We start from the raw sequence: 56014 nt of genomic DNA on the forward strand, positions 1-56014 counted from the left end.
GCCAGCGCGTCGGCGAGCGAACCGGTCAGCCCCGCCTTGTTCGTATACGAAGCCAGCTCCCGCTTGACCTCGTTGAGGTCGTCCCGGCCCGCGTGCACCACGCCCTTGCGGTCGGTGACCGCGACGTCCCCGACGCCCGCCTCCACGAGGATCTTCGCGATCGCGACCCCGGCCGCGCCCGCCCCGGAGATCACCGCCCGCAGCTCGCCGAGCGAACGCCCGGTGAGCGTGGCCGCGTTGCGCAGCGCCGCGAGCGTGACCACCGCGGTGCCGTGCTGGTCGTCGTGGAAGACCGGGATGTCCAGCGCGTCCTTCAGCCGCCGCTCGATCTCGAAGCAGCGCGGCGCGGAGATGTCCTCCAGGTTCACCCCGCCGAAGGACGGCGCGAGCCGCACCACCGTCTCCACGATCTCGTCGACGTCCGTGCAGGCCAGCGCGATCGGCACCGCGTCCACCCCGCCGAACTGCTTGAAGAGGATCGCCTTGCCCTCCATCACCGGCAGCGACGCCTCCGGCCCGATGTCGCCCAGCCCGAGCACCGCGGTGCCGTCGGTGACCACCGCGACGACCTGCGACTTCCACGTGTAGTCGTGCACCAGCTCCGGCTGCTCGGCGATCGCGGTGCACACCTCGGCGACGCCGGGCGTGTACGCGAGCGACAGGTCGTCCGCGTCGCGGACCGGGACGGTGGCGGCCACCGCCATCTTGCCGCCGCGGTGCAGGGCGAACACCGGGTCGATCGGGAACTGCTCGTCCGTCGCCGCGGCGTCCGCGACGTTGCCGGGATTGACGATCTCCGCTGCCACTGTGTGACCCCTTGGTCGAGAAGTGAGGGTTGAGGTGCCCATCCGCCGGCTGGGCGGGGCGGGTGGGCGGAGCGCCGGCGCCACCGGGGTACGAGTAACCGAGGTGGCAGCGCGGCGCCGGGCGTGCCGCACGCACGCCGTGGGCCCCGGATGGGGGTGAAGGTCCTGTTGTACCGGAAGCTGTACCGGAAGCCGCCGCCCCTCGCGGGGGCGGTCAGGACGACACGGCCGCATCGTGGTCCGGCCTTGGTGTGCCGGCCCGATGGCAGCCCGGGGATGGCCCGTTATCCGATTTTGACACAACGAGAACCCTGTCAGGGGCTGTCCGGATGGCAAGATGCACGGATCACACTGGGTGGCGGTACTCGAAGACGCGTGCCCCCCACACCCAAGGTCCGAACGCAGTGACATGCTCGTTTTGTTGGAGGACACAGCGATGACCGCAGGCTCCCCTCGGTGTACATCCCCCCGCACCCGCATCACCGCGGTCGCCGCCCTCGCGGTCGCCGGCGCCCTGGTCCTCACCGGGTGCGGCGACCAGACCAAGAAGGACGACTCGGGTAGTTCGTCCGGCGCCACCTCCTCGACCAGCAAGTCCGCGGCCCCGCTCTTCGCGAAGCTGCCGAAGAAGTACCAGGACGCCGGTGTCATCAAGGTCGGCACCGACGCCTCGTACGCGCCGATGGAGCAGACGTCCGACGGCAAGATCATCGGCATAGACCCCGACCTCGGCGCGGCGCTGTCCAAGCAGCTGGGCGTACGGTTCGAGTTCACCAACGGCCAGTTCGACGGTCTGATCACCTCGCTGTACACCGGCCGCGAGGACATCGTGATGTCCGCTATGAGCGACACCAAGGACCGCCAGCAGGGACTGGACGACAAGGGCAAGAAGACCGGAAAAGGCGTCGACTTCGTCGACTACTACATGTCCGGCTCCTCGCTGCTGGTACAGAAGGGCAACCCGAAGAACATCAACGCGCTCGCCGACGTGTGCGGCCAGACCGTCGCGGTGCAGCGCGGCACGATCTACGAGGACGCCTTCAAGAAGCAGAAGACGGCCTGCGGCTCCAAGGGCCTGACGATCCAGGCGTTCGACACCGACGCCGAGGCGCAGACCCGGGTCAAGGCCGGCGGCGCGGTCGCCGACCTCAACGACACCCCGGTGGCCGCGTACATCGCGCAGAAGTCCGGGGGCGGCAAGGACTTCCAGATCGCCGGCTCCCCCGCCGACGCCGGCCCGTTCGGGATCGCGCTCGACAAGAGCAACAGCCAGCTGCGGGACGCCCTCCAGCAGGCGCTGAACGCGATCATCCAGGACGGCAGCTACGCCCAGGTGCTGCACAAGTGGAACGCCGACAGCGGCGCGGTGAAGACGGCCTCGATCAACGGCGGCTCCTGACATGGCCGGTGCAGTGACCGGCCCGGACCCGGCGGACACCCCGGCGGACACCCCGTCGGAGACGCCAGCGGAGACCCCGTCCGAGACGCCGCCCGAGACCCCGCCCGAGACCCCGCCCGGCGGCGGCGCCGCGGTCCCGCCCCAGGTCGTCCCGTACGAACCGATCCGCGCCATCCCGGTGCGCCACTACGGGCGCTGGGTGGCCGGGCTGGTCGTCCTCGGGCTGCTGGGCTGGCTCGGCTACGCCTTCTCCCAGGGCGACATCCTGTGGGGCACCGTCCGCAGCCGGCTCTTCGACCACACGATCCTCCAGGGCACCTGGCACACCATCCTGATCTCGGTGTGCTCCATGGCCATGGGCCTGGTGCTGGGCGTTCTCCTGGCGGTGATGCGGCTGTCGAAGAACCCGGTGACCGGCGCCGTCGCGTGGCTGTACATCTGGTTCTTCCGCGGCACCCCGGTGTACGTGCAGCTGCTGATGTGGTTCAACCTCGCGTTGATCTTCCACACCATCAACCTGATGCCGCTGTACAAGAACGACACCACCGCCGTGATGACCCCGTTCGTCGCCGCGCTGCTGGGCCTCGGGCTCAACGAGGGCGCGTACATGGCCGAGATCGTCCGGGCCGGCATCCAGTCGGTGGACGTGGGGCAGTCCGAGGCGGCGCAGGCGCTCGGCATGACCGGCGCGCGCACCATGCGCCGGATCGTGCTGCCGCAGGCGATGCGGGTGATCATCCCGCCGACCGGCAACGAGTTCATCAACATGCTCAAGACCTCGTCGCTGGTCTCAGTGGTGCAGTACACCGAACTGCTGCGCGCGGCCACCAACATCGGCAGCGACACCACCGCGATCATGGAGATGTACTTCGTCGCCTCGATCTGGTACCTGGTGCTGACCAGCGTCTTCAGCGTCGGCCAGTTCTACCTGGAGCGGCGGTACGCGCGCGGTTCGCAGCGCTCGCTGCCGCAGACCCCGTGGCAGAGGATCAGGACCAACCTGTCCACCGTGCGCCGACCGAAGGTGGCCTGAGATGAGCACGACCAGCAAGGGCGCCGGGCCGGCGGGCTCCGGCGGCGGACCGATGGTGCGGGCCGAGGCGGTGCACAAGTCCTTCGGGGCCGCGCACATCCTCAAGGGCATCGACCTGGAGGTGGCGCCGGGCGAGGTGTTCTGCCTGATCGGCCCGTCCGGTTCCGGCAAGTCCACCTTCCTGCGGTGCGTCAACCACCTGGAGCAGATCAGCGCCGGACGGCTGTACGTCGACGGCGAGTTGATCGGCTACCGGGAGCACGGCGGGAAGCTCTACGAGCTGCGCGACCGTGAAGTGGCCGCCAAGCGGCGGGACATCGGGATGGTCTTCCAGCGCTTCAACCTCTTCCCGCACCTGACCGCGATCGAGAACGTCATGGAGGGCCCGGTGCAGGTGCGCCGGGAGAGCAGGGCGGTGGCCCGGGAGCGGGCCGCCCGCCTGCTGGACCGGGTGGGGCTGGCCGACAAGGCGGCCAACTACCCGTCCCAGCTCTCCGGCGGCCAGCAGCAGCGGGTGGCGATCGCCCGGGCACTGGCGATGGAGCCCAAGCTGATGCTCTTCGACGAGCCGACCTCCGCGCTCGACCCCGAACTCGTCGGCGACGTGCTCGACGTGATGCGCGGGCTGGCGGAGGACGGCATGACGATGATCGTGGTCACCCACGAGATGGGCTTCGCCCGCGAGGTCGGCGACGCGCTGGTCTTCATGGACGACGGCCAGGTCGTGGAGTCCGGCCACCCGCGTGACGTGCTGACCAGTCCGAGGCACGAGCGCACCAAGGCGTTCCTGTCCAAGGTGCTGTGACCGCCGGCGGGTCCCCGGGGCAGCCCCGGACGCCCCGGGGACCCGCCGGTGCGGGCCGGCCGCACCGGCGTGCCCGGCCCGCACCTCGCCCGCCCGGCATACCCCGGCCCGCACCGGCGTACGTAATACCCTGGTAGCCCGAGCGGCCGTTACGCAGGCGTGGCCGCCCCCAGTAAGGACCTCAAGTGGAACTGGCTTACTACGCGGATTACGCCGTGCGCCTGGTGAACACCGAGGAACCGCGGCGCGGCACCGACACCCTGACCTCGACCGACGCCGTACGGGACCTGCTCGGCAGCAACTCGCAGCTGCTGGGCCGGGTCACGGAGAGCGACGTGGCGCGGCTGCGGGCGGTACGCACGCGGCTGCGCGGCGTCTTCGAGGCGGCCGACGCGCAGGAGGAGGTCCGCGCGGTCGACGTGCTCAACGCGCTGATGCTGGAGTTCCCGGTCAGCCCGCAGGTCTCCGGCCACACGCTGGTCAACGAGGAGACCGGCCGGCCGGACTGGCACCTGCACCTGGCCGACCACGCGGCGAACGCCGCCGCCGCGTACTCCGCGAGCGCCTGCATGGGGCTGGCGGTCCAGGTCACCTCCCTGGGCGTGGACCGGCTGGGAATCTGCGAAGCATCCCCATGCCGCAACGCGTATGTCGACACATCGACGAACCGTTCGCGCCGGTACTGCTCCGACCGCTGCGCCACCCGCGCGAACGTCGCGGCCTACCGGGCCCGCAAGCGCCTGGAGAACGACCGGTCCGCGCGCAGCGGGCGCACGCAGGAGGCCACCCAGGACGCCACGCCCGCCACCGAGCGCTGAAGCTCCCCCGGTGGCCGGAAGCGGCCCCTGGCGCGGGCCAGCACCAGGTCGTCCGGCACGGTGCCGAACTCCCGGCTGTCGTTGGCGACGAAGGCGTTGTCCCCCATCACCCACCAGCCGTTGTCTCGGCGCTCGACCGCCCGTTTCACGATGAGCAGGTCCTGCTGGAGCGGGTGGCGCATCACCACCACGTCCCCCTCGCGCACCTGCTCGGCTCCGCTGCTGACCTTCTGGATCAGCAGCCAGTCGCCGTGCAGCAGTGTCGGTGCCATCGACGGGCCGGTGACCTCGACGAGCTGCCACGACAGCCTCGCCCCCTGCTCGCGCATCCTCCGCCTCCAGGTTCGTTGCTTCCACCAGAGTGACACCAGACTTTCGTCCTAAGCCACCTGGGGCAGCCGGGAAATCCCCTACCCCAGGGAGTAATGTCGCACCTGAAAGACGATCACGAGGAAGGACGGCCATGTTCACTCGCCTGTTCGCGCCCAAGGTGAAGGTAAGCGCCCACTGCGACCTGCCCTGCGGCGTGTACGACCCGGCCCAGGCCCGCATCGAGGCCGAGTCCGTGAAGGCGGTGCAGGAGAAGTACCAGGCCAACGAGGACGCTGACTTCCGCACCCGCGCTGTCCTGATCAAGGAGCAGCGCGCGGAACTCGCCAAGCACCACGTCTCGGTGCTGTGGAGCGACTACTTCAAGGCCCCGCACTTCGAGAAGTACCCGCAGCTTCACCAGCTCGTCAACGACACGCTGAAGGCGCTCAGCGCCGCCAAGGCGTCGAACGACCCGGCGACCGGCCAGAAGGCCCTCGACCTGATCGCCGAGATCGACACGATCTTCTGGGAGACCAAGAAGGCGTGACCGCCCGCCGTATCCGGCAGGCGGTCGACGGTCCCGTTCCGTGTGGCGTTTCCCACGTTTAGGTGCGTGTGGGGGCGGCACCGGGCGGGGCCGTTTTCGTGGGCGGGCGGGCGGGGTCAGATCTCGTCGGACAGTTCCTGCAGCAGGCGCCGCTTGGGCCGCGCGCCCACCAGCGCCTTGACCGGCTCGCCGGCCCGGAAGAGCATCAGCGTCGGCATCGACAGCACCCCGTAGGCGGACTGGGTGGCCGGATTGGTGTCCACGTCGAGTTGGACGACCCGCAGCCGGCCGGCCTCCTCGGCGGCGATCTCCGCGAGCACCGGCGCGATCATGCGGCAGGGCGGGCACCAGGACGCGGTGAAGTCGACCAGCACCGGCAGGTCGGAGCCGAGCACGTCGGCGGCGAAGGTCGCGTCGGTGGTGACGGGCACCCCGGGGTGCAGATGAGTGGTGGCGGCGGTCATGGCGTAGGAGTCCTCTCGGTCGGCGGTGCCAGCTCGCACATCGGTTCCCCGGCGGCCTGTGCGGCCCCCGCGGCCAGCTCCGCCCGGGCGAGCTGCGCGGCCACCTGGTCCCGTACGGACCTCAACCGCGCCACGCACGCGTCCAGTTCGGCGAGCTTGCGGCGGTAGACCGCGAGCGAGTCCGCACAGGTGTCCCCGGCCTCGTGGCCGGCCCGCAGGCACTCCACGAACGGCCGGGTCTCCTCCAGGCCGAAGCCGAAGTCCTGCAAGGTGCGGATCTGCGCCAGCATGCGCACGTGCTCGTCGCCGTAGGAGCGGTAGCCGTTGGCGGCGCGCCCGGCAGGCGGCAGCAGCCCGAGGGATTCGTAGTAGCGGAGGGTACGGGTCGTGGTGCCCGCCCGGTCCGCGAGTTCACCGATGCGCATACGGACGACCGTAGACCTTGACGTGCGCGTCAAGGCCAGCCTCGGCGCGCACCCGCGGCCGGTCCGGAATCACCCGACTCGCGGCGACCCGCACCCCGGCCGGTGAAGAAAACTTTCAGGATTTACGTCTAGGAGGTTGCTTACTGCCAGCCGACCTCGCCAGGCTGCGGCGCAGCACTTGCGCGAATCCGCGCCCGCGCACCCCCCGTGCGCGCACCGCGCGGGCCGCGCTCTGCCCGCCCGACCTGAACGCGAGGAGCCTGGATGCACCACCCCCTCACCCGCCCGCGCCGCGGCAGAACCGCCGCGCTGGTGGCAGCGATGTCGCTGCTGGCCGGCCTGTCACTGACCGCGGTGACCACCGCCGACGCGCAGGCCGCGGACCCGCAGTCCACCCGGCAGGCCGAATTCACCGCGGCCGCCGCCGAGTTCGGCGTGCCCGCGCCGGTGCTCGAAGCGGTGTCGTTCTACGAGACCCGGTGGGAGGACCACGCCGGGCAGGAGAACGCCGAGGCGGGCTACGGCCCGATGAACCTCACCGACCTCACCGCGCAGGACCTCGACGGCGACGGCCTGACGACCGCCTCCCCGCGCTACGCCGACCTGCTCAAGGCACCCGCCGAGCACACCGCGGCCGCCGCGGCCGCGCTGCTGGGCACCGACACCGCCACCGTGCGCGGCGACGAGGCGCAGAACATCCGCGGCGGCGCCGCGCTGCTCGCCTCGTACGCCAAGGGCTACGGGCACGGCCGGCTGCCGAAGACCGTGGACGGCTGGTACGCCGCCGCGGCGCGCTACAGCCAGTCCACCGAGGACTCGGTCGCCCAGGCGTTCGCCGACGGCGTGTGGAGCGCCCTGCGCACCGGCGAGGCCCGCACCACCGACGACGGCCAGCAGATCACGCTGGCCCCGCTGGCCGGGCTGCACCCGAACCGCTCGGACGTGCGCAAGCTGGGCCTGACCGACGTCACGCCGCCCGAGAGCGACCAGCAGCCCGAGTGCCCCAAGTCCGTGACGTGCAACTACATTCCGGGCGCCTACACCCTGCTGGACCCGGACGACCTCGGCGACTACGGCAGCCACGACATCGCCGACCGCCCCAACGGCGGCCTGGACATCCGCTACATCACGCTGCACACCACCGACGAGACCTACGACGGCACCCTCGACCTGTTCCGCGACCCGACCTACTTCGCCGGCGCGAACTACGTGGTGCGCTCCTCCGACGGCCTGATCACCCAGATGACGCCGGACAAGGACATCGCCTGGGACAGCGCCAACCGCTCCTTCTACCAGCACTCGATCGGCATCGAGCAGGAGGCGTGGGCCACCCACGGCGGCGCCTGGTTCAGCGAGAACCTCTACCGCTCGACCGCGCAGCTGGTGAAGTACCTGGCGGCGAAGTACGACGTCCCGCTGGACCGCGCGCACATCCTCGGCCACGACAACATCCCCGGCGGCACCGAGACCGGCATCGCCACCCAGCACTGGGACCCGGGGCCGGGCTGGGACTGGGAGCACTTCTTCGACCTGCTCGGCGCGCCGATCCACGCCACCGCCGCGCAGGGCAGCGACGTCGTGGCGATCAAGCCCGGCTACCAGGACAACAAGCAGACCACCACGTACTGCGACGACGTCCAGGGCTACAAGCAGTTCCCCGGCCCCTACCGCAGCTTCGACTGCCCGGTGACCTCCAGCGACGCGCCGTCCAGCTTCGTGCCGCTGTACACCGCGCCGAGCACGGACGCGCCGCTGCTCGCCGACCCCTACCTGCATCCGACCGGCGCGGGCACCGACGCGATGAACGACTGGGGCGACAAGGCCCCCGCCGGTGAGCAGTACGTCGTGGCCGACCGCCGGCCCGGCTGGACCGCCATCTGGTACGGCGGCCAGGAGGCGTGGCTCCAGGACACCGCGAAGCACCCCACCACCGTGCCGGTGACGGCCGAGCGGATCGTGCCCAAGGCGGGCCGCAGCACCATCCCCGTCTACACCACGGCCTACCCCGAAGCCTCCGTCTACCCCGCGGACTTCGTCGCCTACGAGGGCGGCACCGCGCCGCGCCCGCAGACCCCGGCGAAGAAGTACGCGATCGCGGCCGGGCAGTCGTACGTCGCCGCCGGCCCGGCGGTGCACACCGACTCGTACTTCGCGATCAACTACGACGGTTCCGCGCCCCACGACCGGACCGACTTCATCGGGCAGACGAAGGTCTACGAGATCGTCTACAACCACCGGATGGCGTTCGTGAGCGCCGACGACGTGGACGTGGTGCCCGCGAAGTGACGCCGGGCGGCGGCCGGTCGCGCGCGGCGCTCAGCGCGCCCGGTCGCCCTCCAGCGCCTGGTGGGTGATCCGCAGCGCCCGGCTGGACAGGTCGAAGGTGCGCTGTGCCACACACACGAACAGGCAGTCGACCACCACGAGTTGGCTGATCCGGCTGGCCATCGCGCCCGGCCGGAAGGTGGTCTCCCGGCCCGCCGACACCAGCACGAAGTCGGCGAGCCGGGCCGCCGAGGACATCGGGTGGTTGGTGATCACCACCGTGGTGGCGCCCAACGCCGAGGCCCGGCGCAGCGGTTCGAGCACGTCCCGGCTCTCACCCGAGTGCGAGACGGCCAGGAACACGTCGCCCTCGCCGAGCAGCACCGCGCTGGTGAGCGCGGACTGCGAGTCGCCGTGCGCGTGGCAGGGCCGCCCGACCCGGGCCAGCTTCTGCTGGAGGTCCTGGGCGACCAGCCCGGAGGCGCCGACCCCCGCGATGTGCAGCTGCCCGCCCCCGCACACCGCCCCGACCGCGCCGGAAAGCTGCTCCGGGTCCAGTTGGGTGGCCGTCTCCTGCACCGCCTGCGACTCGGTGTGCACCAGCTTGGCGATGACCTCCTCGGCGGAGTCGTCGGGGGTGATGCCCGCCGACAGCGTCGAGCGCGGCCCCTGCCGGGCCGCCGACGCGGCCAGCGCGAGCCGCAGTTCGGGGTAGCCGGCGAACCCCAGCGCCCGCGCGGTGCGCACGATCGAGGACTCGCTCGTGCCGGCCAGCGCGCTCAGCTCCGAGATCGTGCTGCGCGCGACCTTCGCGGGGTCGCGCACGATCAGCGTCGCGATCCGGGCCGCCGCCGGCGTCAGCGACGGCAACAGGCCGCGCACGGTCGCGGTGAGCGCGTCCCCCGCGTCACTGACCGCAGTGACTCCCGCCGCGGCGGACCGCACGGGTCTGGCATCGGTTTCAGGCACGGGAGTAAGAATGCACCACTGTCACCCGGCCGGGTGACACTTGTGCACCGATACCCCTCAAGCGGGTGGTTCTGCCGCCTCCCGGGCCGAGGGACCCGAGCAGAGCCAAGGGCGCGAGCAACCGCGCCGGATCTGCCGCCTCCCGGGCCGGAGGACCCGAGCAGAGCCAGGGGCGCGGGGAACTGCGCGACCGGCCACCGGCCGGCGGGTGGTCCCGGAGCCGACAGAAGCATCCGCCCCGGAGGGTCACCCCACCCCCGGAGGGCCCCCGCACTCGGGAGAATGGACGGGTGAGCGTACTGGCGGGAAGGGTGCCGACTCCCCTGGTGGAGGTGGCCGACGAGCGGCTGGCCCGGCACGGCGTACGACTGCTGCTCAAACGGGACGACCTGGCCCATCCGGACCTCCCGGGCAACAAGTTCCGCAAGCTCGGCCCGAACCTGGCCGCGGCCGAGGCGGCGGGCCACCGCACCCTGCTGACCTTCGGCGGCGCCTACTCCAACCACCTGCGGGCCACCGCGGCCGCCGGCCGCCTGCTCGGCCTGCGCACGGTCGGCGTGGTCCGCGGCGACGAACTGGCCCACCGCCCGCTCAACGCCTCCCTCGCCGGCGCCGCCGCGGACGGCATGGTGCTGCACTTCCTGGACCGCGCCGCCTACCGCCGCAAGACCGCGCCCGACGTGCTGGCCCCCCTGCTGGAGCGGTACGGCCCGGCCCACGTCATCCCCGAGGGCGGCTCCAACCCGGCCGCGGTGCGCGGCTGCACGGCCCTGGGCCGGGAGATCGGCACCGCCGCCGACGTGGTGGCCGTCGCCTGCGGCACCGGCGGCACCCTCGCCGGACTGGCGGCCGGACTGCCGCCGCCGGTCCGCGCGATCGGCGTGGCGGCGCTGCGCGGCGGCTTCCTCACTGAGGAGGTGCTGCGCCTCCAGCACGACGCCTTCGGCGAGCGGCGCGGCGACTGGCGGGTGGAGGACCGCTGCCACGCCGGCGGCTTCGCCCGCACCACCCCCGAGCTGGCGGCGTTCACCGACGACTTCGCCGGCCGGCACCGCGAGGCGCTGGACGGCCGGCCGGTGGAGCGCGTCTACGTCGCCAAGGCGCTGCACGCCGTCTTCCTCCTCGCCGGCGAGGGTGCCTTCCCGCCCGGCACCCGGGTCGCCGCGGTGATCACCGGCTGATGCGGCCGAACACCTTTACGGCCACCACACCGCGCCGCCGTAACCTGGTCGCATGATCCGCGCCGCGACCCCCGAAGACGTCCCCGCCATCCAGGCGATGATCCGCGAACTGGCCGCCTACGAACGGGCGCCGCAGGAAGCGCGGGCCACCCTGGAGCAGCTGCGCGAGGCGCTGTTCGGCCCCGACGCGGTGGCGTCCGCGCTGATCGCGGAGCCCGACGGCGCAGCGGCCGGCGGCGAGGGCCCGGCCGGGTTCGCGCTGTGGTTCCGGAACTTCTCCACCTGGACCGGCAAGCCGGGCATGTACCTGGAGGACCTGTACGTCCGCCCGGAGCTGCGCGGCGGCGGCCACGGGAAGGCCCTGCTGGCCGCCCTCGCGGCGATCTGCGTCGAACGCGGCTACGAGCGGTTCGAGTGGACGGTGCTGGACTGGAACGAACAGGCGCTCGGCGTCTACCGCTCGATCGGGGCACGGCCGCAGGACGAGTGGACGGTCCAGCGGCTGTCCGGCCCGGCGCTGCACGCGCTGGCCGCCCGCGCCGGTTCGGGGCCGGATGCAACCGGCGGCGGTGTCCCGTCGTCCAACCAGACGCCGACTCCTACGTATTGAGCCGGCAGCGAGCACCCCCACCTTCCGTACCCGTACGCTTACGATCGGTGACAGAATGGGAAGGGCCGTGCGCCGTCCGGGCGACAGCCGGGCACGGATCGCGGTAGCGTCGCTGCGAACCAGAGCAATCACTGTGTGCCACCTTGGAGGTGTGGGTGTCCCAGATCGCAGGCGAGCCCGGGTCGAAGGACTTCGTCGAGGTCCGGCTGCCCGCGGCGGGAGCGTATCTGTCGGTACTGCGGACGGCCACGGCCGGACTCGCCGCCCGGCTGGACTTCACCCTCGACGAGATCGAGGACCTGCGGATCGCGGTCGACGAGGCGTGCGCGATCCTGCTGCAACAAGCCGTCCCCGGTTCCGTGCTGAGCTGTGTGTTCCGGCTGGTCGGCGACTCGTTGTGGGTGACCGTCTCGGCGCCGACCACCGACGGGCGCGCGCCCGAGCGCGACACCTTCGCCTGGACGGTGCTGTCCGCACTGGCCGGCGAGGTGGACTCCACCGTCGCGCCGGACCAGACGGTCAGCATCAGTCTGCACAAGAAGCGCGGCGCCGTACCCGGACTGTCGTGAGGCATGTGAGGCGGCCGTCGTGAGCCCAGCAGAGACCCCCGGCCCGCCCGCGGAGCACGACGTGCCCGCGGTGCGCGGCCGCGCCTTCGTACCGGCCCAGCAGCAGGGGCCCGGGGGCACCGGTCCGGCCGGGCCGCCGCGGCTGTCGGCAAGACCCCACCCCGACCACGGGGCGGTGGAGGACGGCCCCGGCCGGACGGACCGTAGGGAAGTGATGGACGCGTCGGAGCAGGCGGAGCAGGCGGACCGGATGGATCAGCACGAGCACGCGGCACCGGGCGAGCAGGCCACCCGGCCTGAGCAGCCCGGGCCGGCCGAGGAGCAGCCCGCCGCGGCCGGGCCGGCCGGGTCCGCCGGACAGCACGACCCGCACGACCGTTCGGGCGCCCGCGCGCTCTTCGTCGAGCTGGGCAAGCTGCCCGAGGGCTCGCCGGAGCGGGCCGAGCTGCGCAACCAGCTGGTCCGGATGCACCTGCCGCTGGTGGAGCACCTCGCCCGCCGCTTCCGCAACCGCGGCGAGCCGCTGGATGACCTCACCCAGGTCGCCACGATCGGGCTGATCAAGTCGGTCGACCGGTTCGACGTCGAGCGCGGGGTGGAGTTCTCCACGTACGCCACGCCGACCGTGGTCGGGGAGATCAAGCGGCACTTCCGGGACAAGGGCTGGGCGGTGCGGGTGCCGCGCCGGCTCCAGGAGCTGCGGCTGTCGCTCACCAGCGCCACCGGCGAGCTGTCCCAGCGACACGGCCGGGCACCGACGGTGCACGAACTCGCCGAGCACCTCAAGATCTCCGAGGAGGAGGTCCTGGAGGGGCTGGAGTCGGCGAACGCGTACAGCACGCTGTCGCTGGACGTGCCCGACACCGACGACGAGTCGCCCGCCGTCGCGGACACGCTCGGGTCCGAGGACGAGGCGCTGGAGGGGGTCGAGTACCGGGAGTCCCTCAAGCCGCTGCTGGAGCAGCTCCCGCCGCGTGAAAAGACGATCCTGCTGCTGCGGTTCTTCGGGAACATGACCCAGTCGCAGATCGCGCAGGAGGTGGGGATCTCGCAGATGCATGTCAGCCGCCTCCTCGCCCGGACCCTGGCGCAGCTGCGGGACAAACTCCTCATCGACGAGTAGCCCTTGCCGGGCGGGCCGAGCGGACCCCCCGGGCTGCCCCGTCCTGCGGGTTCCGGGACCACCTCCCGGTGGGGGGCCCTCCGGGCTGCCCCGTCCTGTGGGCTTCGGGACCTTGCGGTGGGTGGGTGGCTGGTCGCGCAGTTCCCCGCGCCCCTGGATAACTGCGGCTCGCACCGGGCTTGCCCCGGAGGAACCCGGGCATATCCAGGGGCGCGGGGAACTGCGCGCGCAACAGGCCACCGGCCTGCGGCCGGCGACGCGACGGGAACCGCGACGGCGCGCGCCCGGAGCACCCACCCACCGCAAGGTCCGGGTGCTTACGGGGGCGGGCTAGGCGGCGGTCCGGTTGATACCGAGCGCGTCCGTGGTGGCCGGGTGGACCAGGAGGACGAGGCCGGCGAGGGCGAGGACGCCGAGGACGGCGCCGGCGGTGACGAGGCCGGCGCCGTCACTGCGCAGCAGGTTCCACGCGATGGGCAGCGCGACGAGCTGGACGATGAGCGCGGGCCCGCGGCTCCAGCGGCGGGCCCGGCGCAGCCCGTAGGCGGCGAGGAGCGGCAGCGCGGCGAGGGCGAGGACGAGCAGCCCGGGCAGCACGTCGCTGCCGCCGCCGAAGAACATCGTGACGCCCCACGCGGCGATGGCGGCCCCTTCGAGCCCGGCCACCGCGGCCGCGGCGGTCAGCCGCGCGGGGGGCGGCCCGGCCGCTTCACCCGGGGTTTCCGCCCCGGCCACCCCGGACGCCGTGGACTCCATGCGCTTCGTCGTCTTCTGGCTCACACCTGCCAGCGTAGCCGGGCGCGAAAATCCGTAGGTACGCTGTCGAGCATGCGTGCTCTTCTCGTGGTCAACCCCGCCGCCACCACCACCAGCGCGCGGGTCCGCGACGTGATCAGTACCGCCCTGTCCAGCGACCTGAAGCTGGAGGTGGCCACCACGGAGTACCGCGGGCACGCGCGGGACCTCGGGCGGAAGGCCGCGGAGGAGGGCGAGGTCGAGCTCGTGGTGGCCCTCGGCGGCGACGGCACCGTCAACGAGGTCGTCAACGGGCTGCTGCACCACGGCCCCGACCCGGAGGCCCTGCCGCAGCTGGCCGTGGTCCCCGGCGGCTCGACGAACGTCTTCGCCCGCGCCCTGGGCCTGCCCAACGACGCCGTGGAGGCCACCGGCGCCCTGCTGGACGCGCTGCGCGCCGGCTCGTCCCGTACGGTCGGCCTGGGCCTGGTCAGCGGCACCAGAGGCACCGAGGACGAGGGGGTGCCGCCGCGCTGGTTCACCTTCTGCGCGGGCCTGGGCTTCGACGCCGGAGTGGTCGGACGGGTGGAGCAGCAAAGGGAGTTGGGCAAGCGGTCGACGCACGCGCTGTACCTGCGGCAGGTGGCCCGCCAGTTCCTGGCCGACCCGCACCGCCGGCACGGCACGATCACGCTGGAGCAGCCGGACGCGGAGCCGGTGGGGGGGCTGTCCACCGCCATAATCTGCAACACCGCGCCGTGGACCTATCTCGGCAACAAACCGGTGTACGCCTCCCCCGATGCGTCCTTCGACACCGCCCTCGACGTGCTGGGCGTCACCAAGATGTCCACGGTCGCCGGCGCCCGGTACGCGGCGCAGCTGCTGCGCTCCACGCCGGAGCGCGGCCCCCGCGGCAAGTACGCGGTGGCCCTGCACGACCTGACGGACTTCACCTTGCATTCGCAGGCGCCGCTGCCCTTCCAGGTCGACGGTGACCACCTGGGACTGCGTACGAGCGCAACCTTCACAGGCGTACGCCGTGCACTGCGTGTGATTGTGTAAGTCGAAGAGCCTAAAGTCCTTTTACTCGAACGTTTAGCCTGCCCCGCACCCCATGGAAGTACGGCTGTGACCGAGGCGACACCGAGGAATCCAAAAAAACTTTCCTGAAGGGGTTGTATCTCCAGCCGAGGTTTGCGAGTCTCTTACTGGCGATCGGGACGGCCGAGCAAACGGCCCCCATGAGAGCCCGAATCTCCTACCTCACACCAGCGGGACCGCACCGACCAGCGACGGTTGGGTGGCGTCCCGTTCCTGCGCGGGGGATTCGTGAAAGCGTTCACATTCACAAGCAACCTGCTTGTCACACAAGGAGTTGGAGCAGCCATGGACTGGCGTCACCGCGCCGTTTGCCGCGAGGAAGACCCCGAGCTCTTCTTCCCCATCGGCAACACCGGTCCTGCGCTGCTGCAGATCGAGGAAGCCAAGGCCGTCTGCCGGCGCTGCCCTGTCATGGACCAGTGCCTTCAGTGGGCGCTGGAGAGTGGCCAGGACGCCGGTGTCTGGGGTGGCCTCAGCGAGGATGAGCGTCGTGCGATGAAGCGCCGCGCCGCCCGCAACCGGGCCCGTAACGCCAGCGCCTGAGAGCACCGGACGACCTAGAAGCCTTACCCCCGAGCCGCAGCGCGCAGCACCTGCCAATACGCGCAGCACGCAGCATCGAGAAAGCCCCGTACCGGATGGGTACGGGGCTTTCTCGTGTGCCCGCCCGCCGGCGGCGCCGAACGCTCAGCTGTCCAACGGGAGTTCGAGCACCACACGGGTGCCCGGGCCGGTCGGGGCCGGGTGCATGTCGAAGGTGCCGCCCAACTCGCCCACCACCAGGGTGCGGACGATCTGGAGGCCGAGGTTGCCCGCCCGCTGGGCGTCGAAGCCGGCCGGCAGCCCGCGCCCGTCGTCCTGGACGGTGACCGTGATGCGGTCGCGGGCGCGGGTCGCGGCGACCTCCACGCTGCCCGACTCCCCCGGCCCGAAGCCGTGTTCCAGGGCGTTCTGGAGCAGCTCGGTGAGGACCATGGACAGCGGGGTGGCGGTCTCCGCGCTGAGGATGCCGAACCGGCCGCCGCGCCGGGTGGTGACCCGTCCGGGTGAGATCTCCGCGACCATCGCCAGCACGCGGTCGGCGATCTCGTCGAACTCCACCGTCTCGTCGAGGTTCTGCGACAGCGTCTCGTGCACGATCGCGATCGACCCGACCCGCCGCACCGCCTCGTCCAGCGCCTCCCGGGCCCGTTCGGAGTCCATCCGGCGGGCCTGGAGCCGCAGCAGCGCCGCGACCGTCTGGAGGTTGTTCTTCACCCGGTGGTGGATCTCCCGGATGGTGGCGTCCTTGGTGATCAACTCCCGCTCGCGGCGGCGCAGTTCGGTGACGTCGCGGAGCAGCACCAGCGAACCGGTGTGCACGCCCTTGGGCTTGAGCGGGATGGCCCGCAACTGGATCACCCCGTCGCCCGCCTCCACCTCGAACTCCCGGGGCGCCCAGCCGCTGGCGAGCTTCACCAGCGCCTCTTCCACCGGGCCGCGGTCCGGGGCGAGTTCGGCGGTGGCCTGGCCCAGGTGCTGGCCGACCAGGTCGGCGGCCAGGCCCAGCCGGTGGTATGCGGACAGCGCGTTCGGGCTGGCGTACTGCACGATGCCGTCGGCGTCCAGCCGGATCAGCCCGTCGCCGGCCCGCGGCGAGGCGTCCATGTCCACCTGCTCGGCCGGGAACGGGAAGGCGCCAGCGGCGATCATCTGCGCCAGGTCGGAGGCGCTTTGCAGATAGGTCAGCTCCAGCCGGCTCGGGGTGCGCACGGTCAGCAGGTTGGTGTTGCGGGCGATCACCCCCAGCACCCGGCCGTCGCGGCGGACCGGGATGGACTCCACCCGCACCGGCACCTCCTCGCGCCACTCCGGGTCGCCCTCGCGGACGATCCGCCCCTCGTCCAGCGCCGCGTCCAGCAGCGGCCGGCGGCCCCGCGGCACCAGGTGGCCGACCATGTCGTCCTGGTACGAGGTGGGGCCGGTGTTGGGGCGCATCTGCGCGACCGACACGTAGCGCGTGCCGTCGCGGGTGGGCACCCACAGCACGAGGTCGGCGAAGGACAGGTCGGAGAGCAGTTGCCACTCCGAGACGAGCAGGTGCAGCCATTCGAGGTCGGACCGGTCGAGGCCGGTGTGCTCGCGGACGAGGTCGTTCATGGAGGGCACGCATGTGAGCGTACCTCCCGGCCGAACCGGCGCGGTCCGGCGCGTTTCCCGGCGCGCCCGGCCGGGAATTCACGGGACGGAATCGGTGGCACACCCATGGACAAGCCCCAGTGGTCTAGTCCAGAATACCGATGAGTAGACCTCCGCCCTCCCCGCACAGGAGGACGGACCGAGGCCAAGGCGTTCTCTGCCCTGACTACGCCGGACGCCTCACTGGTCGGCCCTATCGGGCCGGAGGGCACCGCACACCCCCCGGCCACGGCGCCGACGGCAGCTCCGGGCTGCGGTGCTGGAGAGGTTGAGGGTCCTCTCCCGGCACCGCGGCCCGAAGTGTTTCCGGCCGCCCCTTCGTTTGCCGCCGCCCCCTCTTTTGCCGCCGCCTCGCCTCCGGGGGCTCGAACCCGGCGCCGGACCGGAGGACGTTCAGCGGGTCTTCGTGACCTTGGCCAGGGCGCGCGGGGCATCGGGGTCCTGGCCGCGGGCGACGGCCACTTCGTAGGCGAGGCGTTGGAGCGGGAGGATCTCCAGGATCGGCTGGAGGGCCTCGGGCAGCTCGCGGGTGGGCAGCACGAAACCGCCGGAGGCGGCCCTGACGTGGACCCGGGGGCCGACGACGACGAGGTCGGCGCCGCGGCCGCGGAGCCGGTCGAGCACTGGTTGGAGCGCCCGGCCGCCCGGACCCTCGGGGACGATCGCGATCACCGGGGAGATGTTGTCCACCATGGCCAGCGGCCCGTGCAGCAGGTCGGCGCCGGAGTAGGCGAGCGCGGGGATGTAGCTGGTCTCCATCAGCTTCAGCGCGGCCTCCTTGGCGGTCGGGTAGCCGTAGCCGCGCGAGGTGAGCACCATCCGCTCGGCGAAGCGGTACCGCCCGGCGAGCGCGCTGACCTCCGCGGACCGGTCCAGCACCTCCCGGGCGAGGTCGGGCAGCGCGTCCGCGGCACCCGCGTCGCCGCGCAGGCCCCGCACGAACAGGTAGAGCACCAGCAGTTCCGCGGTGTACGTCTTGGTCGCGGGCAGCGCCTTCTCCGGTCCGGCGAGCATGTCGAGGTGGAACTCGGCGACCTCGGCCAGCGGCGAGTCCGGGTTGTTGGTGACCGCGAGCGTGATCGCGCCGGCCTCGCGGGCGGCCCGGGTGGTGGCGACCAGGTCGGGCGAGCCGCCGGACTGGCTCACGCTGATCAGCAGCACGTCCGCCAGGCGCGGGCTGGCCCCGTAGGCGGTGACGGTGGACATCGAGGTCAGGCCGCACGGCAGCCCCAACTCGACCTCGATCAGGTACTTCGCGTACAGCGCCGCGTGGTCGGAGGTGCCGCGCGCGCTGAGCAGCACGAACCGGGGCCGCCGGTCCGCGATCCGCCGGGCGGTCCGCCGCACCTGCGGCGCGGCCTCGTCGAGCACCCGCCGCAGCACCTCGGGCTGCTCGGCCATCTCACCGAACATGATCCAGCCCGGCTCTCCCGTATCGGGAGCCGGGGACGACGCGGGCACCGGCATCCCCATCGCCTCCATCCCACCGGACGGGGTTCCGACCCTCACCAGTCGACCACAGGACCCGGCGGTCCGCACCACCTGAGTGGCCCCGTCTGCTAGATTGGTCTATACCACATGTTCCCTTCTTGAGAACGGCAGGACCAGCGTGGAAGTTGTCATCGTGCCGGACGCCGCCGCGGGCGGCGAACTCATCGCGGAGGCCATGGCCGCCCTGCTGCGCCGCAAGCCCGACGCCCTGCTCGGCGTGGCGACCGGCTCCACCCCGCTGCCGGTCTACACCGCGCTCGCCGCCAAGGTCCGGTCCGGCGCCGTGGACGCCGCCCGCGCCCGGGTCTGCCAGCTCGACGAGTACGTGGGGCTGCCCGCCGGCCACCCGGAGTCGTACCGCTCGGTGGTGCTGCGCGAGGTGGTCGAGCCGCTCGGCCTGTCCCCCAAGGCGTTCATGGGCCCCGACGGCGCCGCCGCCGACGTACGCGCGGCCTGCACGGCGTACGACGAGGCGCTCGCGGCGGCGGGCGGGGTGGACCTGCAACTGCTCGGCATCGGCACCGACGGGCACATAGGGTTCAACGAACCCTGCTCCTCGCTCGCCTCGCGCACCCGGATCAAGACGCTCACCGAGCAGACCCGGGTGGACAACGCCCGCTTCTTCGACGGCGACATCGCGCAGGTGCCGCGCCATGTGATCACCCAGGGCATCGGCACCATCCTGGAGGCCCGGCACCTGGTGCTGCTGGCCACCGGGGAGGGCAAGGCCGAGGCCGTCGCGCAGACCGTGGAGGGCCCGGTCGCCGCGGTGGTGCCCGCCTCCGCGCTCCAACTCCACCCGCACGCCACGGTCGTGGTCGACGAGGCCGCCGCCGCCAAGCTGAAGCTGGCGCCGTACTTCCGCGCCACCTACGCCGCCAAGCCGGACTGGCAGGGCCTGTAGCCCCGCCCGGGTCCGGCCGTACACGCCAGGACGCCGCGGACCCCGCTCGGGGGTCCGCGGCGTCTCGCCGTGTGGGGCAGGCCGGGTCAGTCGCGGGCGGCGATCACTTCCGCCGCGGCCTCGCCGCAGACCCGGGCGGCGCCGTGGGTGGCGACGTACAGCGAGCCGACCGGCTCGGACTGCGGCACCCCCATCTCGACCACGATGGTGTCCGGCCGCGCCGCCACCAGTCCGGCCAGCGCCTGTGCCATCCACGGGTGCCGGTGCGCGTCGCGGACCACGGCCACCACCCGGCTGCCGCCCGCCGCGGCCAGCACCTCGGCGGCGTCGGCGGTGCGGTAGCTGCCGGTACGGGTGCCGGGCAGCAGCCGCTCCAGCTCCGCGGCCACGCCCCACGGCGTCACGTCGCCGACCGCGATGTTCGCCATCGGGGTGAAGGCGGCCACGTAGGGCGGGGCGTCGAGCGGGGTGTGGTGCGCGGCGCGGGTGACACGCAGCGCGCGGCGGGCCGCGGTCAGGCCGATGCCGGTGTCGGGCGCGCTCCCCTCCGCCGCACCCGACCGCTGTGCGGCCGCCCAGGCGGCCAGTTCCCGTACCCGGCGGGCGGCATCGGCCAGCCGTTCGGCGGGCAGGGAGCCGTCCTTGACCGCGGCCACGATCGCGTCGCGCAGGTCCAGCACGGTCTGCTCGTCGCTGCGGCCGCCGCCGACGCAGATCGCGTCGCAGCCCGCGGCGATCGCCATCACGGTGCCGCGCTCGATGCCGTAGGTGCCGGAGATCGCCTGCATCTCGATGCCGTCGGTGACCACCAGGCCGTCGTAGCCGAGGCCGCCCTCCTCGACGGGCGCGCGCAGCAGTCCGCCGAGGACCGCCGGGCTGAGCGTGCCGGGCAGCTCGGGGTCGAGCGCGGGCACCAGGATGTGCGCGCTCATCACGGCCTTGGCGCCGGCCGCGAGCGCGGCGCGGAAGGGCACCAGTTCGCGGGAGCGCAGGGTGTCCAGGTCGACGTCGATCCGCGGCATCGCGTGGTGGGAGTCCACCGCGGTGTCGCCGTGGCCGGGGAAGTGCTTGACGCTGGCGGCCACGCCCGCGGACTGCAACCCCTCGACGTAGGCGGCGGTGTGGCGGGCCACCAGCTCGGGGTCGGCGCCGAAGGAGCGCACCCCGATCACCGGGTTGTCCGGGTCGGAGTTGACGTCGGCGGACGGCGCCCAGTCGAAGTCCACCCCGCAGGCGGCCAGCCGGCGGCCGAGTTCGGCGGCGACCGCGCGGGTCAGCGCCACGTCGTCGACCGCGCCGAGCGCGAGGTTGCCGGGGAACGACGAACCGCCGCGCGCCTCCAGCCGGGTGACGTCACCGCCCTCCTCGTCGGCGGTGACCAGCAGGTCGGGGCGTTTCGCGCGCAGCTGCGCGGTGAGCGCGGCCACCTGGTCGGGGGAGGCCACGTTGCGGGAGAACAGGGCGACCGAGCCGAGCCCCTCGTCGATCAGCCGCAGCACCCATGCGGGCGCGGTGGTGCCCTCGAAGCCGGGCTGGAGGACGGCCAGCGCGTCCGCGGTGACCGCCTGGAGGTCGGGTCCGGCGGAGCCGTCGAGGTCTTCGGTGCGGGCGATGGGGCTCATCCCTTCACCGCCCCGGCGGTCATGCCGGCGACGGCCCTGCGCTGGAGGACCAGGAAGACGATCACCACGGGGATGGTGAAGAGGCTGGAGGCGGCCATGGTAGCGCCCCAGTCGTCGCCGAAGTTGGTCTGGAACTGGGTGAGCCACAGCGGCAGCGTCTGGCCGCTCTCCTTGTTGAGGATGAGGACGAGCGGGAACTCGTTCCAGGCGGTGATGAAGCCGAACAGCGAGGTGGACATCAGCCCCGGCGCCAGCAGCGGCAGCACCACCCGGACGAACGCCTGGAACCGGGTGCAGCCGTCCATGAGGGCGGACTCCTCCAGTTCCTTGGGCACCGCGGCGATGAACCCGCGCAGCGTCCAGATGGAGAACGGCAGCACCATCATCATGTAGAAGAGCGTCAGCGGCAGCAGGCTGTTGAGCATGTCCTGGTCGCGGACGATCATGTAGACGGAGATCGTCATGACCTCCCACGGCGCCATCTGGGCCATCATCACGATCAGGAGGAACGCCTTGCGGCCGCGGAAGCGCATCCGCGCCACCGCGAACGCCGCCGCGGTCGCCACCACCAGCGACAGCAGCACCGAACCGATGGTGACGGTGAGGCTGTTGCGCACCAGCGTCCAGAAGCCCGCCGCGTGCACGGCCTTGTCGAAGTGCGACGTGGTGCCGTGGAAGGGCACGAAGACCGGGGTGGTGGAGATGATGTCGAGGTCCGGCTTGAAGGCCGTCGTCAGCATCCAGTAGACGGGGAAGATGAAGAAGACGAAGAGGATGACCGCGACGACGTTGGGCCACAGCCGTCCGAACGTGGAGCGCCTCACAGCTCGTCCTCCTGCTTCAGCATGATCCGGAAGTAGTAGGACATCAGCACCAGCAGGATGAGGATGGTCAGCACGGAGATCGCCGCGCCGGTGCCGTAGTGCTGGTTGCCGACGCCCTCGACGAAGGCGTAGACCGGCAGGGTCTCGGTCAGGCCGGCGGGGCCGCCGCCGTTCAGCGCGTAGACCTGGGTGAACGCCTTGAACACCCAGATGATCTCCAGGAACGCGGTGCTCAGGAAGAACGGCTTGAGCATCGGGAAGAGCACCGAGGTGAAGGAGCGCCAGGCGCCCGCGCCGTCCATCCGGGCCGCCTCGAAGATCTCCCCGGAGATGGTGGTCAGGCCCGCGTAGAGGTTGAGCGCGACGAACGGGATCGACTGCCAGACGACCATCAGGGTGATGACCGCGAAGGTGGAGAACTGGTGGCCGAACCAGTTGTAGCCGTGCATCGAGTGGAAGCCGACCTTCCACAGCACCCAGTTGACGACGCCGTAGCGGGTGTCGAAGAGCCACTGGTAGACGGTGGTGCCGGCCACGATCGGCATCGCCCAGGCGAGCACCATCCCGATCGACAGCAGCAGCCGCATTTTCTTGCCGAGCCGGTACAGCAGCAGCCCCACCAGGGTGCCGGCGACCATGATCAGCGCGACGTTGGCGAGGGTGAAGAAGACCGAGCGCTCGGTGGTGTGCCAGAAGTCGGCGCTGGTCAGCTGGGCCTTGTAGTTGCCAAACCCGGTCCACTGGGTGGTGTGCTGGATCAACTGGAAGGCGTTGAGGGTCTGGAACGAGATGATCACGTTCCGCACCAGCGGGTAGCCCAGCAGCAGGATGGTGGCCACCAGCGCGGGCAGGATCAGCAGGTACGGCAGCGTGCGGCCGGCGATCGCGCCGCCGGCGGTGCGCGACGTGCCGGGGCCGGCCGGCGGCTGCTCGCCGTCGCCTCTGCGCTGCCGGGGTACGGCCGTCTCCTCGTCGGGGGCCCGTACCTGCGTCCCTTTGTACTGCGCGGCCATGCTTCCCTCTTCCTCGTGCCGTCCGCTGCGCAACGGTGTGCCCGGCCCGGGCGCCCGCCTGCTCGGCGGCGGGCGCCCGGGACCGGACCCGGGTGACTACTGCTGGCTGAGCCGCTTGTCGATCTCGGTGTCCGCCTTCTTGGCGGCCTCGCTCGGGGACTGGCCCTGGAGCACGCCGGTCATGAAGAGGGTGGTGATCGGGTTGGGCGCGTTCTCGACGTTGCCCCACGCCGGGATCAGCGGGGTGGTGCCGCCGTTGGCCGCGGCGGCGGCCGAGACGGAGCCGAACGCGTTGCCGCTCAGGTTGGAGTTGAGGCTCGCCTTGTTCGGGACGACGCCGCCTTCCTTGGCCAGCTCGCCCTCGAACTGGTCGGACAGCGCCAGCTTCAGGAAGTTCTGGGCCAGCTCGGGGTTCTTGCTCGCCTGGGAGATCGCCAGGTTGGAGCCGCCCACGAACACGCTGGCGGTCTTGTCGGCGGTCTTGCCGGGGAAGGCGAAGTAGCCGACCTGGTCCTTCAGCGCCGCGTTCTTGGAGATGGCGCCGGCCGCCTCCCAGCCCAGGCCCAGGAACGCGCCGACGTCGCCCTTGGCGAACACGTCGGACTGCTGCGGGGTCGCCTCGTCCTTGTCCTTGGGCGCGGTGCCGAAGGAGTTGAGCTTCTTGTAGAGGTTGATCGCCGCGGCGGCCTGCGGGGTGTCCAGGTTGCCCTGGTACTTGTCGCCGTCCTTCTTGACCAGGTCGGCGCCCGCGTCGAGCAGGAAGCCGTCGAAGCCGTACCAGTCCTGGCCGGGCAGGTAGAAGGCGTCCTTGGTGCCCTTGGCCTTGATCTTGGTCAGGTCGGCGAAGAGCTCGTCCTGCGTCTTCGGCGTGGTGGTGATGCCGGCCGCGGACCAGATCTTCTTGTTGTAGACGACCACGCGGCTGGCGAAGTACCAGGGCGCGGCGAACTGCTTGCCGTCGTAGACCGCGGAGCCGTTGAGCGCCGGCACCCAGTCGTTGCCGCCGAGGTCGGCCTTGGCACTGGTGAGGTCCTTCAGCCCGCCGGTCGCCGCGTAGTACGGCGTCTGGGTGTTGCCGACCTCGATGACGTCCGGCGGGGTGCTCTCCGACAGCGCCGTGGTGAGCTTCTGCTGGATGCCGTCCCACTGCTGGACGGTGATCTTCAGCTTCGCGCCGGGGTACTGCTTCTCGAACGCGGCGGTGATGTCCTTGGTCCACCCGGGCGGGTTGGAGCCGCTCATCAGCCACACGTTGAGGGTCTTGCCCTTGAAGTCGGCCGGGCCGGCCGAACTTCCCTTGCCCGAATCGGACTTGCTGTTGCCGCCGCAGGCCGCGACACCAGTGAGCACTGCCGCGACGCCGATCGCAGCGATGAGCTTGCGCCTCATGCCACCCTCCTCAAGGATGCCCGAAACTCCCCCCACCGCCCGAAATGCCGGCTGCCGCACGCACGTTTACAGCCGCGTCCTGCTCGTGGGTCTGGGATTGGTCATTAATGGTTTAGACCAGTACCCGGGAGCTTGGCCTAGACCTTTGGGGGTGTCAAGGGTGTATAAGAACACCCGTCGGACCTGTTATCGGACCGACACCTGGAGGGCATCAGCCACCCACCGCCTCCCTCCGGCGGGGAGCCCGTGCCACCATGTGACCGCGATCAACGGAGGAGCCGGTGACGGCAGCAGGACGGCAGTCGGGAGCACGCGGGATGGACAGCGCGACGGACAGCAACGCGGAATCCACGGGTACGGCGACCGCGGGCCGCACCGCTCGCGTGCCAAAGTACTACCGCCTCAAGCGCCATCTCCTGGACATCACCCAAACCATGCCCCCCGGTTCACCGGTGCCGCCCGAACGCACCCTGGCCACCGAGTTCGACACCTCCCGCACCACCGTGCGCCAGGCGCTCCAGGAGCTGGTGGTCGAAGGCCGGCTGGAGCGCATCCAGGGCAAGGGCACCTTCGTGGCCAAGCCGAAGGTCTCCCAGGCACTGCAACTCACCTCGTACACCGAGGACATGCGCGCCCAGGGGCTCGAGCCCACCTCCCAGCTGCTGGACATCGGCTACATCACCGCCGACGACCGGCTGGCCGGGCTGCTCGACATGAAGGCCGGCGGCCGGGTGCTGCGGATCGAGCGGCTGCGGCTGGCCAACAGCGAGCCGATGGCGATCGAGACCACCCACCTGTCCGCCAAGCGCTTCCCGGCGCTGCGCCGCAGCCTGGCGAAGTACACCTCGCTGTACACCGCGCTCGCCGAGGTCTACGACGTCCGGCTGGCCCGGGCCGAGGAGACGATCGAGACGTCGCTGGCCACCCCGCGCGAGGCCGGGCTGCTCAGCACCGATGTCGGGCTGCCGATGCTGATGCTCTCCCGGCACTCGGTGGACACCACCGGCGAACCGGTGGAGTGGGTGCGGTCGGTGTACCGCGGCGACAGGTACAAATTCGTGGCGCGGCTCAACCGGCCCACCGACTGAGCCCGCACCGGAGCACATCCGGAGCTGCCAGCGAGCCGGCACCGAGCCGGTCTCCCGTCCCCGCCCCGCTCCCCGCCCACCGCACCGGGCCCGACCCGTACGGCTGATATCGGCACAGGTAGTGACGCCTGTCTCCGCTCTCCCATAGATTCCTGCGCACCGCAATGATCGCTCTAGGGGACGGGAGCACCAACTGTGCCGACAGCGCCGACACACGTGCCACCACCGCGCCGGCCGGCGGACGAACCACTGCCGGTGGTCACGCCCGCGCGGGTGGTGGCCGGAATCTGCCTGCTCATTCCACTCGTCAGCATGCTGTGGGTCAGCACCTACTCGCGGCTGACCCCGACCTTCATCGGGATGCCGTTCTTCTACTGGTACCAGCTCGCCTGGGTGCCGGTGTCGGCGGTGCTGACCTACACCGCGTACGTGCTGGTCCGGCGGGACGCGCGCAGCCGCAAGGACGGGGGCGCCAAGTGAACCACCACGTCGACGGGGTCGCGCTCGGCGTCCTCATCTTCTTCTTCGCCGCCGTCACGGCGATGGGCTTCATGGCCGCCCGCTGGCGCCGCGCGGACAACGCGCTGCACCTGGACGAATGGGGGCTGGGCGGCCGCAGCTTCGGCACCTGGGTGACCTGGTTCCTGCTCGGCGGCGACCTGTACACCGCGTACACCTTCGTCGCCGTCCCGGCGGCCATCTACGGGGCCGGCGCGGCCGGCTTCTTCGCGGTGCCGTACACCATCATCGCCTACCCGCTGGTCTTCCTCTTCCTGCCGCGGCTGTGGTCGGTCTCGCGCCGGCACGGCTATGTGACCTCCTCGGACTTCATCCGCGGCCGGTTCGGCTCGAAGAGCCTGTCGGTGGCCGTCGCGCTCACCGGCATCCTGGCCACGATGCCCTACATCGCGCTCCAACTCGTCGGCATCCAGGCCGTGCTGGACGTGGTGGGGATCGGCGGCAGCGACTCGACCAACTGGTTCGTCAAGGACCTGCCGCTGCTGATCGCCTTCGGTGTGCTGGCCGCCTACACCTACTCCTCCGGGCTGCGCGCGCCCGCGCTGATCGCCTTCGTCAAGGACGCGCTGATCTACATCGTGATCGCGGTGGCGATCATCTACATCCCGTACAAGCTGGGCGGGTTCGACGACATCTTCCACAAGGCGAGCACCGCCTACGCGGTGAAGAACCCCGCCACCGGCAAGCCGCGCGGCTCACTGCTGGTCGCCCCGCAGGCGCAGTGGTCGTACGCCACCCTCGCGCTGGGCTCCGCGATGGCGCTGTTCCTCTACCCGCACTCGGTGACCGCGGTGCTCTCCGGCAAGAGCCGCACCGTCATCCAGCGCAACACCGCGATCCTGCCGCTGTACTCGCTGATGCTCGGGCTGCTGGCGATGCTCGGCTTCATGGCGGTCGCGGACGGCGTCGGCAAGGGCGTCAAGGGCTACAACCCCCAACTCGCCATCCCCCAGCTCTTCGAGAACGTCTTCCCGAGCTGGTTCACCGGGGTCGCCTTCGCCGCGATCGCGATCGGCGCGCTAGTGCCCGCCGCGATCATGTCCATCGCCGCGGCGAACCTGTTCACCCGCAACATCTACAAGGACCTGATCCGCCCCCACGCCACCGCCGAGGAGGAGACCCGCGTCTCCAAGCTGGCCTCGCTGGTGGTGAAGGTCGGCGCGCTGGTCTTCGTGCTGTCGATGGACAAGACCGTGGCGATCAACTTCCAGCTGCTGGGCGGCATCTGGATTCTGCAGACGGTGCCGGCGATCGTCGGCGGGCTGTTCACCCGGTGGTTCCACCGCTGGGCGCTGCTGGCCGGCTGGGCCGCGGGCATGGCGTACGGCACCTGGAAGGCGTACGAGCAGTCCAGCCCGGCGCAGGCGCACTTCGGCGGGAACTCCGACACGATTCCGGGGATCGGCCGGATCGGGTACATCGGGCTCACCGCGTTCGTGCTCAACCTGGTCGTGGCCGCGGTGCTCACATTGGTGCTCCGTGCGGTGAAGGCGCCGGCGGGCACCGACGAGACCGTCCGCGCCGACTACAGCGCCGCGCCGGGCGAACCGGGCGAGCCCGAACTCCCGCTGGCCCCCACGGCCGCCCCTTCCGCATAGCCGCGGGACCTTCCGCCGCGGGTGGTCGACGGGCGTAGGAACCACGCGCGTCGACCACGCGCGTCGACCACCCGGCGGCGGGAAGGTCCGGGCCGCTACGCCGACGGGCTCGGCGAGCGGAAGGTACGCCGGTACGCCTGCGGGGTGGTGCCGGTCCAGCGCACGAAGTGGTGCCGCATGGTGGCCGCGTTGCCGAAACCGGCCCGCAGCGCGACGGAGTCGACCGTCTCGTCGGTCCCCTCCAGCAACTCCCGGGCGAGCAGCACACGTTGCCCGAGCAGCCAGCGGTACGGCGTGGTCCCGGTCTCCTGCTGGAAGCGCCGCGCGAAGGTGCGCGGCGACATGTGGGCGCGCAGCGCCAGCTCCTCCACGGTCACCTCGCGGTCCAGGTGCCGCTCCATCCAGGACAGCACCCCGCCGACGGTGTCGCTCTGCGCCCGGGGCAGCGGCCGGTCCACGTACTGCGCCTGGCCGCCCTCGCGGTGCGGCGGGACCACCATCCGCCGGGCGATGCCGTTGGCGACCGCGCTGCCCTGCTCCTTGCGGACGAGGTGCAGGCAGGCGTCGATCCCCGCCGCGGTGCCGGCCGAGGTGACCACGCCGGCGTCGTCGACGTAGAGCACGTCGGCCTCGACCCGGGCGAGCGGGTGGCGCCGCGCGAGCCGGTCGGCGTGCCGCCAGTGCGCGGCGCAGCGCCGCCCGTCCAGCAGCCCGGCCGCGCCGAGCACGAACACCCCCGAGCACACGCTCAGTACGGTCGCGCCGCGCTCGACCGCGCGGTTGAGCGCGTCCAGCATCGGCTGCGGGAAGTCCCGGTCGTTGTAGGCGTCGCCGGCCGGCACCGCCACGAGGTCGGCCTCCTCCAGCCGGTCCAGGCCCTCGGGCACCACCATCTCGAACCCGGCGTGCGTGCGCACCCGCGGGCCCTCCGCCGAGACCACCGCGAAGTCGTACCGGGGCAGCCCCTCGTCACTGCGGTCGAGCCCGAACACCTCGCAGACCACCCCGAGTTCGAAGGGGTGCACCCCGTCCAGGACCACCGTCGCCACGTTCGCCAGCATGGCGTCCAGAGTGCCATCTGGCAGCATATTGCGGTAGTACGGCAGTCCTGCCACTGTTCGCCGGTAAGCCGCGTGAGCACCATTGACTCATGACCGTTCTCCTGGACATCGCCGCCCTCCTCGCCCTCGCACTCGCCCTCACCTTCGTCCCCGTCCTCGGCCTGCGCCACGAGGCGAAGATCACCCGGGAACTGAAGGAGGCCGACCGCAAGCGCGCCCAGCTGTGAACCCCCCAAGGGGCCGGCACCCTCAGCGCCGGCCCCCTGAAAGCCCGCCCGGCGCGGCCCCGCAACGTCCACAGCCCGGGCGGGGACTGACAGTGCGACACAACATGTAGGGGTGCCTTCGACGGGCAGCACTACATGTATGCTCGACCTCGTTGCCGCAGGGGAAGCCGGTGGAAATCCGGCGCTGCCCCGCAACGGTGAACGGCCGCGCCCCGGCGCGCCGTACAGCCCGATCGCCTGCCGGCCGCCACGTCCGCGTGCACACCCACGCGGGAGTGCCTCCCGCGCCTTCCGGGCGCGACAGGAGGAACCGTCCGGGCCTCGTGGACTGGGCCGACGGGCGCACGGCGGCGTGCCGGAAAACGCCCCGCCCTGCCTCCCGCCGTCCGCCGCGCGGCCGCCGCCGCGTACGAGGGAGAGCACCACCGTGACCACCGCGCCCACCGCCCCCGCGCCCACCGCCGAGACCGCCTCGGCGGCCCCCACCGCTCCGCCCGGCCGGCCCGTGGTGCCGGAGCCCGCGGACAGCGCCGGTGCCGAACTCCTGCGCACGCTGGTCGCCTTGACCGCCGACCTGCCCGACACCGACCCCGGCCGGGTCAGCGCCGCGGCCCTGCGCGGCCGCAGCGCGGGCGCCGGACGCGCCGAACTGCGCGCCCTGGCCACCGACGCGGCCGCCGGGCTGATCTCCGAGGACCCCGCCTACTCCCGGCTCGCCGCCCGCCTGCTGACCGAGGCCATCGCCGAGGAGGCGGCCGGGCAGGGCGCGGTCTCCTTCACCGCCTCCGTCGCCGTCGGCCACCGCGAGGGCCTGATCGGCGACCGCACCGCCGCCTTCGCCGCCGCCCACGCGGACCGGCTGGACGCGCTGGTGGCCGAGGCCCTCGCGGGCGGTGCCGACGACCGCTTCGGCTACTTCGGCCTGCGCACCCTGCACAGCCGCTACCTGCTGCGGCACCCGATCACCCGCCAGGTGATCGAGACCCCACAGCACTTCATGCTGCGGGTCGCCTGCGGCCTCGCGGACAACGACAGCGCCGGCACCGGCGCCGACACCGGGGCCGGCACCCGCGCGGTGGACGAGGTCGCCGCGCTGTACCGGCTGATGAGCGCGCTGGAGTACCTGCCCAGCTCCCCCACCCTCTTCAACTCCGGCACCCGCCACCCGCAGATGTCCTCCTGCTACCTGCTGGACTCCCCGCTCGACCAGCTGGACTCCATCTACGACCGCTACCACGAGGTGGCGCGGCTGTCGAAGCACGCGGGCGGCATCGGCATCCCCTACTCCCGGGTGCGGGCCCGCGGTTCACTGATCCGCGGCACCAACGGGCACTCCAACGGCATCGTGCCGTTCCTGAAGACCCTGGACGCCTCGGTGGCCGCGGTGAACCAGGGCGGGCGCCGCAAGGGCGCCGCCGCGGTCTACCTGGAGACCTGGCACGCCGACATCGAGGAGTTCCTCGAACTGCGCGACAACACCGGCGAGGACGCCCGCCGCACCCACAACCTCAACCTCGCGCACTGGGTGCCGGACGAGTTCATGCGCCGGGTCGACGCCGACGCCGACTGGTCGCTGTTCTCGCCCGCCGACGTGCCCGAGCTGGTCGACCTGTGGGGCGAGGACTTCGACGCCGCCTACCGCCGTGCCGAGGCCGCCGGGCTGGCCCGCCGCACCCTGCCGGCCCGCGAGCTGTACGGCCGGATGATGCGCACCCTCGCGCAGACCGGCAACGGCTGGATGACGTTCAAGGACGCCGCCAACCGCACCGCGAACCAGACCGCCCGGCCCGGGCGGACCGTGCACTCGTCCAACCTGTGCACGGAGATCCTGGAGGTCTCCGACGACTCCGAGACGGCCGTGTGCAACCTGGGGTCGGTGAACCTGGGCGCGTTCGTCATCGAGGGCGGCGGCGACGGCAGCAGCGACGGCAATGGCAACGGCGACGGCATCGACTGGGAGCGGCTGGACCGCACCGTGCGCACCGCGGTGACCTTCCTGGACCGCGTGGTGGACATCAACTACTACCCGACCGAGCAGGCCGGCCGCTCCAACGCCCGCTGGCGGCCGGTGGGCCTGGGCGTCATGGGCCTCCAGGACGTCTTCTTCCGGCTCCGCCTGCCCTTCGGCTCCGAGGCCGCCCGCCGGCTGTCCACGAAGATCGCCGAGCGGATCATGCTCGCCGCCTACGAGGCGTCCTGCGACCTCGCCGAGCGCAGCGGGCCGCTGCCTGCCTGGGACCAGACCCGCACCTTCGACGGCGTGCTGCACCCCGACCACTTCGCCACCACCCCGCACTGGCCGGACCGCTGGGCCGCGCTGCGCGCCCGGATCGCCACCACCGGCCTGCGCAACTCGCTGCTGCTGGCGATCGCCCCGACCGCGACCATCGCCTCCATCGCCGGCGTCTACGAGTGCATCGAGCCGCAGGTGTCCAACCTCTTCAAGCGCGAGACGCTCTCCGGTGAGTTCCTCCAGGTCAACTCCTACCTGGTCGCGGACCTCAAGCGGCTGGGGCTGTGGGACGCGCCGACCCGCGAGGCGCTGCGCGAGGCCAACGGCTCGGTGCAGGGCATCGACCGGATTCCCGCGCAGGTGCGCGAGCTGTACCGCACGGCGTGGGAGCTGCCGCAGCGCGCCCTGATCGACCTGGCCGCGGACCGCACGCCGTACCTCGACCAGAGCCAGTCGCTGAACCTGTTCCTGGAGACGCCGACGATCGGCAAGCTCAGCTCGATGTACGCCTACGCCTGGAAGCGGGGGCTGAAGACCACGTACTACCTGCGGTCGCGGCCGGCCACCCGGATCGCCCGCGCGGCGTCCGCCGCCGCGTCGGCGGGGTCCGCACCCGCGGCACCCGCCGCCCCCGCACCCACCGCGGCACCCGCCGCCGTACCGGTGATCGCCGACGCCGACGCGATCGCCTGCTCCCTTGAGAACCCCGAGTCCTGCGAGGCATGCCAGTAATGACCACCGAGACCGCCCGCACCACCGCCGCGAAGAACCTGCTCGACCCGGGCTTCGAACTGACCCTGCGCCCGATGCGCTACCCGGACTTCTACGAGCGCTACCGCGACGCCATCAAGAACACCTGGACCGTGGAGGAGGTCGACCTCCACTCCGACGTCGCCGACCTCGCCAAGCTCTCCCCGGCCGAACAGCACCTGATCGGACGGCTCGTGGCGTTCTTCGCCACCGGCGACTCCATCGTCTCCAACAACCTGGTGCTCACCCTCTACAAGCACATCAACTCCCCCGAGGCGCGGCTCTACCTGTCCCGCCAGCTCTTCGAGGAGGCCGTCCACGTCCAGTTCTACCTGACCCTCCTGGACACCTACCTGCCCGACCCCGACGACCGCGCCGCCGCGTTCGCCGCCGTCGAGAACATCCCCTCCATCCGCGAGAAGGCGCAGTTCTGCTTCCGCTGGATGGACTCCGTGGAGACCGTCGACCGGCTGAACGACCGCGACGACCGGCGCCGCTTCCTGCTCAACCTGATCTGCTTCGCCGCCTGCATCGAGGGCCTGTTCTTCTACGGCGCCTTCGCCTACGTGTACTGGTTCCGCTCCCGCGGTCTGCTGCACGGCCTGGCCACCGGCACCAACTGGGTGTTCCGCGACGAGACGATGCACATGTCCTTCGCGTTCGACGTCGTGGACACCGTGCGCAAGGAGGAGCCGGACCTCTTCGACGCCGAACTGCGCGACCAGGTCACCGACATGATGCGCGAGGCGGTCGAGGCGGAACTGCTCTTCGCCCGCGACCTGTGCGGCGACGGCCTGCCCGGCATGAACACCTCGTCCATGCGGGAGTACCTCCAGTGCGTCGCCGACCAGCGGCTCACCCGCCTCGGCTTCCCCGCGATCTACGGCTCGGAGAACCCCTTCTCCTTCATGGAGTTGCAGGGCGTGCAGGAGCTCACCAACTTCTTCGAGCGCCGCCCCTCCGCCTACCAGATCGCCGTCGAGGGCACGGTGGCCCTCGACGAGGACTTCTGAGTGCGGCCTGACTTCTGGGCGCGGGCTTCCGAGTGCGGCCGCGTCAGTCGTTGGGGACCGTCTCGAAGCGGGGGGTGGCCTCGGCCATCTGCCGCATGACGTCCTTGCGGTCGCGCTTGGAGAGGCGGTCGATGTAGAGGCGGCCGTAGAGGTGGTCGGTCTCGTGCTGGAGGCAGCGCGCGAAGTAGCCGGTGCCCTGGACGGTGATCGGGTTGCCCTGGAGGTCCTGGCCGCGGACCACCGCGTAGTCGGGGCGGGCGAGCTCCATGTAGGCGCCCGGCACGGACAGGCAGCCCTCGTTGGAGTCGTCCAGCCGGCGCCGGTCCGCGGGGAGTTCGACGAGCACCGGGTTGCAGACGGCGCCGACGTGCCGGACGTCGTCGTCATCGGCGCAGTCGTAGACGAAGACCTTCAGGTCGACGCCGATCTGGTTCGCGGCCAGGCCGACCCCCTCGGCGGCGCGCTGCGAGGCGAACATGTCGTCCACCAGGGCGAGGAGGGCGTCGTCGAAGTCGGTGACGTCCTGGCACTCGCGGTGCAGCACCGGGTTGCCCACGACCGTGATCGGCCGCACGGTGCCGCGCTCGCGGTGGGCCTGCTCGCGGTCCGCCGCGTCGGTCACGTCGTCGACGAAGTCGGGTTGCTGCTCGGTGTGCTGCTGGGACATCTCCGCCGTACGCCTTCCCGGAACCTGAAAGTGATCCGTCCCAGGGTACGGGACCGCGCGGGGCCCCACCGCCGAGATCGCGAAGCGGGCCGGGGCCGGGCCGGGCGGCGGGCGGGGAGGGTCAGCAGACCTCTTCCAGGTCCCGCCAGTCCCGGGTGTCCGGGCTGTCGGCGACCCAGCTGTCGAGCAGGCCGTGGACCAGGCCGGCCGGGGCGGCGATGCCGCACTCCCGCTCGGGGGTCCAGCCCGGCTCCTCCCCGGCGTGGCTGAGGTGGCTGAGGTGGCCCGGGTGGCCCGGCTCGCCGTGGTCGTGCGGGTCGCGGGTGGCCGCGGAGCCGTCGTCGGTGGGCATCCGGCTCTCCGAGCAGGTGCGGCACAGCAGCCGCACCGAGGACGACCAGTCCTCGGCGGCGTAACCGGCCTCGGCGGCCAGCCGCTCCAGGGCGTCGCGGTCGGCCTGGGTGCCGGCTTCCAGGAGCACCAGCCAGGTCGGCACCGGCGAGGGCGCCCACAGCTCGATCTCGTCGAAGACCGGGTAGACCGACGCGCCGGAACCGCGTTCGGTGGCCCGCTCGCCGTGCGGCACTCCGTCGTGGAGGACGACCTCGCCCCAGCGCCGCCCGGAGGACGGCAGCGGGATGGACAGCACCTCGATCCGGGCGGGGTCCAACCGCCGCCCCCAGACGACCTCGGCCTCGCCCTCGGGGGACAGCCGCACCGCGGCGCTGCCCAGCGGCAGCCGCACCGACTCCTCGCCGCCGCGCTCGGCGGTGCCGGCCGGCATCCGCAGCCCGTACGCCTGCCAGGCGCGGCGGGCCAGCGGCCAGTCCTGGAGGGCGGTCGCGGCGATGCCGAGGTTCCACCAGTCGGGAGCCCCGACCGGGCGGTCCAGCAGCGCGACCGCGCGCAGCCCGGCGATCCGGGCCTGGGCCCAGTCGTGCCGGAACTTGTGCAGCAGCGCGAGGTTGTACCAGGACTCCGACAGCCACGGCTCCAGATCGGCGGCCCGGGTCAGCAGCGCGCCGGCGTCCTCGTAGCGACCGTCGTCGATCAGCGTGAACGCCCGGTCGGTGGCCTGGCGCCACGTGGGCGACGGCCGGTGCCGCACTCTTCCGAAGATCTTCAACGTCAGTTCCCGCCTGCCCGCTCAGCCGGTCGGCCCGGTGCGGCCCGTAGCACCCTGTACGACACCAACCTTGCACATTCTGGCCGTTGTCTCAGCCCGAGCCCGCTGCTCGCGGAACGCGGGCCTCACCCGACTCCCTTGCCCTTCGCACCGGCATCCAACCATGCCCAGGTCGGACGGTGTGCGGGCACCCTGGACAGCAGGGGGCCCTCGACCGCCGCGGTCGCCCCGCACAGCACCGCGGCCGGCCGGTCGGGCAGGTCCGGCCGATGCGAAAGGTCCGGCAGGTCCGGCCGGTGCGGCATTTCGGCCGCGGGCCGCGCCGCGAGCGCGCCCGCCAGCGCCTCCACCATCATCGGGTCGAACTGCGTGCCCGCGCAGCGCCGCAGCTCCGCCAGCGCGGGCCCGTCCGGCCGGGCCCGGCGGTAGCTGCGGGTGGACGTCATCGCGTCGAACGCGTCGGCCACCGCCACGATCCTGGCCGCCTCCGGAATCCGGCCCCCGGCCAGCCCGTACGGGTACCCGGTGCCGTCGATCCGCTCGTGGTGGTGCAGCACCGCGGCGCGGGCCTCCCCGAGCACGGAGATGCCGCGCAGCACGCTGTCCCCGTCGGCCGGGTGGCGCTCGATCACGCGGCGCTCCTCGTCGGTGAGCGGGCCGTTCTTGCGCAGCACCCCGGTCGGCACCGCGAGCTTGCCGATGTCGTGCAGGGTGCCGCCGAGCCGGACCGCCTCGACCCGGGCCGCGGGCGCGCCCAGTTCGCGGGCGACCAGCGCGGCCAGCGCGCCGACCCGCTCGCTGTGCGCCCTGGTGTAGGGGTCCTTGAGCTCCAGGGCCTGCATCAGCGCCTGCACGGTCGCCTGCTGCGCTTCCTGCCGGACCCGGCGGGCGCAGGCGGGGCCCCAGCAGACCGCGTGCGGCGGCGAGCGGCGGTGTGCGGCTGGCACGGCGGCGCCTCCTAGTCCGTACGGACGTGTACGAGACTCAGGAGGATAGGGCCGCGGCGCCCGGCGATCCGGACTTTGGGGCCATTACGCCGGAAGGGGGCACCGCCGCCCACTCGTAGGGGTGAGTTACGGCCGAGTGGCTTGACGCCGGTCCGAGAGCCCTCCCGGGGCCGTCAGGCCGACGGCGCCTCGGTCGTGGTGATCTCGGAGCCGAGCGCCTCCTGGTCGGAGACGTCCTCGCCGCGGCGGACCAGCTCGATCCGCATCATCACCTTGGACCGCAGGTCGCGGGGCACGTCGTCGGAGCCGCAGCAGCGTTTCACCAGCTTCTTGACGGCGACTTCCAGGCCGTACTTCTCCAAGCAGGGGTGGCACTCGTCGAAGTGCTCCTTGAACTTGGCGCAGGCGTCGTCGGACATCTCCTCGTCGAGGTACTCGTAGAGGTGGTCGAGCACCTCGGAGCAGTCCGTCTCATGTGCGTCTCCGCAGCTCATGAATCCGCGCCCTTCTCACGTGCCGCACCGGCGGGGACGAGCCCGCGGTCCCGGGCGTAGTCCTCGAGCAGTTCGCGGAGCTGGCGGCGTCCGCGGTGCAGCCGCGACATCACGGTCCCGATGGGTGTACCCATGATGTCCGCGATCTCCTTGTACGCAAAGCCCTCGACATCCGCGAGATACACCGCGATGCGGAACTCCTCGGGGATGGTCTGCAGGGCCGTCTTCACGTCGGAGTCGGGCAGGTGGTCCAGCGCCTGGGACTCCGCGGAGCGCAGGCCGGTGGACATGTGCGACTCGGCGCGTGCGAGCTGCCAGTCCTCGATCTCCTCCGAGCCGCTGCGCAGCGGCTCGCGCTGCTTCTTGCGGTAGGAGTTGATGAAGCTGTTGGTGAGGATGCGGTACAGCCACGCCTTGAGGTTGGTGCCCTCGCGGAACTGGTGGAACGACGCGTACGCCTTCGCGTACGTCTCCTGCACCAGGTCCTCGGCATCGGCCGGGTTGCGCGTCATGCGCAGGGCGGCCGAGTACATCTGGTCCAGGAACTCCAGCGCGTCCCGCTCGAACCGCCGGCTGCGCTGCGCCTCGGTCTCCTGTGCCGCCCCCGTGGCCGCGGACACGGGCTCGCCCGAAGCGGACGCACCCGTCGTGCCCGCCGTGCTGTCGTCGGTGCCGGTGACCGGACCCACCTCCTCGATAACGCCGGCGCGCCCAGAAGAGGACCCGCCCGCTTGGGAGGATATTGCACGGCTGGTGGACGTGCCGGTCGCGGCCTTGCCCCGGTCCTGCTCGGGCCACCGGGTCCAGTCCAGATACGGCGCTGCGGCGGCCTGACCAGCACTGACGGGCGCGATCTGCGCGCTCACCTGTGCCGCGGCCTCCTCGCGTGACCGGCATGCGGCTGAAACCATGCGGCTGCCTCTCTCACCCTGTGCGGTACCGCCCGGCGCGGCCCTGTCGACACGCACAACAGCGCGCGCGCTGTCGTCATTCCCGCGGACGAGAAGCGCACCCGTTCGGCCTACCGCGCCGGTTGCAGGCCCCTCACTCCGGGGCGGCGAACCCCAGCCCCGCCAGCCATTCCGCGACGGCCCCGGTGATCCGGGCGAGCGCCGCTTCCTGGGTGACCGGCGCCCGCTTGGGCACCGCGAAGGCGTGGTCGGCGTGCGGCACCTCGATCGGGCGCCGCTCCGCCGGGAACTCCTCGGGCCGCCCGAAGGGGTCGGCGCCGCCCTGCACGCCGAGCAGCGGCACCACGTCGGCCGCGCCCGCCAGTTCGTCGTAGCGGGACTTCTCCGGCCTGCCGGGCGGGTGCAGCGGGTAGGCCAGCGCGAGCACGGCGGCCGCGCCCAGCTCAGGCGCGGTGCGGCAGGCGACCCGGGCGCCCGCGCTGCGCCCGCCGGCCACCACCGGCAGCCCGGGCGCGGCCAGCCGCGGCCACACCGCCCGCCAGCCGGTGTCCAGGGTTTTCGGCGCCGGGGCGATCTTCTTCCCGGCGACCCGCCAGGGCTGCTCGACCAGCGCGACGCCCACCTCGCGGCCTGGCAGCGCCTCGGCCAGCGCGGCCAGGTCGCGGGCGGTGATGCCGCCGCCCGCGCCGTGCCCGAGGGCCAGTACGCAGCGCGCCCGGCCCGCGGGCCGGTGCCAGGTGATCCGGGCCGGGCCCGCCGGGGTCTCGACGCTCTCGACATCAGGGGTGTGCATCCCGCCAAGCCTGCCAGAGCGCCCCGGCCCGGGCGGCGCGGCCCGCAGGCCGTGCGTCGGAAGCGTGCGCCGGATCGGAAGCGCGCGCCGGATCGGAAGCGCGCGTCAGAAGAGCGTCTCCTCCTCCGGCGCCGCCAGCTCCGCGAGGAGTTCCGGCCCGTTGTTCCGCACGTTGCTGACCGCGGTGCCGACCGGGTGGGCCCGCAGCAGTCCCGCGGGCGGGGCGGTCAGCAGGCCCTGGAGCACCTCGGGGTCGCTGCTTCGCGGGTCCAGCCAGGCGTCCCAGCGGTCGGGGGTCATCATCAGCGGCATCCGCGGGTGGATGGCGGCGAGCGAGCAGGGGCCGGTCCCGTCGTATCCGGCCAGGTCGGTGGTCTCCGCCTCGGTGGTGAGCACCGTGCAGGTGGCCCACCAGGCGCGCGGGTGGCCGTCGGGGAGGGTGGCGTCGCGCCAGAACTCGTAGAGCCCGGCCATCGCGAAGACCGAGCCGTCGGCGGGGGTGACGAAGTAGGGCTGCTTGCGGGAGCGCTTCTTGCGGCCCTCCTCCTCCAGTTGCCGCTCCTCGACGCCGGTCACCCACTCGTAGTACCCGTCGGCGGGGATCAGGCAGCGGCGGGCGGTCAGCGCGCGGCGGAAGGACGGCTTCTCGGCGGCTGTCTCGGCGCGGGCGTTGATCATCCGCACCCCCACGTCGGGGCTCTTCGCCCAGGACGGCACCAGGCCCCAGCGCAGCGTCCGCAGCTGCCGGACCGGCTCCCGGGAACCGGAGTCACGCACAGGACGGTCGAGTATGACGGAGACGTCCTTGGTCGGAGCGACGTTCCAGTCGGGCGCGAGGGTCTCCTCCGGGTCCCACCGGTGGACCTCGAAGAGGTCGACGAGTTCCTCGGGTTTCCGGCTCGCCGCATATCGACCGCACATGGCTGCCACACTGCCACGACCACGGGCCCGGCCGACACCCCGGGCACGGCAGGGCCCGTCCCGGGCCGCGGGAGACCCGAGAGGAATGAGCACCGCATGAACGTCGCGAGCATCACCGAGATGTGGGACCGGCTGACCGGCACGCAGTCCGCCCCCTCGCACTGGCTGGTGGGGGCCACGGCCCTGGTCGCACTGGCCGCCGTGGTGGTGCGCGGTGCCTGGCACCTCACCCGCAACGCCGTGACGATCGCGCACGAGGGCGGCCACGGCCTGGTCGCCCTGCTGACCGGCCGCCGCCTCCAGGGCATACAGCTGCACTCCGACACCTCGGGCCTGACCGTCTCCAAGGGCCGCCCGCACGGCCCCGGCATGGTCTTCACCGCCGCCGCCGGCTACACCGCTCCCCCGCTGCTGGGCCTGGCCGGAGCCGGGCTGCTGACCGCCGGGCACATCACCGCACTGCTGTGGGGCGCGACCGCGTTGCTCCTGGTGATGCTCGTCATGATCCGCAACGCGTACGGGGTACTGACCGTGGTCGTCACCGGCGCGCTGTTCCTGCTGGTGTCGTGGCTGACGAACGCGCAGGTGCAGGCCGTGTTCGCGTACCTGGTGGTGTGGTTCCTGCTGCTGGGCGGGGTCCGGCCGGTCGCGGAGCTGCAGGGCTCCCGCCGCCGGGACCGCAGCGGTGCCTCGGACGCCGACCAGCTCGCCCGGCTCACGCACACCCCGGCGGCCCTGTGGCTGCTGCTGTTCTACGTCGTCGCGCTGTGCTCGCTGTTCGCCGGCGGCCGGTGGCTGCTGGTGCGGTGAGGCGGCGCCCTGAACGGCGGGCGGCCGGGAAAGCCGGCGGGCGGCACGGGGGCGCGGGGCCTTCGGGGGTCCGTTGCGGGCGGACGGGCGGCAGAGGGTAGCGGCACCCTGTTTCCGGCGGGTTTCGCCGTATTCGTCGGCTCATCTCCCCTGACCTGAGCCACTAGGCTTGCTGCCCATGACCGACAGCACCCCGCAGACCGATCTGTGGCCGGCCCCGACCGCGCCCGCCGCCGTGGACGCCACCGTCCACGTGCCGGGTTCGAAGTCGGTGACCAACCGCGCCCTGGTGCTCGCCGCGCTGTCCGCGGAGCCCGGATGGCTGCGCCGCCCGCTGCGCAGCCGCGACACCGTGCTCATGGCGGACGCGCTGCGCGCGATGGGCGTGCAGATCGACGAAACGGTCAACCCCGACGGCGGCGAGGCCTGGCGGATCATCCCCGCCGGGCTGTACGGCCCGGCCACCGTGGACGTCGGCAACGCGGGCACCGTGATGCGCTTCCTGCCGCCGGTGGCCTCGCTCGCCGACGGCCCGGTCCGCTTCCAGGGCGACGCCCGGTCCTACGAGCGCCCGCTGCACGGCGTGATCGACGCCCTGCGCGCGCTCGGCGCCCGGATCGACGACGAGGGCCGCGGCGCGCTGCCGATGACCGTGCACGGCGCCGGGTCGCTGTCCGGCGGCGCGGTGGACATCGACGCGTCGTCCTCGTCGCAGTTCGTCAGCTCCCTGCTGCTGTCCGGGCCGCGCTTCAACAAGGGCCTGGAGCTGCGGCACACCGGCGAGTCACTGCCGTCGGTGCCGCACATCCGGATGACCGTCGACATGCTGCGCAAGGCCGGCGCCAAGGTGGACGCCCCCGAGGACGGCGGCACCGCCGGTGTCTGGCGGGTCGCGGCGGGCGCGCTGCTGGGCCGGGACCTGACGGTGGAGCCGGACCTGTCGAACGCGGCGCCGTTCCTGGCCGCCGCCCTGGTCACCGGCGGCCGCGTCACCGTGCCGGGCTGGCCGCGCGTCACCGCGCAGCCCGGCGACGCGCTGCGCGACATCTTCACCCGGATGGGCGGCTCCTGCGAGCTGACCGACCACGGCCTGACCTTCGCCGGCAGCGGCCGGCTGCGTCCGCTCGTCGCCGACCTGGGCGACGTGGGCGAGCTGACCCCGGTGATCGCCGCGGTCGCCGCGCTCGCCGACGGCGAGTCCCGGCTGACCGGCATCGCCCACCTGCGGCTGCACGAGACCGACCGGCTGGCCGCGCTGGCCGCCGAGCTGAACGCCTTGGGCGGCGACGTCCACGAGACCGACGACGGCCTGGTGATCCGCCCCCGCGCGCTGCACGGCGGGGTCTTCCACACCTACGACGACCACCGGCTCGCCACGGCAGCCGCGGTGATCGGGCTGGCCGTGCCCGGCGTCGAGGTGGAGGACATCGCGACGACCGCGAAGACGCTGCCGGACTTCGCCGACCTGTGGACGGGCATGCTGGCCCGCCCGGGCACCGGGCCCGCGGGTCCCGGCGCCGGGCAGGGACGGAGCTGACCTCCATGCGCCGCTACGGCAAGAACCCCGACGAGGACGACGTCCGGGTCCGCCCGAACAGCCGGGGCACCCGCCCGCGCACCTCGATCCGCCCCAAGCACGAGGACGCCGCCGAGGGCATGGTGCTCACCGTGGACCGCGGCCGGCTCACCGTCCTGGTCGAGGACCGCGAGGTCACCGCGATGAAGGCGCGCGAGCTGGGCCGCAAGTCGGCGGTGGTCGGCGACCGGGTGGCCGTGGTCGGCGACCTGTCGGGCGCCAAGGACACCCTGGCGCGCATCGTGCGGGTGGAGAAGCGCACCTCGGTACTGCGCCGCACCGCCGACGACACCGACCCCTACGAGCGGGTGGTGGTCGCCAACGCCGACCAGTTGGCCATCGTCACCGCGCTCGCCGACCCCGAGCCGCGCCCGCGGATGATCGACCGCTGCCTGGTCGCCGCCTATGACGCGGGCCTGACCCCGCTGCTGGTGCTCACCAAGTCCGACCTGGCGCCGCCCGAGCCGCTGCTGGAGACCTATGGCGCGCTCGACCTGCCGTACGTCGTCACCAACCGGGACGACTTCCTGACCGGCGGGGTGGAGCAGGTCCGGCAGCGGCTGGCCGGGCACGTCACCGCGCTGGTCGGGCACAGCGGGGTGGGCAAGACCACGCTGGTGAACGCGCTGGTCGAGCGGCAGCGGACCACCGGTGTGGTCAACGCCGTCACCGGCCGCGGCCGCCACACCACCACCTCGGCGCTCGCGCTGCCGCTGCCCGGCGAGAACGGGTGGGTGATCGACACCCCGGGGGTGCGGTCGTTCGGCCTGGCGCACATCGACCCGTCGCGGGTGATCCAGGCGTTCCCCGACCTGGTGCCCGGCACCGAGGAGTGCCCGCGCGCCTGCTCGCACGACGAGCCGGACTGCGCGCTGGACGCCTGGGTGGCGGCCGGCCACGCCGAACCCGCCCGGCTGGACTCGCTGCGCCGCCTGCTGGCCACCCGCGAGCGCCACGAAGGCGACTGACGGCGTGAAGCTCACCGCGGCACGCAGGCACTGACGGTACCCCCATCGGTTCCCCGCACCGTCTGTGTGATGATCGGCTCCGAACACACGCGTGCGACGCACAGCCCAACGCGGTACGCGGAACGACGGATACGGATACGGAGGCACCCGATGCCCTGGCTTCTCGTGGTGGTCGCGGGGCTCTTCGAGACGGGGTTCGCGGTGTGCCTGAAGCTGTCGCACGGCTTCACCAGACTGTGGCCGACGGTGGCCTTCTGCCTGTTCGCGCTCGGCTCGTTCGGCCTGCTGACCCTCTCCCTGAAGCGCCTCGACGTCGGCCCGGCGTACGCGGTGTGGACCGGCATCGGCGCGGCCGGCACCGCCATCTACGGCATGGCGTTCCTCGGCGACCTGGTCTCCGCGCTCAAGCTGGTGTCGATCTCGCTGGTGATCCTCGGCGTGATCGGCCTTCAGATCTCCGGCTCCTCGCACTGAGCCCGCGCGCCTGGGACCGCGCGCCCGGATCGTCCTGACGTGCCGTCAGTGCCGGTGCCGTACCAGCAGGCTGCGCACCATCCGCGCGATCCGCGCACACGCCTCCTCGTCGCTGCGCGCGGGCGCGACGACGTACGAGACGGTCAGGCGGACCGCCGTGTCGCCGGCCCACGCGAGCTCCGCGGCGGGCACCCGGGGCGCCGCGGCGGCAAGGCCCGCGGTGACCCGGGCCCGCAGCGCGTCGGCGAGGTCGGGCAGCGGCGGCAGCCGGGAGCGCGGGCCCTGGTCCCCGGCGAGCGCGGCCCGCACCAGGGGGCTGCGCCGGGCGCGGCCCAGCGTCCAGCCGGCCGCGGCCGCCATCCGGTCGCCGGCGTCGCCGCCGGCGCGCGCGGCCCGGGCCAGCACCTCGTCGAGCCCGGCGAGGTAGTGCTCGGCCTCGCGCCGCACCAGCGCGCGGCCCAGCCCGTCCTTGCCGCCGAACTCGTTGTAGAGGGTCTGCCGGGACACACCCGCGGCCGCGGCCACCTCGACCATCCGGACCTCGTTCCACGCCCGTTCGGTGAGCGCGGTGGACGCCGCTTCGAGGAGTGCTTCGCGCACGGTAGGCATCGTTGCCTCCCCAGTACCGCAGGCGTCGTGGGCGGCGGGCGTGCCGAGAAGGATCGGTGCGGGCGGGCACCCTGTCAAGGCCGCGCGGCGGGCGGCGCCGGTGGCGGTCGTGTGGCGGGGCCGTGGACGTGATGGCCCCGGACCTGGCCGAATCGATAGGTTCGGGCCATGCCCGATTACAACGACGACCTGCGGCTGGCCCATGTGCTCGCCGACGCCGCCGACGCCGCGACGATGGAGCGGTTCAAGGCGATCGACCTGAAGGTGGAGACGAAGCCCGACCTGACGCCGGTGACCGAGGCGGACAAGGCCGCGGAGGAGCTGATCCGCGGCCAGCTCGCCCGGGCCAGGCCGCGGGACGCGGTGCTCGGCGAGGAGTACGGCAGCGAGGGCGGCGGCGCCCGCCGGTGGATCGTCGATCCGATCGACGGCACCAAGAACTACGTGCGCGGCGTGCCGGTGTGGGCGACGCTGATCTCCCTCGCGGTGCGCGGCGAGGGCGGCGACGAGGTGGTGGTCGGCGTGGTGTCCGCGCCCGCGCTCGGCCGGCGCTGGTGGGCGGCGAAGGGCGGCGGCGCCTACACCGGGCGCAGCCTGTCCTCGGCGACCCGGCTGCACGTCTCGGGGGTCGGGCGGCTGGCGGACGCGTCCTTCGCGTACTCCTCGCTGTCCGGCTGGGAGGAGGCGGGCCGGCTGGAGGGCTTCCTGCACCTGACCCGCAACTGCTGGCGGACCCGCGGGTACGGCGACTTCTGGCCGTACATGATGGTCGCCGAGGGCTCGGTGGACATCTGTGCGGAACCGGAGCTGAGCGTCTGGGACATGGCGGCGAACGACGTGATCGTGCGGGAGGCGGGCGGCCGGTTCACCTCGCTGGAAGGCGAGTCGGGGCCGTTCGGCGGCAACGCGGCGGCGTCCAACGGGCTGCTGCACGAGGAGTTGCTGGGGTACTTGGGGCGGATCTGACCCTTGCACGGCGAGGGCACGGTGTGTAACCATGACATCACCCTCGCTTGTGAACTTGTGAAACCGTTCACGGAAGGCCCCCACGGCCCGCGCGGACGGTTCCACCCCCTGGAGGTCCCCCCCATGCTGGTCAGCGACGCAATGAGCACGGTGGTACTCACCATCGGCCCCGCCCACACCCTCCGCCAAGCCGCCCGACTGATGTCCGCCCGCCGGATCGGCGCGGCCATCGTCCTCGATCCCGACACCTGCGGGCTCGGCATCCTCACCGAGCGCGACGTCCTCGACGCGGTCGGCGCCGGGCTCGACCCCGACCACGAGCACGCGCACGACCACACCACCACCGACGTCGTCTTCGCCGCACCGGCGTGGACGCTGGAGGAGGCCGCCTCCGCCATGGTCCGCGGCAACTTCCGGCACCTGATCGTGCTGGACGGCCGCGATCCGGTGGGCGTGGTGTCCGTCCGCGACATCATCCGCCTGTGGGCGCCCGCCCGCAGCGCCGTCCCGGCCTGATCCCCGCTCCGGCCCGACGCGCGGACATGACGCGCGGACATGACCGGAGGGGGACCGGAGCCCCATGGCGTCCGGTCCCCCTCCGGTGTACGGTCAAGCGCCGGTTTCAGCCGCGGAGGGCCTGGACCGCGGCCTCCAGCCGCTTGCCGTAGTCGGGGTCCGCAGCGCGGAAGTTGCCGATCGCGCGCGCGACGATGTCTGCACGCGAGACCTGCGCGAGCGCGCCGGCGAGGTTGTCGATCAAGCGCGCCCTGGCGTCCTCGTCGAGCATCCGGTAGAAGTCCCCGGCCTGCACGAAGTCGTCGTCCTCGGCGTGCGCGGGCGCGGCGGCGTACTGCGTGGCGCCGGTGAGCGCGGTGGACTCCCACAGCGGGCGGCCGGTCTCGGCGGGGCCGCCGAAGCTGTTCGGCTCGTAGTTCCTCGCGCCCTTGTGGCGGCCGTCGTACAGGTGGCCGTCCCGGCCGTAGGTACGCGTCGTCGTGGCGTGCGGGCGGTTGACCGGGAGGTGGTCGGCGTTGATGCCGACGCGGTAGCGGTGCGCGTCACCGTAGGCGAACAGCCGGCCCTGGAGCATCTTGTCCGGGGACGGGCCGATGCCGGGCACGAAGTGCGCGGGGCTGAAGACCGACTGCTCGACCTCGGCGAAGACGTTTTCCGGGTTGCGGTTCAGCTCCAGGCGGCCGATCTCGACCGGCGGGTAGTCCGCGTGCGGCCACACCTTGGTGAGGTCGAACGGGTTGAAGCGGTACGTCGCCGCGTCGGCGGCCGGCATCACCTGGACCTGCACGGTCCAACTCGGGTACGCGCCGCGCTCGATGGCCTCCCGCAGGTCGCGCTGGTGCGAGTCCGGGTCGCTCCCGGCCAGCCGCGCGGCCTCGTCGGGGGCGAGGTTCCTGATGCCCTGGTCGGTCTTGAAGTGGTACTTCACCCAGAAGACCTCGCCCGCCTCGTTGCTCCACTGGTAGGTGTGCGAGCCGTAGCCGTTGAGGTGGCGGTAGGAGGCGGGGATGCCGCGGTCGCTGAACAGCCAGGTCACCTGGTGGGTGGACTCCGGGCTCAGCCCCCAGAAGTCCCAGACGTTGTCCGCCTCCTGGGAGCCGGTGTACGGGTCGCGCTTCTGGGTGTGGATGAAGTCGGGGAACTTCAGGGCGTCCTTGATGAAGAACACCGGGGTGTTGTTGCCGACGAGGTCGTAGTTGCCCTCCTCGGTGTAGAACTTCACCGCGAAGCCGCGCGGGTCGCGCACCGCGTCCGCCGAGCCGAGGTTGCCCGCCACGGTGGAGAACCGCAGGAACACCTCCGTCTCCTTGCCGACCTGCGACAGGAACGCCGCCCGGGTCCACTGCGACACGTCCCGGGTCAGCGTGAAGGTGCCGTACGCCCCGGCGCCGCGCGCGTGCACCACCCGCTCCGGGATGCGCTCGCGGTTGAAGTGGGCGAGCTTCTCCAGCAGGTGCTGGCTCTGCACCAGGACCGGACCGCCGGGGCCGGCCGTCTCGCTGTTCTGGTTGTCCGCGACGGGCGCACCCGACTCCGTGGTCAGCGGACCCGTCTCCTGAGCAGTCACCTGATGCCTCCCTGATCTCGCTTCGTCCCTCGGCCACCGCCGTCCTCACCATCGGTGCCGGACTCGATCCTACGATAGACATTGTCTAAGTCAAGACCTGAGTCATTCATGGATGAGATCCGCCCTCTGGACCCCGACTGTTAAGCTGGCACGCATGAGCGACCTGTTGGAACGACTGCGCGAGCGCGGCTGGCGCATGACCGCGCAGCGGAGAGTCGTCGCCGAGGTGCTCGACGGTGACCACGTGCACCTCACGGCCGACGAGGTGCACGCGCGCGCCATCTCCCGGCTCCCCGAGATCTCCCGGGCGACCGTCTACAACACCCTCGGCGAGATGGTGAGCATCGGCGAGGTCATCGAGGTCGCCACCGACGGCCGCGCCAAGCGGTACGACCCGAACGCCCACCGCCCGCACCAGCACCTGGTCTGCGCCAACTGCGGCACCGTCCGCGACGTGCACCCCACCGGCGACCCGCTCACCGCCCTCCCCGAGCAGGAGCGCTTCGGCTTCACCGTCTCCTCCGCCGAGGTCACCTACCGCGGGCTCTGCCCCGACTGCGCGTAGGGTCCGTCGTCCGGATCTCCGCGGCGTCGCGCCGCACCCCGATCAGCTCCGCCAGCCTGCGCACCGCCGGCTCGGTCCTGGTCCGCCCGATCCACAGCGTCTCCGGCGGCACCTCGTGCGGCACCCGCAGCAGCGCCTCGAACACCTCCCGGGCCACCCCGGGGTCCGGATCATTGGCCAACGGCCCGAGCAGCGGCACCAGTTCGCCGGGCCTGGCCAGCCGCCCCACCGCCCGCGCCGCGGCCCGGCGCACCCCCGCCCGCGGGTCCCGCAGCACCCTGGCCAGCAACTCCACGTCCGCGGCGTCCCCGCACTCCCCCAACCCCGCGGTGAGCCCCGCCAGCAGCCCCGGCCCGGCGTCCGCGGACTTCACCGCCTTGCGCAACTGCTTGCGGTAGACCTCCGCGGGCGGCTCACCGCGCTGGTAGAGCTTCCACCGCGCCTGCGCCCGCACCATCCTGGCCCGGTCCGCCAACGGCGCCACCAGCCGCGTGGCCGGCACGTCCGCGGGCAGCGCCGAGACCGCCAACTCGCGTACCCCCGCGCCGCTCGCCCATAACAGCCGCCCGGCCTGCTCCGGGTCCAGCTCCAGCAGCCGCTGCGCACACATCCGCCGGCACGCCTGGTCCGCGTCGTGCAGCGCCGTACGCAGCAGGTCGCCGCGGACGTACTCCCCCAGGTCCAGCGCCAGTTCCACCCCGAAGCGGCGCACCCGCGGGTCGGGGTGCGCCGCCAGCGCCCGTACCGCCCGGCGCTGCGCCGGCTCGGCCAGCACCGCCCGGTACTCCGCGAGCAGCCCGCGCGCCCGCCGCCGCCCCGCGACCCGCAGCAGCACCCCGACGACCGCGGGCGCCTCGTCCGGCGCCGTCCGCGAGCGCAGCGCGACCCGCGCCCCCGCGGCGACCTCCGGCACCCAGTCCGCCGCCCGCACCGCCAGCGCCGCGGCCGGCAGCGGGCCCCCGAACGCGGCCAACGCCTCCACCGCCGCCTGCCGCACCCGCCCGTCCGCGTCCAACGCCCCCACCAGCCCGCCCAGCAGATCGGCCGGCAGAAAACCGGTCGGCCCCGGCCCCGCCACCCGCGCGACCCGGTCCAGCCGCGTCAGCAACTCCGCCGGCGCCCGCCCCAACGCCTCCACCGCCGCGGCCCGGCTCTGCGCCGGCCCCCGCGCCGCCGCCTCCCTCAACCGCCCCCACAACACCCGCGCATCCTCATCCCGCCGCCCCTCCCGTACCCCCTCGCACCACGCACCCCACCGCGCCGCCTCCGCCGCCCACTCCGCGGAAACGCCCACCCCCGCTACCCGACGCCGTCTGCGCAGCAACCCCGCCTCCCGGCCTTGCGCGACTCTCCGCCCCCATCGTCCCGCCCCACCCGTCCCCCGACCAAGCAGCTTCACCCGGACTTTGCCCGAACAACACGTAAGCCCGAAAGCAGTTGCTTTCGGGCTTACGTCCTACGTGGTAGCGGGGACAGGATTTGAACCTGCGACCTCTGGGTTATGAGCCCAGCGAGCTACCGAGCTGCTCCACCCCGCGTCGTTGTGCCTTCACCATACCCCGCCCCACTCACCCCACCAAATCCATTCCCCCCGGCCCGCCAACGGACGGGGTCGTCAGGCGAAGCGCCGAGGCAGGGAATCGCGAAGCGCCCACCCACCAGCCGCGGAAGACCCGTCCCTTGCCCAGGGGCGCGTGGGCCCCTCCCCGGCGAAGCTCCGGGAGAGAACGGCGTGACCAGCCCGCCCGCCGGCAGGTGGTCCGGGAGCAGGCGGCTGCGGGCAGCCCGGGCGGACCGCTCAGGCTCCTCACGCGGTGAGTTCGTGGGAGACCGCCGCCGTCAACCGCGCGGCGCGCTCCGCCACTTCGGGCGGCCCGCAGTCGATCGCCCGGGCACACCAGGACTGCGCGGCGGGCAGATCCCCGCGCCGCGCCGAGAGCAGCGCCATCCGCAGCGCCGCCCGCCCGTGCCCCGCCTCGGCCGCACGGGCCCACCACAGCGCGGCCTCGGGCTCGCTCCCCTCCCTCGCCAGCAGCAACCCGAGGTTGAACGCCCCGTTGCGCGAGCCGGCCTCGGCGGCGAGCCGGTACCAGTGCGCGGCCTCGACCACGTCACCCCGCTTGGCCGCCCCCATCCCGAGCCGCACCTGGGCACGGCGGTGCCCCTGGCGCGCCGCCCGCTTGTGCCACTCCTCCGCCTCCCCGGCGGACTCCGCGGCACCCTCCTCGCGGCCGTCGAGCAGCGCGCCGAGCCGGAAGGCCGCCTCGGCGCTGCCGCCGCCGGCCGCGCAGCGCAGGTGGCGCTCCGCGGCGTGCTGGTCGCCCTCGCGCTGGAGGGCGATCGCGACCTGGAGCGCGGCCTCGGCGTGGCCGGCCGCGGCGGCGCGCTCGTACCAGCGCCGCGCGGTGGCGTCCTCGCCCCGGGAGGCGTGCAGGATGCCGAGGTTGAAGGCCGCGTCGATACTGCCGGCCTCGGCCGCCTTGGAGAACCACGGCTCGGCGCCGGCCGCGTCCCCGCGCTGGAGGAGCAGCACGGCGACCGCGTTGGCCGCCTCGCGGTGCCCGGCGTACGCGGCCTTGCGGTACCACTGCTCGGCCTGCGTGTCCCGGCCGTTGCCGGCGCAGAGCAGTCCGAGGTTGTACGCGCCGTTGACGTCGCCGGCCTCCATGGCGGTGCGGTACCAGCGCTCGGCGGTCTGCGTCTCGCCCTCCTGGGCGTGCAGGGCGCCCAGCGCGTTCGCCGCGTTGCCCTCCCCGGCCTGGGCCGCGCGCCGCCACCAGGTGGCGGCCTGGTCGAGGTCCCCGGCGTCGCGCAGCAGGAAGCCCAGCGCGCAGGCGGCGCGCGCCTCACCGTCGCGCGCGGCCGTCAGGTACCAGTGCTCGGCCTCCTTGAGTTCGCCCCGCTCCTCCAGGAGCGTGCCGAGCCGGAGCGCGGCCCGGCGGTGCCGCTTGGCGGCGGCCTGCCGGTACCACTGCTCGGCCTCGCGCTCCTGGCCGCGGACCGAGCAGATCCGCGCCAGCCGGTAGGCGGCCTCGCGGTGGCCCTGTTCGGCGGCGACGCGGAACCAGCGCTCGGCGGCGATGTCCCGCTGGTGGTCGAGCAGGTCGGCGAGGGCGTACGCGCCCAGCGCGTGGCCGGCCTCGGCGGCCTGGCGCAGCCAGTAGTCGGCGCCGGGCTCGTCGCCGCGCTCGCGCAGGTGGCGGCCGAGGGCGTGGGCGGCGGGCGCGGAGCCGGCGACGGCGGCGATCCGCCACCATCCGGCGGCCTCGTCGGCGTGCCCGCGCTGGTGCAGCAGCAGGGCGAGGTTGTTGGCGGCGGCGCGGTCGCCGTCCCGGACGGCGCCCCGCAGGTAGGGCTCCGCCCCGTCGAGGTCGCCGCGGCGCAGCAGCAGGGTGCCCAGCGCGCTCATCGCCCGGGCGTCGCCGGCGTCGGCGGCGGACCGGTGCCGGGCCTCGATCTCGGCCTCCTCGCGCATCGCGAGGGTGTCCTCGTCGGGCAGTTCGGTGAGCAGGGGCGGCACGGCGGTCGAGGCGTCGTCGGGTACGGGCGCGTCCTGTCCCGTGGACTCGCCGCTGCGGGGCGCCGGCAGCAGTCCGGCCACGGTCATGGCCTTACGGCCCGTCGGCTCCCGCTCCTCGCGGTTCTGACGAGTGTTCAGCAGACCTGCACCGTCCCCCATAAGCCCCATCGTTGCACCACCTGTCAGCGGCGTACACCTGGTATACCGCACCCCGCTTGGTCACTTCGGCGTTTTATCGACTTCCCGACAAGACGCTAGACCAAACACCGTAAACCCGAGGTCACACAAATGAGTGAAGTGACCCGAACTTCCTTGACCGCACGCCTGGTTGCCATCCGCTAGACGCGGCCCTCGGCAACCGGCCTGCGGGCATGAAAAAACGGCCTGAGGTCCGTTGAGACCCCAGGCCGCCTTGGTAGCGGGGACAGGATTTGAACCTGCGACCTCTGGGTTATGAGCCCAGCGAGCTACCGAGCTGCTCCACCCCGCGTCGTTGTGGATCAACCGTACCACGGCGCGGGACGTCACCTGATCAGCCCGCCTTCGAAGGCGTGGCCGGGGACTTGGCGAGGTTGACGGCCGCCGCTCCGGCCGCCTCCTCCGCCCGCCGCGCCTCCTGGAGCGCCCTGCCCAGCCGCCGCTGGGCCGTGCCGTACGCCGTCCAGTCGTCCTTGCGCAGGGCCGCCTGCGCGTCGTCGTACGCCTTCTGGGCCTTCGTCAGCGCCGCCTCCACCCCGGGGTCCGCCGACGCGCCCGAGGGAGCCGCGGAGGAGCCGCCGGAGCCCTTCGCGGCGGCCTGCGCCGAAGAGGCCGGCTGCGTCGTCGGCGTCGTAGATGTCGTCGGCGTCGTAGGTGTTGGCGCCGGCGTCGCATCGCTGGTGCCGAACACCGCGTCCAGCGCCTCGTCGAGGGTGTCGTCGAAGGCGGTGCGCCCGTTGAAGCTGACGAACACCTTCTTCAGCAGCGGGTAGTCGATGTCCGCCCCGCGCAGGTAGACCGGCTCGACGTACAGCAGCCCGCCGTCCAGCGGCAGGGTGAGCAGGTTGCCGTACTCGACGGTGGAGTCCTTGCCGCGCAGCCGGGAGATCTGCTGGGCGTAGCCGGAGTCGAACTTGCTCTGCACCAGTCGCGGCCCTTCCACGGGGTCGTTCGTCGGCGTCTCCAGCAGTCGTATCGTCCCGTAGTCGGGGCTGGTCGCGTCGGAGTCCACCGCGACGAACGCCGCCAGGGTGCCGCGTTTCTTGGGGGTGAAGGTGGAGGTGAGCGAGAAGCGCGGCGTGCTCTGGCCGGGCATCTCCAGGCTCAGGTAGGACGGCGGCGCCGCCTTGCCCGACTTCGACGCGGAGTTGCCCGACACCTGCCAGACCTGGCTGCCGGTGGAGAACTGCGCGGCCTTAGTGACGTGGTACTGGGTGAGCAGTTGCCGCTGCACCGTGAACAGGTCCTCGGGGTAGCGCAGGTGTGCCATGAGTCCCGCCGGGATCGTGCTCTTGGACCGCACTGTGTGCGGGAACGCCTTCATCCAGGTCTTGAGCACCGGGTCCTGGGTGTCCCACTGGTAGAGCGTCACCTTGCCCGTGTAGGCGTCCACGGTGGCCTTCACCGAGTTGCGGACGTAGTTGACCTGGTGCTGCCCCGACCCCTGGCCGCCGCCGGCGCCGAGCGTCGTACGCGAGGAGTACGGGTACTCGTCGGTGGTGGTGTAGGCGTCGACTATCCACACCACGTGCTTGCCGACCACCGCCGGGTACGGGTCGCCGTCGATCGTCAGCCAGGGCGCGACCGCCTCGACGCGCTGCTTGGGGGTGCGGTCGTACAGGATCTGCGAACCGTGCCCGATGGCCCCCGAGTAGAGGATCTTCGGCTCGCCGAAGGTCACCGCGTACGCCGCCCTGGTGACCGGGTTGTCGAGGCTGACCCCGCCCTTGCCGCGGTAGGTGGTGGTCACCTCGTGCTTCTTGCCGGCGTAGTCCAGCTCCTTGGTGGGGCCGCCGACGATCGAGTACTGCGTGGTCTGCTCGCCGAAGTAGATCTGCTGGGTGTAGGAGCCGAGGTCCCCGGCGGTGGGCAGGCCCTGCTCGGTGTAGACCGGCTGCCCGGTGAGGTCGACACCGCCGGCCGTACCGGAGCCCGCGGCGGCCGCGGTGTCCGCGGCGGTGCCGTTGCCGGTCACGGTGGTGCCTTCGGCCGTCACGACGCCGTAGCCGTGGGTGTACTTGAAGTGGTCGTTGATCCAGTTCTTCTCCGGGATGCCCTTCACGTTGAGCTCCCGGACGCCGACCACGGTGTCCTGCTCCCTGCCGTCCACCGTGTACCGGTCGACGTCCAGGGTGGCGGGGAAGGAGTAGTAGCTGCCGGACTGCTGGGTCTGCTGGAAGGCCGGGGAGACGACGTCGGGGTCCAGCACCCTTATGGAGGCGGCGGTTCCGGCGTCGGTGCGCAGCTTGGCGTCGGACGCCTTGCTGGTGCCCTTGTAGTCGGACTCCACGGTGCCGTCGATGCCGTAGGCGGCGCGGGTGGCGTCGATGTTGTGCTGGATGTACGGCGCTTCCTTGGCCGCCTCGTCGGGCTGGACCTGGAACTTCTGCACGATCGCCGGGTACAGGCCGCCGATCAGGATCGCGGAGAGCAGCATCAGGCCGAAGCCGACGGTCGGCAGCGTCCAGGTGCGGCGCCAGGGCGTGGTGAAGAAGAGCAGCGCGCAGATCAGCGCGATGCCGAACATGATCGTCTTCGCCGGCAGGTAGGCGTTGGCGTCGACGTAGCGCAGGCCGGTCCAGTCGTCGGTGGCCCTGATCCCGCTGGACTTCACCGCCAGCGAGTAGCGGTCCAGCCAGTAGGCGACCGCCTTGAGCGCGACGAACAGGCCCAGCAGCACCGACAGGTGGGCTGTGGCGGCGGCGCCGGCCCGCGCGCCCGGGGAGGTGATCCGCAGGCCGCCGTACAGGTAGTGCACCAGCGTGGCTGCCACCAGGGACAGCACCAGGGCGGCGAAGCCGAAGGCCAGCAGGAAGCGGTACCAGGGCAAGTCGAAGGTGTAGAACGAGACGTCCTTGTGGAACTGCGGGTCCTTGGTGTGGAACGGCGTGGAGTTGGCGTACAGCAGCCACAGCCGCCAGTGGGCGGCGGCCGATCCGCCGGCGAGCAGCCCGGCCACCGTGCTGACGGAGAGCAGCACCCAGGTCCGGTACGGCGCGATCCCGGTGCGGTACCGGTCGAGGTTCTGCTGCTCGGCCGACATCGCGCCCGGCAGCGGGCGCAGCCGGTACGCCAGGAACATGTTCACGCCGACCGCCAGCGCCATCAGCAGCCCGAAGGTGCAGAAGAGCGCGGCCCGGGTGCCGGCCAGGGTGCGGAACACCGACGCGTAGTGCACCGACCTGTACCACAGCAGGTCCGTCCAGAAGCCGGCGAACATCACGAACGCGACCATCAGCGCCGCCAGCACGCCCGCGGTGACCAGCAGCGCACGGGCTCTGCGCGACGGGCGGCCGACGGGGAAGCGAGGTGCGAACGCCCCTCCGCCCGCGTCGCGTTCCGGCATGTCGAATACCACGGTGCGCACCTCGAACTGGTCGCTGGTCTCGGGCGCCCCGGGTCGGACCCCCATAGGGTGCAACTTCTCGACGCATTGGCCGGTTCCCGATTCCGGCCGGAGAAGGGGGAGGATACTGACATGTCCAACACTGCGACCGAAGGTGCGCCGCTCGCGGCGAACCCCCTGACCCGCGCCGTCCTGGAGATCGACACCTATGCGGCGGGCCTCGGCTGGGACCGGCCCGCGCGGCTGTTCGCCCTCGTCGACACCGCACAGCTGCGCAGCCGCGAGCCCGCGCTCGCCGACCAGCTCGGGCTGGCCGACGCCGACTCCGCGGACGCCGGCCTGACCCCCATCGAGCAGGACGAGCTGCCCGCCGGCCAGGCGCTCGACGAGTTCCTGGCCACCATCGCCTGGCCGGATGTGATCGCGGGCTGCGCGCTCACCGTGGAGCGGCTGATGCTGCCGCCGTCGGCGGAGGCGGCGATCCCCGCCGGCCTCGACGGCAAGGCGCTGACCGCCTGGGTGGCGGCGCACCCCGAGCGCCAGGAGGTGCGGATGACGGTGGGGGTGCTGCGAGACGGCAGCCGCGAGTCGGCGGTGCGGCTGCGCGAGAAGGACTCCGCGACGGAGGTGCTGACCGGCAAGGACCTGGTGCCGGGGCTGGCGGACGCGCTCAGCGCCACGTTCGAGGAGTAGGGCCCGGGGAGGGCGCCACCGCACCGGCGGCCGGCGCCCTGGAGGCCGGCGCCCTGCCGGTCAGCTCTTGCAGCTCGGCAGCTTCGAGGTGGCGCCGCTGCGGATGTCCTTGAGCGCCGCCATGGCGTCGTCCAGGGTCTTCACCTTGACCAGGGTGAGGCCGCTGGGGATGTCCTCGGCGGCCTCCTCGCAGTTGTCGGCCGGGGTGAGGAAGTACTTCGCGCCCTTGTCGCGGGCACCGATCGTCTTGAGGCTGATGCCGCCGATCGGGCCGACGTTCCCGTTGTCGTCGATGGTGCCGGTGCCGGCCACGAACGCACCGCCGGTGAGGTCCTCCGGGGTGAGCTTGTCGATGATGCCGAGCGCGAACATCATGCCCGCGCTGGGGCCGCCGACGTCCGCGAGCCGGATGTCGATGGTGAACGGGAACAGGTGCTCCACGCCCGCCGTGATGCCGACGACCGCGCGCTTGGTGCCGGTGTCGTCGGAGGTGCGGGTGGTGATCGTCACCTGCTGGACCGGCGGCGACTTCTTCTTGACGTCGGCGGCCCGGACCACGGTGAACACGGTCTTCTCACCCGGGGAGTGCTTGGTCACGAAGGTCGCCACCTGGTCGGCCGCGCTGACCTGGTGGCCGTCCACCGCCTTGATCACGTCGCCGGCGTGCAGCAGGCCCTCGGCCGCGCCGCCCTTGACCACGCTGGAGACGATCACCCGGGACTGCACGGGGATCTTCAGCTCCGCCAGGGCGGCGACCTTGGCGCTGTCCTGGGACTGGCTGAACTCCTCCGCGTTCTCCTGGTCGGCCTGCTCGGCGGTCTGGCCCTGGGGGTAGATGGTGTCGTGCTCGACGACCTTGTCGTCGTGCCGGGCCCAGCCGAGCACCGCCTCCACGAGGTTCATCCGGTAGTCGGCACCGGTGACGCGCACCGTCGTCATGTTCAGGTTGCCGGTGGTGGGATACGTCTTGTGGCCGGAGATGTCGATGACCTTGTCGCCGCCGTAGCTGCCCAGGGTGTTCACCGTCGGCCCGGGTGACATCTCCGCGTACGGCGTCGGGGTCACGAGCGCCACGCACAGCAGCGCTATCAGCGTCAGGGTCGAGGCGAGGAGCGTCGCGGTGCGGCGTGACATGCCCCGACCCTACGGGACCGGTCCGACAACCGGCCCGCGGGGTGAGTCCCCTTCTCCGTCCACGACGACGTCCCTGTCGGCCGCGCGCACAGGGGCGCCGGCGGCCGCGCTCGGCACCGCCGCGGTGGCCTGCATGGCCTG

The 56014-nt window shown here is 72.4% G+C and carries 54 protein-coding genes and 2 tRNA genes (2 of these 56 cut by a window edge); 27 read left to right on the forward strand and 29 right to left on the reverse strand.

The annotated features are described in order from the left end of the window. A protein-coding gene (locus WA788_RS14645) for an NAD(P)-dependent malic enzyme (protein WP_443034029.1) crosses the window boundary here: on the reverse strand, positions 1-806 show its 5' portion. The gene continues 409 nt to the left of window position 1, outside the view; the window shows 806 of its 1215 coding nt (coding positions 1-806); the start codon lies at positions 804-806; its stop codon lies off the left edge, out of view. A 436-nt stretch (positions 807-1242) separates the two neighbouring features. Between WA788_RS14645 and WA788_RS14650 the strand changes: the two genes are divergently transcribed. The 4 genes from WA788_RS14650 to WA788_RS14665 all read left to right on the forward strand — a co-directional run bounded on the left by WA788_RS14650 (position 1243) and on the right by WA788_RS14665 (position 4861). Next, the gene (locus WA788_RS14650) at positions 1243-2205 is read left to right on the forward strand and encodes an ABC transporter substrate-binding protein (RefSeq protein ID WP_335977245.1); all 963 of its coding nucleotides are present in this window, start codon (positions 1243-1245) and stop codon (positions 2203-2205) included. Position 2206: 1 nt separating this feature from the next. Next, the gene (locus WA788_RS14655) at positions 2207-3238 is read left to right on the forward strand and encodes an amino acid ABC transporter permease (RefSeq protein ID WP_335977246.1); all 1032 of its coding nucleotides are present in this window, start codon (positions 2207-2209) and stop codon (positions 3236-3238) included. A 52-nt stretch (positions 3239-3290) separates the two neighbouring features. Continuing rightward, positions 3291-4043, forward strand: a complete 753-nt coding sequence (locus WA788_RS14660) for an amino acid ABC transporter ATP-binding protein (protein ID WP_335977579.1) — start codon at positions 3291-3293, stop codon at positions 4041-4043. 185 nt (positions 4044-4228) lie between these two features. Continuing rightward, positions 4229-4861, forward strand: a complete 633-nt coding sequence (locus tag WA788_RS14665) for a CGNR zinc finger domain-containing protein (RefSeq protein ID WP_335977248.1) — start codon at positions 4229-4231, stop codon at positions 4859-4861. Here the strand turns inward: WA788_RS14665 and sodX are convergent. Then, positions 4765-5190 (reverse strand): nickel-type superoxide dismutase maturation protease, encoded by a 426-nt coding sequence (gene sodX / locus WA788_RS14670; RefSeq protein WP_335977250.1) that lies wholly within the window; start codon positions 5188-5190, stop codon positions 4765-4767. The two genes, WA788_RS14665 and sodX, sit on opposite strands and share 97 nt — an antisense overlap. Before the next feature lie 134 nt (positions 5191-5324). Here sodX and sodN point away from each other — a divergent pair, with 134 nt between their 5' ends. Continuing rightward, positions 5325-5720, forward strand: coding sequence for a superoxide dismutase, Ni (gene sodN / locus WA788_RS14675; RefSeq protein ID WP_335977251.1), 396 nt, complete (start codon positions 5325-5327; stop codon positions 5718-5720). A 116-nt stretch (positions 5721-5836) separates the two neighbouring features. On the opposite strand, the gene trxA is transcribed toward sodN, so the two are convergent. Both trxA and WA788_RS14685 read right to left on the reverse strand, forming a co-directional pair. Continuing rightward, positions 5837-6184, reverse strand: a complete 348-nt coding sequence (gene trxA, locus WA788_RS14680; protein WP_335977253.1) for a thioredoxin — start codon at positions 6182-6184, stop codon at positions 5837-5839. Next, positions 6181-6609: a MerR family transcriptional regulator gene (locus WA788_RS14685; RefSeq protein ID WP_335977256.1), complete on the reverse strand. Its 429-nt coding sequence runs from the start codon at positions 6607-6609 to the stop codon at positions 6181-6183. Before WA788_RS14685 ends, trxA begins: the two co-directional genes overlap by 4 nt. Before the next feature lie 264 nt (positions 6610-6873). Here WA788_RS14685 and WA788_RS14690 point away from each other — a divergent pair, with 264 nt between their 5' ends. Further along, on the forward strand, positions 6874-8895 hold the full coding sequence (locus WA788_RS14690) for an N-acetylmuramoyl-L-alanine amidase (RefSeq protein WP_335977257.1): 2022 nt from the start codon (positions 6874-6876) through the stop codon (positions 8893-8895). Between the two features lie 30 nt (positions 8896-8925). Here WA788_RS14690 and WA788_RS14695 read toward each other — a convergent pair whose 3' ends face one another. Further along, a complete protein-coding gene (locus WA788_RS14695) occupies positions 8926-9843 on the reverse strand; it encodes a MurR/RpiR family transcriptional regulator (protein ID WP_335977259.1) in 918 nt (305 codons plus the stop codon). Positions 9844-10133: 290 nt separating this feature from the next. Here WA788_RS14695 and WA788_RS14700 point away from each other — a divergent pair, with 290 nt between their 5' ends. From WA788_RS14700 to WA788_RS14715, 4 genes are all read left to right on the forward strand, one after another. Next, positions 10134-11024 carry a 1-aminocyclopropane-1-carboxylate deaminase/D-cysteine desulfhydrase gene (locus WA788_RS14700; RefSeq protein WP_335977260.1) on the forward strand — a complete coding sequence of 297 codons (891 nt, stop codon included), beginning with the start codon at positions 10134-10136 and terminating at the stop codon, positions 11022-11024. A gap of 52 nt (positions 11025-11076) precedes the next feature. Then, a complete protein-coding gene (locus WA788_RS14705; protein WP_335977262.1) occupies positions 11077-11634 on the forward strand; it encodes a GNAT family N-acetyltransferase in 558 nt (185 codons plus the stop codon). Between the two features lie 155 nt (positions 11635-11789). Beyond that, positions 11790-12203 carry an anti-sigma regulatory factor gene (locus tag WA788_RS14710; protein WP_335977263.1) on the forward strand — a complete coding sequence of 138 codons (414 nt, stop codon included), beginning with the start codon at positions 11790-11792 and terminating at the stop codon, positions 12201-12203. A gap of 19 nt (positions 12204-12222) precedes the next feature. After that, a complete protein-coding gene (locus WA788_RS14715) occupies positions 12223-13326 on the forward strand; it encodes a SigB/SigF/SigG family RNA polymerase sigma factor (protein ID WP_443034030.1) in 1104 nt (367 codons plus the stop codon). Between the two features lie 330 nt (positions 13327-13656). Here WA788_RS14715 and WA788_RS14720 read toward each other — a convergent pair whose 3' ends face one another. Then, a complete protein-coding gene (locus tag WA788_RS14720; RefSeq protein WP_335977265.1) occupies positions 13657-14106 on the reverse strand; it encodes a hypothetical protein in 450 nt (149 codons plus the stop codon). Positions 14107-14154: 48 nt separating this feature from the next. Here WA788_RS14720 and WA788_RS14725 point away from each other — a divergent pair, with 48 nt between their 5' ends. Continuing rightward, positions 14155-15123, forward strand: coding sequence for a diacylglycerol/lipid kinase family protein (locus WA788_RS14725; protein WP_335977267.1), 969 nt, complete (start codon positions 14155-14157; stop codon positions 15121-15123). Positions 15124-15447: 324 nt separating this feature from the next. After that, entirely contained in the window at positions 15448-15705 is a 258-nt protein-coding gene (locus WA788_RS14730; protein WP_037913060.1) for a WhiB family transcriptional regulator, read from the forward strand. A gap of 144 nt (positions 15706-15849) precedes the next feature. On the opposite strand, the gene WA788_RS14735 is transcribed toward WA788_RS14730, so the two are convergent. Then, entirely contained in the window at positions 15850-17301 is a 1452-nt protein-coding gene (locus WA788_RS14735; RefSeq protein WP_335977584.1) for a sensor histidine kinase, read from the reverse strand. 432 nt (positions 17302-17733) lie between these two features. Further along, entirely contained in the window at positions 17734-18807 is a 1074-nt protein-coding gene (locus WA788_RS14740; RefSeq protein WP_335977586.1) for an SIS domain-containing protein, read from the reverse strand. Positions 18808-18949: 142 nt separating this feature from the next. Here WA788_RS14740 and nagB point away from each other — a divergent pair, with 142 nt between their 5' ends. Beyond that, entirely contained in the window at positions 18950-19735 is a 786-nt protein-coding gene (gene nagB, locus WA788_RS14745; protein ID WP_335977273.1) for a glucosamine-6-phosphate deaminase, read from the forward strand. 86 nt (positions 19736-19821) lie between these two features. Here the strand turns inward: nagB and WA788_RS14750 are convergent, their stop codons facing one another. From WA788_RS14750 to WA788_RS14765, 4 genes are all read right to left on the reverse strand, one after another. After that, the gene (locus WA788_RS14750; protein ID WP_335977275.1) at positions 19822-21357 is read right to left on the reverse strand and encodes a glycoside hydrolase family 3 protein; all 1536 of its coding nucleotides are present in this window, start codon (positions 21355-21357) and stop codon (positions 19822-19824) included. Next, positions 21354-22181 carry a carbohydrate ABC transporter permease gene (locus WA788_RS14755; RefSeq protein WP_335977277.1) on the reverse strand — a complete coding sequence of 276 codons (828 nt, stop codon included), beginning with the start codon at positions 22179-22181 and terminating at the stop codon, positions 21354-21356. The genes WA788_RS14750 and WA788_RS14755 overlap by 4 nt, the downstream gene beginning before the upstream one ends. After that, a complete protein-coding gene (locus tag WA788_RS14760; protein ID WP_335977279.1) occupies positions 22178-23194 on the reverse strand; it encodes a carbohydrate ABC transporter permease in 1017 nt (338 codons plus the stop codon). The genes WA788_RS14755 and WA788_RS14760 overlap by 4 nt, the downstream gene beginning before the upstream one ends. Positions 23195-23290: 96 nt before the next feature. Beyond that, on the reverse strand, positions 23291-24583 hold the full coding sequence (locus WA788_RS14765; protein WP_335977281.1) for an extracellular solute-binding protein: 1293 nt from the start codon (positions 24581-24583) through the stop codon (positions 23291-23293). A 317-nt stretch (positions 24584-24900) separates the two neighbouring features. Here WA788_RS14765 and WA788_RS14770 point away from each other — a divergent pair, with 317 nt between their 5' ends. The 3 genes from WA788_RS14770 (at position 24901) to mctP (ending at position 27788) form a co-directional block, all read left to right on the forward strand. Beyond that, positions 24901-25671 (forward strand): GntR family transcriptional regulator, encoded by a 771-nt coding sequence (locus tag WA788_RS14770; protein WP_335977282.1) that lies wholly within the window; start codon positions 24901-24903, stop codon positions 25669-25671. A gap of 255 nt (positions 25672-25926) precedes the next feature. Next, on the forward strand, positions 25927-26151 hold the full coding sequence (locus tag WA788_RS14775; protein ID WP_435126001.1) for a DUF3311 domain-containing protein: 225 nt from the start codon (positions 25927-25929) through the stop codon (positions 26149-26151). Continuing rightward, on the forward strand, positions 26148-27788 hold the full coding sequence (gene mctP / locus WA788_RS14780) for a monocarboxylate uptake permease MctP (RefSeq protein ID WP_335977284.1): 1641 nt from the start codon (positions 26148-26150) through the stop codon (positions 27786-27788). The genes WA788_RS14775 and mctP overlap by 4 nt, the downstream gene beginning before the upstream one ends. A gap of 95 nt (positions 27789-27883) precedes the next feature. Here the strand turns inward: mctP and WA788_RS14785 are convergent, their stop codons facing one another. Beyond that, positions 27884-28849 (reverse strand): helix-turn-helix domain-containing protein, encoded by a 966-nt coding sequence (locus tag WA788_RS14785; RefSeq protein WP_335977285.1) that lies wholly within the window; start codon positions 28847-28849, stop codon positions 27884-27886. An 89-nt stretch (positions 28850-28938) separates the two neighbouring features. Between WA788_RS14785 and WA788_RS14790 the strand changes: the two genes are divergently transcribed. The 3 genes from WA788_RS14790 to WA788_RS14800 all read left to right on the forward strand — a co-directional run bounded on the left by WA788_RS14790 (position 28939) and on the right by WA788_RS14800 (position 33072). Next, a complete protein-coding gene (locus WA788_RS14790) occupies positions 28939-29076 on the forward strand; it encodes a hypothetical protein (RefSeq protein ID WP_335977287.1) in 138 nt (45 codons plus the stop codon). Positions 29077-29581: 505 nt separating this feature from the next. Then, on the forward strand, positions 29582-32041 hold the full coding sequence (locus WA788_RS14795; RefSeq protein WP_335977592.1) for a ribonucleoside-diphosphate reductase subunit alpha: 2460 nt from the start codon (positions 29582-29584) through the stop codon (positions 32039-32041). Beyond that, positions 32041-33072 carry a ribonucleotide-diphosphate reductase subunit beta gene (locus tag WA788_RS14800; RefSeq protein ID WP_335977288.1) on the forward strand — a complete coding sequence of 344 codons (1032 nt, stop codon included), beginning with the start codon at positions 32041-32043 and terminating at the stop codon, positions 33070-33072. The genes WA788_RS14795 and WA788_RS14800 overlap by 1 nt, the downstream gene beginning before the upstream one ends. A 43-nt stretch (positions 33073-33115) precedes the next feature. Here the strand turns inward: WA788_RS14800 and def are convergent, their stop codons facing one another. The 7 genes from def to WA788_RS14835 all read right to left on the reverse strand — a co-directional run bounded on the left by def (position 33116) and on the right by WA788_RS14835 (position 38931). Continuing rightward, positions 33116-33739 (reverse strand): peptide deformylase, encoded by a 624-nt coding sequence (def, locus tag WA788_RS14805; RefSeq protein WP_335977290.1) that lies wholly within the window; start codon positions 33737-33739, stop codon positions 33116-33118. Between the two features lie 121 nt (positions 33740-33860). Then, on the reverse strand, positions 33861-34865 hold the full coding sequence (locus tag WA788_RS14810) for a tetratricopeptide repeat protein (RefSeq protein ID WP_335977293.1): 1005 nt from the start codon (positions 34863-34865) through the stop codon (positions 33861-33863). Positions 34866-34990: 125 nt separating this feature from the next. Beyond that, positions 34991-35812, reverse strand: coding sequence for an HD-GYP domain-containing protein (locus tag WA788_RS14815; RefSeq protein WP_443034031.1), 822 nt, complete (start codon positions 35810-35812; stop codon positions 34991-34993). A gap of 173 nt (positions 35813-35985) precedes the next feature. Continuing rightward, on the reverse strand, positions 35986-36306 hold the full coding sequence (gene rsrA, locus WA788_RS14820) for a mycothiol system anti-sigma-R factor (protein WP_335977296.1): 321 nt from the start codon (positions 36304-36306) through the stop codon (positions 35986-35988). Further along, positions 36303-36995 carry a sigma-70 family RNA polymerase sigma factor gene (locus WA788_RS14825; RefSeq protein WP_335977595.1) on the reverse strand — a complete coding sequence of 231 codons (693 nt, stop codon included), beginning with the start codon at positions 36993-36995 and terminating at the stop codon, positions 36303-36305. The genes rsrA and WA788_RS14825 overlap by 4 nt, the downstream gene beginning before the upstream one ends. 355 nt (positions 36996-37350) lie before the next feature. Next, the gene (locus WA788_RS14830; RefSeq protein WP_335977299.1) at positions 37351-38010 is read right to left on the reverse strand and encodes an alpha/beta hydrolase family protein; all 660 of its coding nucleotides are present in this window, start codon (positions 38008-38010) and stop codon (positions 37351-37353) included. 105 nt (positions 38011-38115) lie between these two features. After that, entirely contained in the window at positions 38116-38931 is an 816-nt protein-coding gene (locus WA788_RS14835; RefSeq protein ID WP_335977302.1) for an SOS response-associated peptidase, read from the reverse strand. A 96-nt stretch (positions 38932-39027) separates the two neighbouring features. Here WA788_RS14835 and WA788_RS14840 point away from each other — a divergent pair, with 96 nt between their 5' ends. The 4 genes from WA788_RS14840 (at position 39028) to WA788_RS14855 (ending at position 42759) form a co-directional block, all read left to right on the forward strand. Further along, positions 39028-39741: a M50 family metallopeptidase gene (locus WA788_RS14840; protein WP_335977305.1), complete on the forward strand. Its 714-nt coding sequence runs from the start codon at positions 39028-39030 to the stop codon at positions 39739-39741. Between the two features lie 178 nt (positions 39742-39919). After that, entirely contained in the window at positions 39920-41278 is a 1359-nt protein-coding gene (gene aroA, locus WA788_RS14845) for a 3-phosphoshikimate 1-carboxyvinyltransferase (protein ID WP_335977308.1), read from the forward strand. A gap of 5 nt (positions 41279-41283) precedes the next feature. Further along, positions 41284-42285, forward strand: coding sequence for a ribosome small subunit-dependent GTPase A (gene rsgA / locus WA788_RS14850; protein WP_335977311.1), 1002 nt, complete (start codon positions 41284-41286; stop codon positions 42283-42285). Positions 42286-42435: 150 nt separating this feature from the next. Continuing rightward, positions 42436-42759 (forward strand): DMT family transporter, encoded by a 324-nt coding sequence (locus WA788_RS14855; RefSeq protein WP_202236051.1) that lies wholly within the window; start codon positions 42436-42438, stop codon positions 42757-42759. Positions 42760-42804: 45 nt separating this feature from the next. Here the strand turns inward: WA788_RS14855 and WA788_RS14860 are convergent, their stop codons facing one another. Then, positions 42805-43368 (reverse strand): TetR/AcrR family transcriptional regulator, encoded by a 564-nt coding sequence (locus WA788_RS14860; RefSeq protein WP_335977317.1) that lies wholly within the window; start codon positions 43366-43368, stop codon positions 42805-42807. A gap of 168 nt (positions 43369-43536) precedes the next feature. Between WA788_RS14860 and hisN the strand changes: the two genes are divergently transcribed. Both hisN and WA788_RS14870 read left to right on the forward strand, forming a co-directional pair. Further along, positions 43537-44334 (forward strand): histidinol-phosphatase, encoded by a 798-nt coding sequence (gene hisN / locus WA788_RS14865; protein WP_335977318.1) that lies wholly within the window; start codon positions 43537-43539, stop codon positions 44332-44334. 123 nt (positions 44335-44457) lie between these two features. Then, positions 44458-44850 (forward strand): CBS domain-containing protein, encoded by a 393-nt coding sequence (locus tag WA788_RS14870; RefSeq protein WP_335977321.1) that lies wholly within the window; start codon positions 44458-44460, stop codon positions 44848-44850. 106 nt (positions 44851-44956) lie between these two features. Here WA788_RS14870 and WA788_RS14875 read toward each other — a convergent pair whose 3' ends face one another. Next, positions 44957-46417, reverse strand: coding sequence for a catalase (locus tag WA788_RS14875; RefSeq protein ID WP_335977324.1), 1461 nt, complete (start codon positions 46415-46417; stop codon positions 44957-44959). Positions 46418-46571: 154 nt separating this feature from the next. Here WA788_RS14875 and WA788_RS14880 point away from each other — a divergent pair, with 154 nt between their 5' ends. Next, entirely contained in the window at positions 46572-46982 is a 411-nt protein-coding gene (locus tag WA788_RS14880; RefSeq protein WP_335977326.1) for a Fur family transcriptional regulator, read from the forward strand. On the opposite strand, the gene WA788_RS14885 is transcribed toward WA788_RS14880, so the two are convergent. The 5 genes from WA788_RS14885 to WA788_RS14905 form a co-directional block, all read right to left on the reverse strand. Further along, positions 46948-48183: a HEAT repeat domain-containing protein gene (locus WA788_RS14885; RefSeq protein WP_335977328.1), complete on the reverse strand. Its 1236-nt coding sequence runs from the start codon at positions 48181-48183 to the stop codon at positions 46948-46950. The genes WA788_RS14880 and WA788_RS14885 overlap by 35 nt on opposite strands. 260 nt (positions 48184-48443) lie before the next feature. Further along, positions 48444-48520: transfer RNA gene (locus WA788_RS14890), tRNA-Met, on the reverse strand. A gap of 269 nt (positions 48521-48789) precedes the next feature. Next, positions 48790-50661 carry a tetratricopeptide repeat protein gene (locus tag WA788_RS14895; RefSeq protein WP_443034032.1) on the reverse strand — a complete coding sequence of 624 codons (1872 nt, stop codon included), beginning with the start codon at positions 50659-50661 and terminating at the stop codon, positions 48790-48792. A gap of 254 nt (positions 50662-50915) precedes the next feature. Further along, positions 50916-50992: transfer RNA gene (locus tag WA788_RS14900), tRNA-Met, on the reverse strand. Positions 50993-51034: 42 nt separating this feature from the next. Beyond that, complete coding sequence (locus WA788_RS14905; RefSeq protein WP_443034033.1) at positions 51035-54112, reverse strand: UPF0182 family membrane protein; 3078 nt, start codon at positions 54110-54112, stop codon at positions 51035-51037. Between the two features lie 66 nt (positions 54113-54178). Here WA788_RS14905 and WA788_RS14910 point away from each other — a divergent pair, with 66 nt between their 5' ends. Continuing rightward, complete coding sequence (locus tag WA788_RS14910) at positions 54179-54739, forward strand: PPA1309 family protein (RefSeq protein ID WP_335977331.1); 561 nt, start codon at positions 54179-54181, stop codon at positions 54737-54739. Between the two features lie 60 nt (positions 54740-54799). Here WA788_RS14910 and WA788_RS14915 read toward each other — a convergent pair whose 3' ends face one another. Both WA788_RS14915 and WA788_RS14920 read right to left on the reverse strand, forming a co-directional pair. Beyond that, complete coding sequence (locus WA788_RS14915) at positions 54800-55873, reverse strand: YlbL family protein (protein ID WP_335977334.1); 1074 nt, start codon at positions 55871-55873, stop codon at positions 54800-54802. 9 nt (positions 55874-55882) lie between these two features. Further along, positions 55883-56014, reverse strand: the 3' portion of a protein-coding gene (locus WA788_RS14920) for a hypothetical protein (protein ID WP_335977336.1). It continues 129 nt past the right edge of the window; the window shows 132 of its 261 coding nt (coding positions 130-261); its start codon lies beyond the right edge, outside the window — the gene reads right to left on this strand; the stop codon is at positions 55883-55885.

Source organism: Streptomyces sp. CA2R106 (genome assembly GCF_037034245.1).
Classification (GTDB): domain Bacteria; phylum Actinomycetota; class Actinomycetes; order Streptomycetales; family Streptomycetaceae; genus Actinacidiphila.

Coding starts and splice junctions, on each gene's coding strand:
- WA788_RS14650 (WP_335977245.1), top strand. CDS start 1,243: ATGACCGCAGGCTCCCCTCGGTGTACATCCCCCCGCACCCGCATCACC.
- WA788_RS14655 (WP_335977246.1), top strand. CDS start 2,207: ATGGCCGGTGCAGTGACCGGCCCGGACCCGGCGGACACCCCGGCGGAC.
- WA788_RS14660 (WP_335977579.1), top strand. CDS start 3,291: ATGGTGCGGGCCGAGGCGGTGCACAAGTCCTTCGGGGCCGCGCACATC.
- sodX (WP_335977250.1), bottom strand. CDS start 5,190: ATGCGCGAGCAGGGGGCGAGGCTGTCGTGGCAGCTCGTCGAGGTCACC.
- sodN (WP_335977251.1), top strand. CDS start 5,325: ATGTTCACTCGCCTGTTCGCGCCCAAGGTGAAGGTAAGCGCCCACTGC.
- trxA (WP_335977253.1), bottom strand. CDS start 6,184: ATGACCGCCGCCACCACTCATCTGCACCCCGGGGTGCCCGTCACCACC.
- WA788_RS14685 (WP_335977256.1), bottom strand. CDS start 6,609: ATGCGCATCGGTGAACTCGCGGACCGGGCGGGCACCACGACCCGTACC.
- WA788_RS14690 (WP_335977257.1), top strand. CDS start 6,874: ATGCACCACCCCCTCACCCGCCCGCGCCGCGGCAGAACCGCCGCGCTG.
- WA788_RS14705 (WP_335977262.1), top strand. CDS start 11,077: ATGATCCGCGCCGCGACCCCCGAAGACGTCCCCGCCATCCAGGCGATG.
- WA788_RS14725 (WP_335977267.1), top strand. CDS start 14,155: ATGCGTGCTCTTCTCGTGGTCAACCCCGCCGCCACCACCACCAGCGCG.
- WA788_RS14730 (WP_037913060.1), top strand. CDS start 15,448: ATGGACTGGCGTCACCGCGCCGTTTGCCGCGAGGAAGACCCCGAGCTC.
- WA788_RS14735 (WP_335977584.1), bottom strand. CDS start 17,301: ATGAACGACCTCGTCCGCGAGCACACCGGCCTCGACCGGTCCGACCTC.
- WA788_RS14740 (WP_335977586.1), bottom strand. CDS start 18,807: ATGCCGGTGCCCGCGTCGTCCCCGGCTCCCGATACGGGAGAGCCGGGC.
- WA788_RS14750 (WP_335977275.1), bottom strand. CDS start 21,357: ATGAGCCCCATCGCCCGCACCGAAGACCTCGACGGCTCCGCCGGACCC.
- WA788_RS14760 (WP_335977279.1), bottom strand. CDS start 23,194: ATGGCCGCGCAGTACAAAGGGACGCAGGTACGGGCCCCCGACGAGGAG.
- WA788_RS14765 (WP_335977281.1), bottom strand. CDS start 24,583: ATGAGGCGCAAGCTCATCGCTGCGATCGGCGTCGCGGCAGTGCTCACT.
- WA788_RS14770 (WP_335977282.1), top strand. CDS start 24,901: ATGGACAGCGCGACGGACAGCAACGCGGAATCCACGGGTACGGCGACC.
- WA788_RS14785 (WP_335977285.1), bottom strand. CDS start 28,849: ATGCTGGCGAACGTGGCGACGGTGGTCCTGGACGGGGTGCACCCCTTC.
- WA788_RS14790 (WP_335977287.1), top strand. CDS start 28,939: ATGACCGTTCTCCTGGACATCGCCGCCCTCCTCGCCCTCGCACTCGCC.
- WA788_RS14800 (WP_335977288.1), top strand. CDS start 32,041: ATGACCACCGAGACCGCCCGCACCACCGCCGCGAAGAACCTGCTCGAC.
- def (WP_335977290.1), bottom strand. CDS start 33,739: ATGTCCCAGCAGCACACCGAGCAGCAACCCGACTTCGTCGACGACGTG.
- rsrA (WP_335977296.1), bottom strand. CDS start 36,306: ATGAGCTGCGGAGACGCACATGAGACGGACTGCTCCGAGGTGCTCGAC.
- WA788_RS14830 (WP_335977299.1), bottom strand. CDS start 38,010: ATGCACACCCCTGATGTCGAGAGCGTCGAGACCCCGGCGGGCCCGGCC.
- WA788_RS14835 (WP_335977302.1), bottom strand. CDS start 38,931: ATGTGCGGTCGATATGCGGCGAGCCGGAAACCCGAGGAACTCGTCGAC.
- WA788_RS14840 (WP_335977305.1), top strand. CDS start 39,028: ATGAACGTCGCGAGCATCACCGAGATGTGGGACCGGCTGACCGGCACG.
- aroA (WP_335977308.1), top strand. CDS start 39,920: ATGACCGACAGCACCCCGCAGACCGATCTGTGGCCGGCCCCGACCGCG.
- rsgA (WP_335977311.1), top strand. CDS start 41,284: ATGCGCCGCTACGGCAAGAACCCCGACGAGGACGACGTCCGGGTCCGC.
- WA788_RS14855 (WP_202236051.1), top strand. CDS start 42,436: ATGCCCTGGCTTCTCGTGGTGGTCGCGGGGCTCTTCGAGACGGGGTTC.
- WA788_RS14860 (WP_335977317.1), bottom strand. CDS start 43,368: ATGCCTACCGTGCGCGAAGCACTCCTCGAAGCGGCGTCCACCGCGCTC.
- hisN (WP_335977318.1), top strand. CDS start 43,537: ATGCCCGATTACAACGACGACCTGCGGCTGGCCCATGTGCTCGCCGAC.
- WA788_RS14870 (WP_335977321.1), top strand. CDS start 44,458: ATGCTGGTCAGCGACGCAATGAGCACGGTGGTACTCACCATCGGCCCC.
- WA788_RS14880 (WP_335977326.1), top strand. CDS start 46,572: ATGAGCGACCTGTTGGAACGACTGCGCGAGCGCGGCTGGCGCATGACC.
- WA788_RS14895 (WP_443034032.1), bottom strand. CDS start 50,661: ATGGGGGACGGTGCAGGTCTGCTGAACACTCGTCAGAACCGCGAGGAG.
- WA788_RS14905 (WP_443034033.1), bottom strand. CDS start 54,112: ATGGGGGTCCGACCCGGGGCGCCCGAGACCAGCGACCAGTTCGAGGTG.
- WA788_RS14910 (WP_335977331.1), top strand. CDS start 54,179: ATGTCCAACACTGCGACCGAAGGTGCGCCGCTCGCGGCGAACCCCCTG.
- WA788_RS14915 (WP_335977334.1), bottom strand. CDS start 55,873: ATGTCACGCCGCACCGCGACGCTCCTCGCCTCGACCCTGACGCTGATA.